The sequence below is a fragment of the Flavobacterium sp. CF136 genome (assembly GCF_000282055.1).
In the GTDB taxonomy this organism is placed as follows: Bacteria; Bacteroidota; Bacteroidia; order Flavobacteriales; family Flavobacteriaceae; genus Flavobacterium.
The window spans coordinates 57672-115342 of the sequence record NZ_AKJZ01000022.1 but is presented as its reverse complement, the minus strand read 5'-3'; the positions used below and the strand labels follow the sequence as shown (position 1 = coordinate 115342).

Below are 57671 nucleotides of genomic sequence, written 5' to 3'. Positions count from 1 at the left end.
ATAATTATCTTCACTTAAAATAAAAACAGATTTATTTCCCCAATAATCAGTCGCATTCCAATTTCCAACAAGGTTTAATTTTATATTTTGAGAATATGAAACGCTACTGATAACAAGTAAAATCAATAATAATATTTTTATATGAAATTTCATTTTTTTTTCATTTTTTTTTTACAATTACCGCAAACGCCTGTTAGCAGTAGTTGATTTTACCTTACATTAACTTTATATGGAATGTAAATTGTTGTTTCTTTCTCACCTTTATAAATCCAAGGAGGTAAAACACTTAATGCTTCTGAAATTTTATAATAAAGTAATTTTTTGGATAGCTTGCTATGATCAATTTTATGCAATTTACTTTCAGGATCAGTTTGGACACTACTACCAAATGTAATTGTATTATTTGCTGTTTTTTCATTTACTTCATCAAGAATAAATGTACTTGAGCTGTTTTCTTCAATTTTAAATTTAGCCAAATATTTTAAGTCAGCATAGGTATCCCAAAAATCTCTTGGAACTTCAGCATTTTGTATAAATAAATCATATGATAGTGATAAACCTCCCAAAAGCGTTGAACCTTTAAGCTTTTCCTCTACTTCATTTAAGATATATTTCGAATTTGTGTAATCATATTGAGTTGTTATTTTTTTTCCTTTTTTATCTTTAATAGTCCATAAATTAACTGGCTTATCCATTTCGTATTCACCCTCAATTATAGTAATTCCTTTATCATTAAAATATTTCCAAATCCCATTTTTTTTGCCATTTATAAAACTACCACTAAATTGTACTTTACCATTAACAAAAAACAATTCAAATAAGCCATTTAGTTTACCTTCGGAATAATTTTTTTACTAATTAATCCTCCTTTGTAATTATATGAAATCCATTCTCCGTCTGGAAGATCATTTTTAAAGCTTCCAACATCAGTTGTTTTTTCATTACAAACTCGTTCATATTTTCCTTCATAAGTGGGGAAGTTGTTGTCAATTTTCTCTATGCAATTACAGTACTCAAGTTTTTCTATTTGTTGACTGAATGAAAAATTTGTAAATGAAATTATTATAAATGTTAAAAGTGTTTTTCTCATATTTTTATGTTTTGTTTTTTGGTTCAATTACTGCTAACGTCCCGGTACTACAGCGGGTTTGGGACTAAATTAAGCCCTATTCTCGGATTTGCCAAATCATCCCAAATACAAAAACAACTTCCCATTAAGCCAATTGTTCAAATCCGTTGTAGTAGCTGTAAGTGGCTGTTTATTTTTCTATTCCTAGTTGCTTTCTAAAGTCTAAATTCAGACTGTATTGTTTTTCTATTGGTATATCTTTTTTAGATGTTTCTTCAATATTCTTGCCCTCTTTTGTCCATAAGTATGGAACGAAATTAAAAACTCTATCACAATCTAATTTTGCTACATCATCTTTCCAAGTTTTCCACCTATAACCTTTATAAAATTCGTCTAAGTTATTGTTGAAGCAAAAATTTAAAAAGTCCGAATATGTTAAGTCAAGAGGTTCAAATTCTAAATTGTCAGGCGCCAAATAGTAAATTTTTCCTAAGTCTTTTCCAAGTCCGCCACCGTTCAATAAAAAGAAACCGCCAATTGCATCGTCTGCCACGAGTAAAAATGATGATGGTTGTCCAAATTCAGTAAAACCTTTTCCAAGATTCCATTCAGGCAAATTTCTTTTTAGTTTCTCACTTCCTGAACCAAGAATTCTAATCCAACCATTATCAATTAAAATTCCTCCTGTTTCAAATACAATTGAACCCATTGGCGAACGAGTTGTAATTTGGGTTTTATATAGAGCATCTTTTGCTTGTTGTTTGTCTACAGATAAGATTTCAACTTTATTTTTTGCAGACTTTATCCATTCTGTTACAAATGGCCAACCAGAATCGTTTTCGTTTATTAGTTCTTCGATAGGACGCATTTTTGTCTGAGAAAATGTTGTTAGAGAAACCAATACTAAAATTATAAATGTGAATTTCTTCATTTGTAGTTTTGTCTTAAATAGTTACTAACGTTCTGGTACTACAGCGGGTTTGGAACTAAATTAAGCTCATTCTTCGGATTTGCCAAATCATCCCAAATACAAAACCAACTTCCCATTAAGCCTATTGCCCAAATCCGTTGTAGTAGCTGTTATGCGTTCGGTTTTATTCTTCGTCATATTCTTCAATCTCCTCAAATATTCTCGTGTAATTTGAGAATTCAGTGTTTTTTAGGCTTTCTTGGATTACTGATTTTGCTGTTTCAAAGTCAATAACGTAGCAACAAACTTCCATGGTTCCGCTTCCAATACTTCCTCCGTCGCAATGTCCAAGTCCAGTCCATCCCAACACATCATCCATTTTATCTTGAAGTCTAGTTCTTTTTTCTACGTCTTCTTTGGTTCCCATTCCGTCAACCAAAAACTCAATCAGTAAAGTCGAATGGTCTTCAATCTCAACTTCTTGATAACCATCTTTACAATAATCATCAATTTCTTTTTGAATTTCTTTTCTAAAGCTTGAAAAAAGTTTAGAACTCACTTCTCTATATTCACCACGTTTTCCAACAATTCCTTTGTGAATGGCTCCTTTTTTCTCGTTTATATCCCATGTTTCCCAAAAGTGTATTGCCGAGTCAATTCGTTTGTAAAGTTTCATCATTATATTTTTCTGAATAATTTCCGTATGTTTTCTGAGATTCGTGTAAACTGACGCATAACGTTCTGGTACTACAGCGGGTTTGGGACTAAATTAAGCCTTGTCTTTGGATTTGCCAAATCATCCCAAATACAAAACCATCTTTCCATTAAGCGTATTGCCCAAATCCGTTGTAGTAGCTGTTATGTGGCGTTTTTATGTAAATTAATAATTTGAATCAAATCCTCCGCTGATAATTCAGAATCCGTACAGTTAACAGTGAAAATTTTCTTAATTGTTCCAATGATAACAAGTGTTTGTAATCCTTGTTGCGGAATCGTAAAAATCCCAGTAGTTAGAATTTCTTTCCAAGCAACTTTCTTTCTTGAATTTATAATTAAAAAGTCATTAGTAGTTTTTATACAAACGCTTTTTCTTTTAAAAACGAAACCAAAAAGTGAAAAAAGATTGAGTGTCAAAAGAAAAATGACAGCCCAGAAAGACAATGATGCAGTTGTTTTTCTATATATTTCATCATAATCATCAAAAATCACAAAAAGCAGAAATAAAGTAAGTATAACCATTAGTTTTATAAAAGTTACTTTACTGTCATTAAAAAAAGATTTTTCTGATACTTCTGTTAGGTTTTTGAATCTCGAATTTTCTACCTCCAAAACTTCTCTATAGTTAGTGCAATAAATTGAACTTTTAAAGTATCTCTTTCTGATTTTTTCTCTAATCAGCTCGACATGAAGATTATAATTAATTTTGTTGTTATCCATACGGTTTTTGTAAAATGCCACATAACGTTGTAGTAGCTGTTACCAGCCGTTTTTTTTCGTCAATATTGTTTGGGTTTTATTTTTTGTAGAGTCAAGTTCAATAGTTTAAAATCTAATATACGCCTTCTTTTTCCCTTACCTTGCCATTGAATGACCCTGTATCATTCTTCTGTATAAAAATTTTGTTGAAATTAGGTTTTCCGACTTGTATTTGTCCATTAGAAAAAACATAGAGATAAACATTCTTGAGGGTTTTTTTCCAAATTTCTTTACCTTCCATATCTACAATAGTGACCTTAACTTTGTATATATCTGAAATGAAGTAATCGGGTGATATGGATTTCAGAGTTACTTTAACATTTTCATATTCTTTACCCTCAATATCCATTCTTGACACATTGCGCATAATTTCAGTATCAGTCATTGGCTTGGCCGTTTCTTGAGAAAAAAGACTTGAAGTAAAGTTAAAAATCAATAAAATCAGTAAAATCTTTAGTTTCATAAAAATTGCTTTAGTTGTCAAGATTTCTATTTTCGTTTCAATTGCAAATTTATACTTTTTTCGTACGTACTAGAGTTGCCTGTTTTGTGATCGTTCCTAAAATGGCTGGTAACGTTCTCGCGCTACAAGCAGTTTGGGGCTAATCGGCGTTATCCTTCGGATTTGCCAAATCTTCCAAACACAAACCAATTTTTCCATTAAGCCTATTGCCTAAATCCGTTGTAGTAGCTGTTATAGCCAGTTTCTTGACATAGATTATTTGTAAAACTCTCCATTCGTAATCCCTTGGAAATCGGGCATATTGAAGCACAGTATAATCATAGTTGTTTTCATCAATATTTGAAATCAATATTGAAATTTTTGAACTTGATTTTTTCAAATCCATTAAATTATCTGGCAATCTATTAATAAAGAAGTTTTTTTTATTTAATTCTTTAATCTGTTCAGTATTGTCCCATACTTTAATAAATGTCCATATCGTAATGATAAATCCAATTATAGATAATATGTCTGCTAGTTCACTCATTAATTTTAAAATTGTCAATTCTTGATTATTAACGTGTTTATAATTGCACCTAACGTCCTGGCGCTACAAGAGGTTTGGGATTAAAGATGCGAGTTTTTTCCATTATGTACAAATTTTCCAAGTACAAAGCCATTTTTAAATTCAGCCTAATACCCAAATCTCTTGTAGCGGCTGTTAGTGGCTGGCATTTATTTTTTTCTTATTTTCCATAATAAATAAGATGGGTTTTCTTTTACTTTTTCTTTATAATCAATATAGTCTTTATACCCTTTACCTAAAGCTAAAGCTGTTGCTAACAAACTGAATCCTCCTGTTGAAAAACCACCAGCTAAACCACCAACACCGACTACAGAATTTACAAATACTTGTTTGTTTATATAATCTATTTTTTGTTTTATTTTTTGGACTTGAACCTCATTTAATTCGTGAAAAATATTTTCTGTTTTTTGTTGAATAATTTTCGGGTCACTTAATATCCTTAATTCTCTAAAATGCTTTTCAAGTTCGATTCTGAAATTCGTAAAAACTTCTGAATCCATTTCTCTCACTGTCATTAATTTATCGATATCAATGTTGTCAAGAAAAGGTAAGTCAAAATTAATTATTCGATTTGCAGTTTCAGTCTGAATTGTTTCTTTTATATTGTAGTTTTGAGATATTAACTTGCTTGTAAAATCATTGTCGCATAGGTAGGTTGCATTAAGATTGGAAGAAATGAAATTTTCTTTAAAAACTCCATCAAAAAAATGTTTTGATGTAGAATTTATTGATTGTGTTACCCAAGCATTAAAATGATTTGCATCCGGTACTGTGTCAGGTAAAGTTTGTCTAAAAGTTGCTATTCCTGTTTTTTCATCTAAGCTTAAAACTTCCATTTCAAATAAATGATAAATCATACTAGACTTTAAATTTGTTTTTTTAATGTCTACTACAATACCTCTACAAGGATAAAGTTTGTCTTCAACAACTTGCCAACCATCGCCTGATTTCAATTTTTCCATTGAACGGACTGAAATATTATCCCAAAAGAACTCCATAATTTCTTTTGGAAGAACTCCATTATAGTAATCAGTAGGTAAGTTTAATGGAATTTCTTTAGGGGCTTCAAAATGATAACTCAACGGAAATATTTTTGCATAATTTCCCGCAATCATTGGAGTAATATCTTTTAAAAATGAAGATGCTTTTTTAAGTTTGCTTCTGTCAATTTTTCCATTATTTTGGTATCCCAAATATTTTGCCATTACAGTATTTGTTTCAGATTTTATATCTGTCAAATTAAATAATGGATCTTTAATAATAAACTGGTCAACATACAATGATGTCTGTTTTAGTAAATTTATTGGTGTTTCATCAGATGAGGAAAAAACTTTTAAGAAAGAATCTCTGTCAACAATTTCTTTGATTAATTCTTCATAATTATCAATGCAATGTTTTCTATAATCTTGTAATTCCTTTTCAATTCTTTCATCACTTTCTTTAACGAAATTATTTTGTATACTGTTTTTGTGAAAGAATAAACTATCGGCTAAAAAATTATATGTTACACTTCCCATCTATTGTTTTATGTTATTGAATTCTCCATTCTGCTGGGCGCTTGCCACTAACGTTCTCGCGCTACAAGCGGTTTGGGACTAAATTAAGCCCTATTTTCGGATTTGCCAAATCTTCCCCAATACAAGACCATTTTTAAATTAAGCCAAATGCCCAAATCGCTTGTAGCGTGTGTTAGTGGCTGACCTTATTGTAAGAAGTAATTACTAAAAACATTTTGTATTAATTCCCAAAGTATAGTTGCATTATCAGGCGTAACATTTAACTGAATTATAATGCTAATAATCGTTCCAATAAATAGATTTTTCCAATCAAATTTGTTTAATTCTTTAGCTAATTCAGTTAATCTTTCTAAACTAATTATAATTTCTCTTTGTTGATTTTCGAACAATGGAATTGAACTTATTCTTTGAGAAATTATCTTCAATTTTTCTGTCAATTCTTCATATTCAGAAAATGTGAATTTCGAATTATCAAAATCTGTAATTAATTGAAGTCCCGAAATTTCATTTTGGAAACGTTCCCATAGATTAGGGCTTTCAAGTTCACGTTTTAAATTACTTAACCAAGTAATAAAATGGTCAAATCCTATTTTCCAATTAACGTTATTAGTCGCTTCAACAATTCGTTCTTGACCTGGTGAATAGTTTACATAAAATCCAACGTAATCAGTGTCTTCGTTAAAATTAAAATAGTATGGAGAATTTATAAATTTTAAACTTGTTGAATATCTTCCCATTTCATCTGTCTCTATCAATTTAAATTGATGAGGAGAAAAGTTACCACCTGCTGTAATATATTTGTAAATGTGGTCCTTTTGAGAAGTAAGTAATTTCATAAGTTCTGTTTTTTTTGGTTTGCCACTAACTTGTATATATACGATACAAACATTCGCCAATCTGCCCAAATTGGGATGTATATATGAATGTTTGTATCGCATTATTTTTTTCAAATATAGATAATAATAGTCACAAACTTACAAAAACGAACATTCGTCATTTATTCTAAAGTTCTTGAGCCCACGTGAAGGATGGGAGCAGGTTACCGAAGTAACGCGGACAGCCTGACAGCATCCCGATAAGAGGGCGAATAAACGTAATGTAAGTTTGCCCGCTTATGGGGATGGTGGCACGCCCAAATGATTATCGTTTCATACTAAAATGAGATTTGAATACCTGGGCTGTTCCGTTTTGGGTATAAAAAACCTGAAACCAATAATCGGTGGAAGGAAGTGGGTCACCATTGTAATTACCATCCCAACCCGGACCGGCAGGGCTTATTTTCTTTAGGATTTTACCATAGCGGTCGAAGATATTGATGACGGCATCGGGCTGAAAAGCGAGATCGGGGATGTTCCAGGTGTCATTATATCCATCGTTGTTTGGAGTGAAAAATTTAGGATATTTGAGTACATTGATAATTAAAATCTGGTCGTCGCAATTGGCTTTCGTATCTCTTATCGTAATAGCGTGTTCCCCTGAATCAACATTAGAAAAAACATTGCCGGTTTGAAAACTGCCGTCATCCAGTTGATATTCATAGCTTCCATAGCCATTAGTTAAGGTTACGATAACGTCGATAGTATCTTCAAAGGAGTCGGTCATGTTTACGGTAGCAACAGCCGGACTTGATTTTTCGACGGTAACTGTAGCCGGATTATAACCACAATCATTACCAACATCGGGTGTTTTTTTGGTGATTTGAGCGGTATAAGTTCCTTCTTTGGTGGCGGTATAATCAGGACCTGTACTTAGTTTATTACCGTCTAAATACCAGTCGACAGTGTAGATGGCCGGATTAAGTCCTGAACTCAATTGTGCCGAACGCATTGTAGTTCCTGTCTGAAAATCGACGCAAATTATTTCGTTTTTTAATACCAGATTTTTCAAAGGATAGATCGTAATATTAAAATCATCCTGCGAAGCACAATTGGGGTTTGTAGCTGCTACAGCGTAGATATACATTTGTTGGCTGGCGGTTATTTGCTGTCCGGCCAAATAACGTGTTCCGGTTGCATTTGCCCCGCTATAATAATTTCCAAGGGATAAAGGCGGCAATGTATAGCCTCCACAAATGGTAACATCAGGAGTGTTCATCAATACTGGAGTTACAGAAATGTTAACTAAAAAGTTTTTTTCGCTGGAGCAGGTCAATCGGTTGCCGGTAATGGCGTAAACATAAATTCTCTGTGAAGCTGTTAAAACAGTTCCAGCCTGAATAACAGGGCCTTTTCCTCCAGGCTGCGCATAATAATTGCCTAATTGTAATGGAGGCAAAGTATAGCTGTCGCAAACATTAATGTCGACAAAGGTCCCAACATCTATTCCGTTATAGTTTACTTTGAAAAAAGTTTCATTGCTGCACTTTGTGAAATCTGTCCATTCATTATAGATGTAAATAGTTTGGGTTGTGTTTATGAGTGTTCCTTCGGCAATTTGGGTTCCTGAACCAAGAGGACCTCCTGTTGCAGTATAATACTTTCCGTTTTTCAATATAGGAAGTTTAAAAGCTGTGCAGGTAACCACATCTGTAAAACTGTCAACCTGAGGACGTTTCCTGATTTCGACAATAAAACTATGCTCATTTGTACATTCTGTCCCAACGGCATAAACATAAATTGTCTGTGTTGTAGTGATGATGTCTCCAGCTTTTAATGGAGACCCTCCACCGTTGGTTTTGGTAAAATATTTACCATTTACCAAGGGAGGTAATACATATCTTTCACATTCCAACCTATTGGCTGGTGTATCTACCAATGGCAATGGTTTTATGGTGATCTGGTATTTTAAGTTATCGGTACAATTAGGAGAAGTTGTAGTGACGGCATAATAATACACAGTTTGCGAAGTGGTAATACTGGTTCCTGCCGGAATGTTTTGACCCTGCCCACCCGGACTATCATAATAACCGCCTACAGGAACCGGCGGTAAAATAAAGTTTCCGCATTTCGCAATTGGTACAAAAATAGAAGATTTAACAATATCGATTTTAAAGGAATATTCATTGGTACATCTTCCATCATTTGCAAAAACAAATACTGTTTGGCTTGAAGTTATTTTGTCTCCGGCATTCAGGGCCTTGCCCAAACCTCCAGATGAGGTAAAATAGTTTCCATTTACTAAAGGAGGCAGCGTATACGAATCGCAGGTCACCACATTACCGGGTTTGTCTACTAGCGGCAAGGGGTGAACAATAAATGGTACAGATATGTCCCGGCACACTAATCCATTAATTATGGCGTAATAATAAATAGTCTGACTGGTTGTAAATGCTGTTTCTGCAGGGATCGCATCTCCTCGCCCTCCTGCCTGGGTATAGAAGCCACCTGCGGGTACACGCGGAACGATATATTTGCCGCAGGCTTCTTTTTTAAAAACAATTTCATAAACTAAAACTACATTAAAGTTACTCTCATTAGTACAATTGTTTGCGTTTGGACCGCTGTAAATATAGTAGACTCCCGATTTGGTAATAACATCTCCTGCATTCAATTTAGTTCCTGTTCCTTTTGGCCCCGTGTAATAATTCCCGGCTGTAAGTGGTTGCAATGTATAGCTGTTGCAGGCAACTACATCCGGAATATCATCTACTGCCGGCAGTGAATAAATGTTTATATTGAAATTAATGGTTGTATAGCAGATCGAGTTCAGAATATTTTCAATCCGTACCCAGATTGTCTGTGGTGATTGGGACAAAGAGGTAATGAATGCTTTAGGATTTGGAATGTTATTTTTGGCATTGTTTGCGTCTGCCTGGCTGGTGTAATACCTAATTTTGTATTCGGAAGGATTTAATCCATTTAGAATGGTGGTTTCCTGAACAGTTAAATCGACGGATACTTTTTTAGAAATGTTATCACAAACACTCAAGTCGGGAGGTTTTACAACACTGATAGGTTCTGTTACCAATAAATTAAAAGGGAGTAAATTATTGCAATAGGTATTGTTATTAGAAATATGCACTGCTTTTATATATATTGTCTCATTGCCTGCACTGGTATATAAAGTCAATTCATTAACAGGAATGGCTGGTCCGTTTGCATTGGCAGCTTCTGAAGAATTATAATAAAAAAGAGTGTATTCTGCCGGATTGAGTTTCAATGCTGCCAAATTATTTTGTGTCAAGTCGTATTGATAAGTCGGATTTCCACTATAACAAGCGGTTAGGTTTTTCGGAGCTGCAATGACCAAATCCTTAATGACCACTTCGTCTTTTATAACACAGCCGGAAAGAGTAGCCGTAACCCCATAAGTCCCGGCTTTATTAAGGGTTAAAGTACTGCTTGTTTCTCCCGCAATTACAGTTCCGTTAAGAGTCCAGACATAAGTATAATTCCCCACAAGTCCGGATTGAAGTATGATATTTTCTCCCTCGCAAATGATTCTGTCCGGACCTAAATCCATACCGGTCATAAAACTGCCTCCTTTTATAAAAACTGCCGAATCATAATTACTGTCATTGTAATCGCCAATTGCCAACTTTATACTGTATGTCCTGTTTGGTATAACCGTTGAGGAGGCCGTTAAAACTTTGGTTTCACCTCTCATATTTATTGCCGATGATCCTGGATTGGTTACATTATAACGGTCAAATAAATTGGCATTGGCAGATAAACAGGAAGAATTGTACTGTTGATCCCGAATATTTTTAACCGAAACTGGTGTAGTTGTTCCGGGAACTACAGCCAGATTTGTGGAAATTCCGGTAGTCAGATCAGTTAATATAAAGGCAAAAACATCGCTGAAACCACATTGAAATTCACCATATTCATTGGAAGCAAAAAGAAAATCAAAACTAAAATTACTCGATAAAGGAGTAAAATCAAACTGAATAAAACTTACATCCGTGATGGGAACAACCTGGCCATTATTATCACTGATAATTTGCAGATCGCTGTCAGTAGCTGTATTCAGTTTACTGCTTCCATTGAGACCTGTATATGTCCCTTCAGTATATTTAGCGATACCATTTCGAATAATGATCCCGCTCGAAATGGGGAAATTAGGATTAGTGCTTGTGAATTTACCAATACCCAGATGTGACGAAAATTTAAAGTTACTTTGATTGGCACAGGCATTTTGCATTAACTCTTCACGAACGAGTTCAGGTATGTCCAAGGTTGTAGTGTCAACTATGATTCCCTGTGACGAAGATATAGCCGAATAAAATAATGAAAGTAGAAATAGAGCATATCTCATAATCCGGATTTTATCTGGTACTTAAAGGTACGAGTTATTTTGCTTTTAAAACTATGATTGTCAGTATTTTATGATTTTATATTATTATTTACAGAAAAGCGATTGGCAATTTTAATTTTATTAAATTGCATAAACAGTTTTATTACGTCTTAATTCAAACCATTATTCCCACAGTACAAAAATGAAATCATTTGATATAGTTACACTCACCGTAAATCCTTCGGTAGATAAAAGCACACATTTTTCAGGTTTAATTGCAGAACAGAAAATAAGATGCAAAGAACCTTTGTTTGATGCAGGCGGTGGTGGAATTAACGTTTCTAAAGCTATTGCACGCCTGCACGGAAGTTCTTTAGCCGTTTTTGCTTCAGGCGGACCAATTGGCGAAATGCTGAAAGACTTAGTAAAAAAAGAAAAGATAGATTTTGAAGCAATTGAAACCAAAACCCCGACAAGAGAAAATTTTATTGCGGTAGATGATAACACAAATTCGCAATATCGTTTTGGTTTCTCCGGAGGAAATTTATCTGATTTGGAAAGTCAGAAAGTGTTGGAAACATTATCGAATTTAAAACCAAAATTTTTAGTGGCAAGTGGAAGTTTAAATGAAGGTTTATCTTCTGATTTTTATCAGAAAGTGGCTGAAATTGCTAAAAAATCAAATTCTAAATTAATTGTTGATACTTCCGGGGATGCTTTAAAGAAAGTTTTAGAAACAGGTGCTTATCTTATAAAACCAAATGTTGGTGAATTGGCAAAATTAGTTGGGGTAGAACGCCTGGAAATGGAAGAAGTAAATGAAGCTGCCAAAAAAATTATTGCAAAAGGCGGAGCCGAAATTGTAGTGGTTTCACTTGGGCCACAAGGTGCAGTTCTGGTAACAAAAGATGATTATGAATATGTTCCTGCACCAAATGTTGCCAAGAAAAGCACCGTTGGAGCTGGTGATAGTATGGTTGGCGGAATGGTTTGGGCATTGTCACAAGACAAAAGTTTAAAAGAAGTCATTCGCTGGGGAGTTGCCTGCGGATCTGCTGCAACTATGAATGAAGGCACGCAATTATTTAAATTTGAAGATGCAAATCGTTTGTTTGAGTGGTTAAAGAATAAATAATAAAAATAGTAATAAAAAATATTTTTTCCTGCTGACAAACTGTTGTCACCAGCCCTCTTTAATTTTGAAGTATTAAAAATATTAAAACTTTAAAATTATGAAAACATTAGCAGCGCAAGTAATTACACCGGAAGATTTATTAAAACACTGGCAAGGACATCGTGCTCTGACACGTCGTGTAATTGAGCTTTTTCCTGAAAAAGATTTTTTTGAATTTTCAATAGGAGGGATGAGACCCTTTGCGAAATTAGTTGATGAGCTTTTAGCCATAGCAGCTCCAGCTCTAAAGGGAATTGTAAACAGAGATAGTAAGCCTTATACTGAAGGAACTGAAAAATTAATTTTTAAAGCTCAATATCTTGAAAAATGGGACGAAGCAACTGCAGAAATTAATCAATATTGGGAAAAATTATCGATTGAAGATTTTAATGAAACGTTTAATCTTTTTGGGCAGTATGAATTCCCTATCATTCATAATATCTTATATTTTATTGATAATGAAGTGCATCATCGCGGGCAGGGATATGTTTATTTAAGAGCTTTAAATATCGAGCCGCCATTTTTCTGGGAAAGACAATAGCAAAACTGCAGCAATCTTTTAAATAATTCAAAAATTAAATAATATGAGCTTAAAAAAATTAATGACTAATTATGCCAATTATAATTTATGGGTTAACCAGCAATTTGCAAATTGGCTTTCTGAAAAATCAGATGATTTACTTCATAAGGAAGTTCCGTCAAGTTATTCCAGTATTGCCAAAACGCTGAATCATATTTGGGAAACAGAAGAATATTGGTATTCGGTAATTTCAGAAACCGGAGTATTTGAAAAGAAAGAAAATGTTGATTTAAATAAAAATGAAATATTTAAAAGATTACTGCAAAGCTCAGCAAAACTAGCTGAGTATATAAATTCATTGTCTGACGAACAATTAGCTAAGGAAATTAAAATCGATAATCCCTGGTTTCAGTGTGAATTTCCTCTTAGCGAATATTTGCTGCAGGTTGTAAATCACGGAACTTACCACAGAGGACAAATTGTTACCATTGGCCGAAATATTGGGATTACCGATGCATCAAATACGGATTATAATTTTTATAATGTTGTAAAAGGGCAATAAATAATTATTTTTCAAAAAGCAAAGCCTAAACTCCTAAGATGAATTTCATTTTAGGAGTTTTTTATAGAAGTCTTTTTTTATTGATTTCGAGTAATTCGAGTGCTCTTGTTTTTAGTCTTTCCGGTTCCAGGATTTTGGCATAATCCCCAAACATCAAAAACCAACGCGGAAAACTACTTTCGATATCACATGACATAAATGTCATTTCTATTTGCCCGTCTATTTCTTTTTCCGAAATAAAGCCATGATATTTTCTTTCGGTCATCAGATATTTTACAATTTTTTTCTCAACCAAGATTCGGACTTTTGTTTTTGGAGCTGGCTGGTCTTTTTTGTTCAGATACGTTTCCAGTGAATCGTGTTCGATAGTAAATTTCAGATCTGTTTTTTTAATGCCCTGAATTCTGTCCGTTCTAAATTGACGGTAATCTTTCCTTAAATGACAATATCCTAAAAAATACCAGTTATTGTTTTCATGAAAAACACCAACAGGCTCAATATTTCTATGGCTTGCTTCTTCAGCTTCTAAGGTTTTGTATGAAAGCTGAATTTGTTTTTCCTCAGCAATACTTTCAAACAAAAGAGCCAGAGTATTAGGAGAATTATCATTAAACATTGGCTCTGAAGCCTGCATCAGAATTTTTGATTCTATATTCGAAAGCCAGTCTTTATCCGTACTTCGCAAAACCGATTTTAATTTATACATCGCCGAAGCATAATGATTTCCAAGAGAAGGATCGGTAAATTTCTGCATCAGTTTTTCTGCAGCAATAAAACTGCTAACTTCCTCGCGGGTAAACATAACGGGGGGTAATCTGTAACCATCCATTAATGCATAACCAACTCCGGCTTCACTGTAAATAGGAACTCCGGAGGCTTCCAAAGTTCGGATATCTCTGTAAATAGTTCTTAAACTAACTTCAAAACGATCTGCCAGTTCCTGTGCTTTTACAATTTTTTTAGATTGCAATTGAATCAGGATGGCGACAATTCGGTCAAATCGTTTTGGGGTTTCGTCCATTTTTTGAAGGTTCTGAGTTACTGAGTTTTTTATAAATACAAAGGTTCAAAGATACAAAGGTTTAGGGTTTTGCTTTTAATTACTAAAAACAAAATTTCTCTTTTTGAAATTCTTTGCGTGGAGACGCACTGCTGTGCGCCTCTACAATCTGTGTCAAGAATTGTTGTGGAAAAAAAATCATTTCCCACAATCTGTATCTTCACAGTATATGCGTAGAGGCGCACAGCAGTGCGTCTACATAATCCATATCCATATTTGAATTGGTCAAAATAAATAAAACAAAAAACCCAACAACTTTCGTCATTGGGTTAGTCTATATTCTTTGCTCTTGCTTCTATTTTCTAAAAAGAATTAGTCGTTAAGTTTCAAAACAGCCATAAAAGCTTCTTGAGGAATTTCAACATTTCCAACTTGTCTCATACGTTTTTTACCTTTTTTCTGTTTTTCCAGCAATTTACGCTTACGTGAAATATCTCCACCATAACATTTTGCGGTAACGTCTTTACGAAGTGCTTTGATAGTTTCACGTGCAATAATCTTAGCTCCAATTGCTGCCTGAATCGGAATGTCAAATTGTTGTCTCGGAATCAGTTCACGTAATTTCTCGGTCATTTTTTTACCGATGTTATATGCATTGTCTTCATGGATCAAGGCAGAAAGCGCATCAACAGTCTGAGAATTCAAAAGAACATCAAGCTTAACTAGTTTTGAAGTTCTCATTCCGATTGGAGAGTAATCAAAAGAAGCATAACCTTTGGAAACTGTTTTTAAACGATCGTAAAAATCGAATACAATCTCAGCCAAAGGCATATCAAAATTCAATTCAACACGTTCTGTAGTCAAATACGTTTGATTGGTAATTTGACCACGTTTTTCGATACATAAACTCATTACGTTTCCAACGAAATCAGCTTTTGTAATGATGGTTGCTTTAATATATGGTTCTTCAACTCTGTCTAAACGAGATGGTTCAGGTAAGTCAGAAGGATTGTTTACTACAAATGGAGTTTCAGGATCTTTTTTGGTGTAAGCCAAATATGAAACGTTAGGAACTGTAGTAATTACAGTCATATCGAACTCACGTTCTAAACGCTCCTGAATAATTTCCATGTGCAGCATTCCTAAGAATCCACAACGGAAACCAAATCCTAAAGCTGCTGAACTTTCAGGTGTAAATACCAACGAAGCATCATTCAGTTGCAGTTTTTCCATAGAAGAACGCAGATCTTCATAATCTTCCGTGTCAACAGGATAAATTCCGGCGAAAACCATTGGTTTTACATCTTCGAAACCTGTAATCATATTAGTAGTTGGGGTTTTGGCATCTGTCAGTGTATCACCAACTTTTACCTCTTTGGCTTCTTTAATTCCAGAAATTAAATAGCCAACATCACCGGTAGAAATTACATTTTTTGGAACCTGGTTCAATTTTAAAGTTCCCACTTCATCAGCAAAATATTCATTGCCGGTAGCCATGAATTTAATTTTTTGCCCTTTACGGATTTCTCCATTCATAACTCTGAAGATTACCTCAATTCCACGAAATGGATTGTAATGTGAATCAAAAATCAATGCTTGTAACGGTTCGTCAACATTTCCTTTTGGAGCCGGGATTTTTTCGATAATGGCTGCCAAAATATTTTCAACACCAAAACCTGTTTTTCCGGAAGCATGAATAATATCTTCTAATTTACATCCTAATAAATCAATAATGTCATCACTAACTTCTTCAGGATTAGCACTTGGTAAATCTACTTTATTCAAAACCGGAATAATTTCCAGATCATTTTCTAAAGCTAAATATAAATTCGAAATCGTTTGTGCCTGAATGCTTTGTGCAGCATCTACAATCAAAAGGGCACCTTCGCAGGCAGCAATTGATCTTGAAACTTCGTATGAAAAGTCAACGTGACCGGGAGTGTCAATTAAATTTAAAATATATTCTTCTCCTTTATAAGTGTACTCCATCTGAATGGCGTGACTTTTAATGGTAATTCCACGCTCACGTTCCAGATCCATGTTGTCAAGCAATTGTGCTTTTTCCTCACGAGCTGTAACGGTTTGTGTGGCGCCAAGTAAACGGTCTGCCAGTGTACTTTTACCGTGGTCAATGTGTGCAATAATGCAAAAGTTACGTATCTTCTTCATTTTTCTATTTCAATTCTCTATACGAGTTTTAAGTATTTTTTCGGGTATAAATTTACGCTATAGCAATTGCTGTAGAGCATGTTATTAAGGCGCAAAGATAGGGCAAAGTTTTGGATTCTGGAATGTAGTTGTCCGATAGTTAAATTCTGAGATTTAAAACTAGCTTTAAAACTCAAAATTGAATCCTTTTTCTGTTAGTTTTTTGTAAATTGCGGGGTCAAATTTGTATAATTTTGCTGCCCTGTGCGAAACATCCTGTTGCTTTTCATCTAATGCAACGAGCAGTTTCATATGTAAAATTTTTCTGCGGAAATTTGATTTGTCCAATTCAATTCCTAATATTTCTTCATAAAGATGCATTAATTGCAATAATGTGAATTTTTCGGGCAGAAGATTAAAACCAATAGGGGCCTGACGAACTCTATTTTGCAATTGCATCAGACTAAAGTCTAAAATTTCGTTATGGTCAAAAATCAAATCAGGTATTTCGTTGATTTTGTGCCAGGTTGCTTCCATTAAGGTTAATCCGGCTTTTACATTATAGTCTTCCCTGTTTACTAATGTATAATAACCAATAGTAACTACTCTTCTTCCGCTTACACGATTTGGATCTGTAAAAGCTTTTAATTGTTCCAGATAGATATTATCAAGACTGGTAAGTTCATACAATATTCGCTGTGCCGCATCATCGGAACTTTCTTCTTTTTTTAACCAGCCTCCAAGAAGTCCCCATTTTCCTATGCTTTCTCCTTCGGCATGATGTGCCAAAAGAACTTCGAGATTTCCTTTGTTAAATCCAAATATAACGCAGTCGATCGTGATTCCGTCTATAACAGGTTTCATAACTTCTGAAGCTGTCTTGTCAATTTCTGGAGTATTTTTAGAATGTTGAAATGTCATTTTTTGCTTTTATAAGCGAGTTTTAAAATTCAAAATTAAATCCTTTTTCAGTAAGTTTTTTATAAATCTCTGAATCAAATTTGTACAATTTTGCTGCCCTGTGCGAAACATCCTGTTGTTTTTCATCAAGTGCAACCAGTAATTTCATATGAAGAATTTTTCGTCTGAAATTAGATTTATCCATTTCAATTCCTAATATCTCTTCATATAAATGCATTAATTGTAATAAAGTAAATTTTTCAGGCAAAAGATTGAACCCAATTGGTGTCTGTTTTACTCTGTTACGTAAATGTTGCAGGCTATAAGCCAGGATTTCATTATGATCATATATTAAATCAGGAATTTCATTGATCTTATACCATTTGGCGTCTGATGCCGTAAAACCTGCTTTAATATTATAGTCTTCTCTTTTAATTAGGGCATAATAACCAATAGTGATAACACGTCTAAGCGGGAATCTGTCGGGATTTCCAAAGGCTTTCAATTGTTCCAGATAGATATGGTCTAATGCTGTTAACTCATTTAATAATCGATGAGCAGCATCATCAGTACTTTCTTTTTTATTAATCCATCCTCCTGGAAGCCCCCATTTTCCTTTGCTTATTCCTTCTCCGTGCTGTACTAAAAGTACTTCCAGACTTCCTTTGTCAAAACCAAAAATAACACAGTCAATTGTAATAGCGTTCATCGCTGAATGATCGCTTTTCACAATAGTATCATTATCTGAATTATTAACCATGTTTATTAAAATTTTGACAAATTAAATAAATAAAAGTAATAGTATACTCTTATAAACTGACATATTTTTTGATAATGTAAAAAAAAGTTAAATATTAAGAAAAAAAGCATTGTTAAAAAGTGATTAATTAAAAAAATGCCTTTAAATCTTTGTCAGTCAAATGAATAAAATGATATTTTATTAATAATATTTATTTAAAACTTACGGCATATTTTGTTATATTTATAAAAAGGCATCTGGAATTATGGTAATTGCAAAAAAATAAACCTAAATTTTTGTTAATATAGAAAAATTGTGCTACACTTGTAGTCAAATTAACCATAAGATAAATGCATTTTGACTATAAGTTAATTGATGAACAATTAAGTGTAATTAAAAAATTCAAAAAATGCTTTTTTTAGGAATAGATTTAGGAAGCTCTTCAATTAAGTTATCGGTATTTAATCCTGAAAAAGGAATAAGTGTTGGTAGCGTAACTGTTCCTGATTTTGAAATGCCAATTTTGGCAGCTCAATTTGGATGGGCTGAACAAGATCCTGAATCCTGGTGGCAATATGTGAAAGACGGAATAAAAAAACTGGGAGCTCATCAAAACATTGACTTAAAAAAAATTGCAGGAATTGGAATTGCTTATCAAATGCATGGTCTGGTTTTAACCGATGAAAATTTAAATCCGGTTCGTTCTTCAATTATTTGGTGTGACAGCCGCGCAGCTGTTATCGGAGACGAAATTTATAATAAAATGGGTTCTGAAAATTGTCAGAAACAAATTTTAGGGAGTCCGGGAAATTTTACCGCTTCAAAATTAAAATGGGTTAAAGACAATGAACCTGAAATTTTTGAAAAAGCAAAATATATGATGCTTCCGGGCGATTTTATTGCAGCAAAACTTTCAAAAATAGCTCAAATTAGTACCTCCGGATTATCAGAAGCAGCTTTATGGAACTTCTCAGAAGGGAAATTAGCAACTGAAATCCTTTCTCAAATGGGATTGTCAGAAGATATTGTTCCGGAAATTGTTTCAAGTTTTGGAATTCAGGCGACAATCCATCCTGAAATTGCTCAGGAATTAGGATTAGAATTAAATACAAAAATTACTTACAGAGCTGGTGATCAGCCAAATAATGCATTATCCCTTAATGTTTTGAAACCTGGAGAAATTGCTACTACAGCAGGAACTTCAGCGGTGATTTATGCGGTTAGTAATCAGGATGCATACGATAAACAAAACAGAGTCAATACTTTTTTGCATGTAAACAATACAGAATTGCAAAAAAACAATGGTGTTTTGCTTTGTATCAACGGTTCCGGAATTTTATATCAATGGCTGCGTAAAATCATGTCAACAGACAGAAATGGCCTGATATCTTATGAGGCGTTAAATGCCGAGGCTGCAAAAGCTGAACCGGGAAGTAACGGACTTCGCTTTTATCCTTTCGGGAATGGTGTTGAACGTATCTTCAATAATAAAAATGCTAATTCCGGAATTCAGAATCTAAACTTTAATATTCATCAGTCTTCACATTTGGTCCGTGCTGCCTGCGAAGGTATCGTGTTTGCCATGAACTATGGTTTTGATGTTATGAAATCTGTTGGTGTATCAGGAAATATAGTAAGAGCCGGGAATTCAAATTTATTTTTGAGTCCCGTTTTCAGGGAAATTTTCACCAATACTACTCAAACTACTTTAGAACTTTATAATACTTCCGGTTCAGAAGGTGCTGCAAGAGGTGCTGCTTACGGATATGGATTTTATAATTCACTTGAAGAAGCGTTTGATGGATTAAAATGTATCGAACGAATTGAACCTAATTCAACATTGACATCAAGGTATCAGGATATATACCAGGAATGGAAAAATCATATTAAAATAGAACTATAATTATACTAAATAATGAGTACAACGAATCAATCTTATTTTAAAAATATTGATACTATCAAGTTTGAGGGCAGAGAAAGTGATAATCCTCTTGCTTTTAAATGGTATGATGAGAATCGAGTAGTTGCAGGAAAAACATTGAAAGAGCATTTGCGTTTTTCTATGGCATATTGGCACACGCTATGCAATACCGGAGGAGATCCGTTTGGAGCTTCAACTGAAACATTTGCATGGGATAAAAATGAGAATGCTATTTTAAGAGCCAAAGACAAAATGGATGCGGCTTTTGAATTTATGACAAAGTTAGGTTTGCCATATTATTGTTTTCATGATGTTGACATGGTAGATGATGCGCCAACTTTGGCAGAATTCGAAATCCGTGTGCAGACTATGGTTGAATACGCTAAACAAAAACAACAGGAATCAGGTATTAAACTATTGTGGGGAACTTCAAATTTGTTTAGTAATCCTCGTTACATGAACGGTGCTTCAACTAATCCAAATTTTGATGTTGTAGCTTATGCAGGTGCTCAGGCAAAAATTGCTATTGATGCTACTATTGCACTTGGTGGTGAAAATTATGTTTTTTGGGGAGGTCGCGAAGGATATATGAGTCTTTTGAATACTGACATGAAAAGAGAATTGGATCACTTAGGGAGATTCTTGAATACTTGTAAAGATTATGCCCGTAAAGAAGGTTTTAAAGGAAACTTTTTAATCGAGCCAAAACCAATGGAACCTACAAAACATCAATATGATTTTGATGCTGCAACTTCGTTGGGTTTCATTAATAAATACGGACTTCAGGATGATTTCAAATTAAATCTTGAAGTGAACCATGCGACACTTGCCGGACACTCTTTCGAACATGAATTACAGGTTGCAGTTGATGCTGGAATGTTAGGCAGCATAGATGCAAATCGTGGTGATTATCAAAATGGATGGGATACGGATCAATTCCCAATAAATCTTCAGGAAGTTACACAGGCTATGTTGGTTATCCTTGAAGGTGGCGGAATTCAGGGTGGCGGAATCAATTTTGATGCTAAAGTAAGAAGAAACTCAATTGATCTGGAAGATAAATTTATTGCACACGTTTCAGGAATGGATGTTTTTGCAAGAGGATTAATCGTTGCGGATCATATTTTACAGAATACAGATTACAAAAAATTACGTTCAGAACGTTACGGATCGTTTGACGCTGGAAATGGTGCTAAGTTTGAAAAAGGAGAACTTTCTTTAGAAGACCTGAGTAATATTGCGCGTGCAAACGGAGAGCCTAAACCTATCAGCGGAAGACAAGAATTATTTGAACAAATTATCTCGAATGCGTATTAATTTAGATTAAAAAGGACTAACAATAAATTTAACCAAATTATTAATTATTATGAAAAGCAAATATTGTATTAAAACAACAAAGCTTCCATTTTTTATGGCGCTGCTGTTCAGTGTTTTTATAATGCAGTCTGGATTTGCCCAAGACCAATCCAAAACTGTTAGTGGAAAAGTGACATCGTCAGAGGACGGAATGGGAGTTCCCGGTGCCAGCGTTATTGTCCAAGGAACAAAATCAGGCACTTCAACTGATTTTGACGGATTATTTAAAGTAGAAGCAAAAACAGGTGACGTAATTGTAATCAGTTTTATGGGATTTAAAACCCAGCGTATAACTGTAGGAGCTCAAAAAACAATTAATGTTGTATTACAAACAGAATCAAACGAACTTAAAGAGATTGTCGTAATTGGATACGGTACTCAAAAGAAAAAGGTAAATACAGCAGCTACATCTTTAGTGTCAGGTAAAGATGTTCAGCAAGTTTCGAGCCTTGATGTTGTAAATGCTTTGCAAGGCCAGGCATCCGGGGTTAATGTTACATCAACTTCAGGACAGCCGGGAGCTGGAATGGCAGTAAACATTCGTGGAGTTGGAACAGCCGGAAACAGCACTCCTCTTTATGTAGTAGATGGAGTAGTTGTTGATAACGGAATCGGATATCTTGACCCATCTTCCATAGAAAGAATGGACGTACTAAAAGATGCTTCTGCAGGATCTATATATGGTGCAAGAGCCGCAAATGGAGTTATTTTAGTAACTACAAAAAAGGGAAAAGATGGAAAAATGAATGTGTCATTTAATAGTTATGCAGGTTTTCAAAGAGTTGCTAAAAAATTAGATTTATTAAATACACAGGAGTATACTACTATTATGAATGAGGCTCGTGTAAATTCCGGATATACGCCATTATATACACAAGCACAAGTTGCCGCATTACCAAATCATGACTGGCAGGATGATTTGTTTAAAGAAGGCGCTATAAAACAAAATCACTCCCTTACAATTACAGGTGGTGATAAAAAATCAACAATTGCTACCGGATTGTCATATTACGGACAAGAAGGAATGATTGGAGGCGCAACAAGCCAATCGCAATATGATCGTATTACATTTAATGTAAATTCAACTTCAGAAGTTATTGAAGGACATTTGAAAATTGGGGAAAATTTTTCGTTTGCTAATATTAAAAGCTCAGGAGTAGCGGATCAGGGAATTTATAGTAATGCTATCAGAAGCTTCTTAAATGCAGCACCAGTTGATCCTGCTTATGATGCCAATGGCGATTTTGCACATTCGTCTATCTCAGCAGATATCAGTAACCCTTTAGGATCATTATATTACAATAATTTTAATGAAACTAAAGTAAATCGTTACGTTGGAAATATTTTTGCAGAATTAAAATTCTTAAGAAACTTTACTTACAGAACTAGTTTTGGTATTGATATGTCAGATAGTAACTATCGTTCTTTCAGACCGGTTTATTCTCTTTCTTCAAACGATAATAATACAGTTTCAAGTGTTACACAAAATGCAACAAAATCATTAGGGTGGATATTTGAAAATACAATACAATATAAAGCTACATTGAATAATCTGCATAATTTTGATGTATTAGTAGGTACTTCTGCTAAAAAGAATACTTCAGATTATATGGAAGGAACAGGGAAAAATTTGATTTTTGACGATTTTTCACATGCTTACTTAAGCAATGCTACAGATCAGACATCAAATACAGTAAAAGGAAATCGTGCAGATTACGGAATTCAATCTTATTTTGGACGTCTGTTGTATGACTTTAACAACAAATATTTATTTACGGCAACTTTAAGAAGAGACGGTTCATCAAACTTTGCATCTTCAAACAGATATGGTTATTTTCCAGCTGTTTCTGCAGGTTGGAATGTTGATCGTGACTTTTTTCCAGAGAGCAAAGTGGTAAATAATTTAAAACTAAGAGCAAGCTGGGGGCAAAATGGTAATGATCAGATTCCTGCTTTTTCTTATATGTCAACTATTAGCTCATACAATAAAAGTTACCATTTCGGAACAGGAACAGAAACTCTGCAAACGGGTTCAAGCCCTAACCAACTTTCAAACCCTGATTTAAAATGGGAAACATCAGAACAAACAGATTTTGGTTTTGATGCTACTTTATTTAATAATTTTACAATAACGTTTGATTACTACGATAAAAAGACAAAAGACTGGTTGGTTTTGGCCTCTATACCAGTTTATGCAGGAGCTACAGCACCTTATATTAATGGAGGTGATATTAGAAACAGAGGTGTCGAATTTGCTTTGGCATACCATACCAAATTTGGAAAAGACTGGAATTTTTCTGTAAACGGAAATATTTCTCATAACGAAAATGAAGTAATAAGAGTAGCAAACAGTGAAGGAATTATTCATGGAGATCCTAACTTGTTATTTCAGGGAACAGACGAGTTAAACCGTGTAGAGGTAGGACAGCCAATAGGTTATTTCTACGGATTAAAAACAAACGGAATATTTCAAAATGCAGCTGAGGTTGCTGCAGGTGCACAGCCAGCTGCACAACCCGGAGATGTTCGTTTTGTAGATTTAAATGGTGACGGGAAAATTGATGCAAATGATAAAACCAAAATTGGAGATCCAAACCCTGATTTTACCTATGGCTTAAATTTTGATCTTTCATACAAAGCGTTTGACTTTACTATTAATACTTATGGAGTAGCAGGAAGCCAGAATGTTTTGGGAATTCATGATCCTACACGTGGATACACTAACTATACTACTGATGTTTTAAACAGATGGACAACAGAAGGCAGCTCTAACAGAGTTCCAAGAGTTACTTACGGAACAGATAGTAATGGAAACTATACTAAATTTTCAGATTTATATGTTCAAAATGCAGATTTCTTCAGAATCAAAAGTGCTACTTTAGGTTGTGATTTAACAAAACTGACATCAAAACTGACTTTCTTTAGCAAATTCAGATTGTATGTGGCCGCCAATAACTTATTTACTTTTACAAAATACAAAGGTATGGATCCGGAAATTGGATTTGGAAACAGTAATCAGTCTTGGGCTAGAGGAATCGACGTAGGATATTATCCACAGCCAAGAACATACATGATGGGTCTTAATGTTAACTTTTAAATTATGAAAACGATGAAAAAATATATAAAATTATTTGCTGTGTCAAGCTTGTTTGTTTTAGGAGCTTGTTCAGATGATTTTCTGGATACAGAACCTTCTACAACTATAGTGGAAGAGAATTTTTATAAAACACCGGCTGATGCTTTCGAAGGATTAGTTGCTGTTTATGATGTATTGCAACGCGAAGCTTACGGAGGACCTTTATTAATTAGCGAACAGGCTTCTGATGATTGTTTTGGAGGATATGGTATTGCTGATGCACAGTCAGATATCGAATGGGACCGTTTTTTATTTGTTAGTAACAAAGAGATGAACATGGATGCCTGGAAAAACTCTTATTTAGGAATTTACAGAGCTAACATTTTATTAGAAAACCTAAACAAAGTAGATTGGGGAACTAATACAGCCCTTAAAACCAGATACGAAGCCGAGGCACGTTTTTTAAGAGCACACTTTCATTTTCAGGCTGCTAAAATGTTCGGGGATATTATTCCTTTAGATCATACCACTTCAGCAAGCGAATTTCAATTGCCAAGACAGGCGGCTGAGGTTACTTATGCTTTAATCGCTAATGATTTAAAATTTGCTGCGGATAATTTAAATAATGACAATTATTCTCAATCAGGAAATGCTAATTATGGTCGTATTACAAAATGGGCTGCCGAAGCTTATTTAGCAAGAACATTTTTATTCTATACCGATTATTATAAAAAAGCTGATTTGGCAGGTGTAGTAACCAAAGCACAGGCAATTACTTATATAAATGATGTGGTAACTAATAGTGGACACGGTTTGGTTTCTGATTTTGCTAATCTTTGGCTGGCTGCCTCTTTCGCAAATTTTGCAGGAGAAGATAATACAGAAATGGTTTGGGCTGTTCGTTTTAACGGTTCAGGAAAAGGAGACTGGAATTTGAATGAAGGAAACCGTTTTCAGGTAAATATTGCACCACGTGGAGGAGCTATCGGACCTTATGCTTCAGGATGGGGAGGAGCAACTGTTAATCCAAAATTAGTTGGTGAGTATATTACAGGGGATACCCGTAAAAGTGCATCATTTATTGATTATGCTAATGAAACCTATAAAGGGAGTCCATTAAATTTTGATCCTATAGCAAGAGAACAACGTCAATATACCGGATATTCATGGAAAAAATATTGCCCGATCACCAATGATGCAGGTGTAAGTATTGTAGAAGCAAATGGAGGGAATTTCCAAATTGATAACTATCAGGATTACGCTATTATTCGTTTTGCAGATGTATTGCTGATGGCTGCCGAATTAAATTTAGGAACAAATCAGACATTAGCTGCAGCTGATTTAAATAGAGTTCGAGATAGAGCATTTAAAGATACAGCGCACAGAATTTTAAGTGCTGATCTTACAATGGATATTATTATGAAAGAACGCAGATTAGAATTAGCTCTTGAAGGATTACGTTATTTTGATTTAATCAGAAAAGGGACTGATGTAGCTAAAGCTGCAATTGATAATACAGCTACTGATTCTCAATTTAATGTAACATTTAGAACAGAAACCTTAGGCTGGTTCCCATTACCACAATCTCAAATCGTTCTTTCGAATGGTACTATTACTCAAAATCCTGGCTGGAACTAACTAAAAAACAAAATGATTATGAAACGTATACTATATATTTTAATAGCTGCCGTAACCATCGGTTCATTAATGTTTTCATGTGAACCCGTTGAAGATCGCGAGAGTTTGCCTGCAATAGGGCTTACACCTGAAACAATTAAGTTTTCTGTAACACAGAACACTGCAAATACTAATGAAGTAATTTTAAAGAACGAAGACCCTGCCGTAATTCCATATTGGAAATATGTTGACGGAAATGGAAATGAATTAGGGCATTCTAACAAAAACGAGGATAAAATTACTTTTCCTTTCGCAGGGAAATACACGGTTTATTACACTGCCTATACAAGAGGAGGTGCTATAGATGCTGCTCCTGTAACTGTTAATATCGCTCAAAATGATGATACTTATTTTAGTGATGAAAGATGGAATTTCCTAACCAACGGAGTTAATGGTAAAACATGGGTTTTATACATGACTGCACCTCTTGAGTTTATTGGAAAACCGGCATCTTACCAAAATATTGCAGTAAGTGGTCATGGCTGGTGGCCAAATCTTTCTGATATTTCATGGGCAGGTTTAGAAAACAAAGATTGGGGTGAAGTTACTTTTGACCTTAACGGAGGTTACAATGTTTCAGTAAAACAAACTGATCCAACAGCTGGAAGTACTGTACAAACAACTAAAACAGGGACTTTTAATTTTAACCTTACAACAGGTTCAACAAATGACAGAATTGCTTTTAACGGAGGGGTAGAAATGCTGCATCCAAGCGGAGCAAGCTATTTTAGTTCTTCATTTAGTTTTACTAATGTGCAAATTGTAGAACTTACCGAAACAACTTTGGCTTTTATAGCTATTAGAGCAGACGGTGATTATTTGATTTACCATTTAGTAGTAAAACAATAATAGTTTAATTTGAAAAGTCTCAGTTTTAAAACATTTCTAATGTTTTTTAAACTGAGGCTTTCAATATTTCAAGTTAGGGAAGGAATTGTAACTTTATCTCTAACTTAATTTACAAAAGAAATACAGAGTACCAATGGATAAAAGAAAATATTTTAGCAGCGGGTTATCATTATTAATGTTAGTCGGAGTCATTTTATTTGATTCCTGCAACAAGAAAGAAGAGGCTTTTAGCAACCGAAAAGTTTCTTTTAATTCTGATTGGAGTTTTCATTTAAATGATAGTATTATTGATAAGGATACCATTACATCTTCAACAAAATGGCGTACTTTAGATGTTCCTCATGATTGGGGTGTTGAAGGGAAATTTGACGAAAAAAGCCCTGCAGGATATGGAGGAGGAGCACTTACCGGTGGTTTAGGCTGGTACAAAAAAACATTCAAAGTTGCTGCAGCTGACAGTAGTAAAGTAACATCAATTATTTTTGATGGGGTTTACAGAAACAGCGAAGTCTGGGTAAACGGACATTATTTAGGAAAACGTCCAAACGGATATATCAGTTTTCAATATGAAATGTCGCCATACTTAAATTATGGAGATAAAAACAATGAAATTATTGTAAAGGTAGACAATTCAAAACAACCAAATTCACGTTGGTATTCAGGTTCAGGAATTTTTAGAAATGTCTGGATTGAAACTACAGATAAATTGCATGTTGCACAATGGGGAACTTATGTGACAACACCAAAAGTTACTGCTGAAAAAGCATCGGTACAATTCGAAACTACGATTCAGAATCAAAATCCGGCTTCAAAAAAAGCAACAGTAACCACTACTATTTTTAAAGAAGACACTAAAGTAACATCGGTTACCCAAGATATAACGATCGGCGCAAATGCCAGTCAAACAATTAAACAACAAGCACAAGTTGAAACGCCTGTTTTATGGTCTGTTGAAAAACCGGAATTGTATACAGCCGTTACTGAAATTTCGGTTGACGATAAAATCGTTGATCAATACAAAACCAATTTCGGAATCAGGGATTTTAAATTTGATGTTGACAAAGGATTTATTTTAAACGGAAAACAAGTTAAAATAAAAGGAGTCTGCATGCACCACGATTTAGGTCCATTAGGCTCTGCAATCAATACACGTGCAATTGAACGTCAGTTGGAAATCCTGAAAGGAATGGGTGTAAACGGAATCAGGACTTCTCATAATCCGCCTGCTCCTGAGCTTTTGGACCTTTGCGATAAAATGGGTTTCATCGTAATGGATGAAGCTTTTGATATGTGGAAACAAAACAAAACCAAATATGATTATGGTAATGATTGGGACAAATGGCACAAAAAAGATTTAATCGATCAATTACTGCGTGACCGAAATCATCCAAGTATTTTTGTGTGGAGTATCGGGAATGAAATTCCACAGCAATGGGACGAAAGTGGGGTAATAATTGCAAAAGAATTAGCCGCCATTACACGTCAATACGATAAAACACGACCAATTACAGCGGCCATGAATCCGCCGGTTAATATGAATATTGATGAAGTAACCCTGCAATTTGAACAAAAGAATGTTCAATTTAATGCCATCGCAAAATCGGGAGTGTTAGATCTTATCGGATACAATTATGCACATCAGACTTATGCGCATCATAAAAAAAATTTCCCTGGAATTCCGTTCATTGCAACCGAAACAACATCAGCTTTAGAAACTCGTGGTTATTATGACAACAATTCAGATTCGATTAAAAAATGGCCGGTAAGATGGGACCTGAAATTTACAGAAGGAAATCCGGGCAATACAGTATCCGCTTACGATCAGGTTCAGGCACCATGGGGTTCTACACACGAAGCAACCTGGAAAATTATTAAAAAACACGATTATCTTTCCGGAATGTACATCTGGACAGGTTTCGATTATATTGGTGAACCAACTCCATATGAGTGGCCGTCTATTAGTTCGTATTTCGGAATTGTAGATTTAGCAGGTTTTCCAAAAGACGTTTATTATATGTACCAAAGTGAATGGACAGATAAAAACGTTTTACATATTTTCCCGCATTGGAACTGGAAAGCAGGTCAAAATGTTGATGTTTGGGCCTACTATAATAATGCTGATGAAGTGGAATTATTCCTTAACGGAAAATCAGTCGGAGTTAGAAGTAAAAAAGGAGATGATTTACACGTAATGTGGAGAATTCCTTTTCAGCCCGGAACACTAAAAGCAATTTCCCGTAAAAACGGAAAAACAGTTTTAGAGAGTGAAATCAAAACAGCAGGGAACGCATCAAACTTAAAACTTACGGCTGACAGAAGTGCGATTAAAGCAGACGGAAATGATTTGTCATTTGTAATAGTTGATATTTTAGATTCAAAAGGAGTCTTGGTTCCAAATGCCAATAATGAAATTAATTTTTCATTAAAAGGAAACGGAAAAATTGTAGGTGTTTGTAGTGGAGATCCGGTAAGTCATGAATCATATAAAGGATCAAAACATACCGCTTTAAACGGAAAATGTTTAGTTGTTATTCAGTCTGGCAAAAAAACCGGAAGATTAGAATTAACTGCTAAAGCGAATGGATTAAAACAAAGTACAGTTGTAATTACAGCAGAATAAAAACAAATAAATAACACTAAAAACACACAATGAAAAAAATACAGATAGTTTCCTTGTCTCTATTCATGGGTTTTGGTTTGTTGCTTTCGCCAAAAGCGTCCGCACAAATTCAAAATGCAGATGTGCTTAATGCTCCAATAGATATCAGCAAAGATTTTCAAAATTATTTGAATACCTTTTATTTTGCAGATGAGCTAACAAGTTTTGACCCTGTAACAGGAAAAGGAACTATAAAGTATTTGCGCTATAATTATAAAACACGTCAGGCTTTCAACAACATGATGATGAAACCTGATACAGTTGTGGCAAATGAGTTTCCTACTACTGAATATGAAGTTTCACCACTTTTACCTTTTGAAATTCAATTTGTTTCAGACAGAACAATCCGAATTAAAACAACTTCAGGGCCTCAATTCCATCCCCAGAAAGAATCTCTAATGTTGGTTGATGGTGTTGCTCCAAATCACCCGGAATTATGGAAATATTCTAAGATGGAAGGAGGCCATAAATATACCAGCAAACATGGCGTTGTTGAGATTTTATCAAAGCCATGGCATATAAAAATCTATGATGAAAAAGGAAAGCTGCTAACAAGCACACTTCATAATTCTGATTTCGCAAACGGATATACACCATCACTTCCGTTCTCATATGTACGCAGGAACAGCGATTATTCAAGGAGTATGGGTGCAGCTTTCAGCTTAGAACCTGATGAAAAAATATTTGGTTGTGGAGAATCTTTCACACAATTCAACAAACGCGGACAAAAAGTAGTTTTGTGGGCAGATGACGCCAACGGAATCCAAAATGAAACCATGTACAAGCCAGTTCCGTTTTATATGAGCAGCCGTGGTTATGGTGTCTTTATGCATCATTCAACACCAATTACAGTTGATTTTGGAAGATATTTTGGAAGTGCAAACGAAATGTATATTGGAGATGATGAAGCCGATTTATTTTTCTTCATCGGAGAGCCAAAAGACATATTAGATCAATATACTGATTTGACTGGAAAAGCAGCAATGCCGCCACTTTGGTCATTTGGTTTCTGGATGAGCCGTATTACGTATTTTTCTGAAAAAGAAGGCCGCGAAGTAGCAAAAGATTTACGTAAATATAAAATTCCAACCGATGTAATTCATTTTGATACAGGTTGGTTTGATGTAGACTGGAGAAACAATTATGAATTTGCAAAAGCCCGTTTCCCGGATGCTGAAAAAATGATGTCTGATTTGAAAGATGATGGTTTTCATGTTTGTTTATGGCAGCTGCCTTATTTCACTCCAAAAAACACATTGTTCAATGAAATCATGGATAAAAATTTAGCGGTAAGAGACCGTAAAGGAAATCTGCCTTATGAAGATGCCGTTTTAGATTTCTCAAATCCTGAAACAGTAACATGGTATCAGGCCAAATTGAAACGTTTATTCGATCAGGGAGTTTCTGTTTTTAAAGTAGATTTTGGAGAAGCTGCTCCGCCGGACGGAATTTATCATTCAGGACGCACTGGTTTCTACGAGCATAATTTATACCCGTTACGCTACAATAAAGCTGTTGCCGAAATTACTCAGAAAGAAAAAGGATACACATTAATCTGGGCAAGAAGTACTTGGGCAGGAAGCCAGCGTTACCCTTTACACTGGGGTGGTGATGCCGAAACAAGTAATGGAGCAATGTCTGCCGAATTAAGAGGCGGACTTTCATTAGGATTAAGCGGATTCAGTTTTTGGAGTCATGATGTTGGAGGATTTGCAACTAAATCACCTGAGAATTTATACAGAAGATGGGCTCCATTTGGGATGTTTACTTCACACGTAAGAAGCCACGGAGAACCTCCACGCGAACCATGGTTATACAGTAAAGATTTCCTTGAAGGATTTAGAAAAGCAGATAATATGCGTTACGAATTAATGCCATACATCTATGCACAGGCAAAAGAAAGTTCTCAAAAAGGATTACCAATGATGCGTGCTTTATTTGTAGAATATCCAAACGATCCGGGAGCGTGGTTAGTTGATAATGAATATTTATTTGGTTCAAGTATGTTGGTTGCCCCATTGTTTGAAGAAGTAACGGAGAGAGACGTTTACCTTCCGGCAGGCACCTGGATAGATTACCAGACTAAAAAAGTATACGAAGGGGGATGGCATAAAATTAAAGCCGGCGAAGTGCCAATTGTAGTTTTGGTAAAAGATGGAACTGCCTTGCCGCATATTGGTTTGGCTCAATCAACCAAAGATATGGATTGGAGCAAATTAACACTTAAAGTGTTTGCCAGTGACAAAACAACTTCAGCATCAGCAAAAGTATTTTTGCCAAATGGGGATGCTGTTCAGGAAATTACGGTTACCAAAAAAGGAAACAATTTTGAAGTTGCACCAAATGCATTAACCGGGAAAACCACTTTTAAAACCGAGTGGCTAAAATAGGTTTTGTTTAGTTTAGTTTTTTAAATCGGGTGAATCCCCATCACCCGATTTATATAATACGATTTAAAAAATAATACCATGAAAAAACATTTAATCCTTTCTACTGTACTGCTTTCCATTGCGATTGGTTATAGCCAAAAAAATAAAAATGCTTATGAACTGGCTTCGCCAAATGGACAGAACATAATAAAGTTCGAATTGGTGAAAAATGCTCCAAAATATGCTGTTTCGCACGGTAAGACTGAAGTAATTACACGATCTGATATGGGATTTTTATTGAAAGGCAATGAAGATTTGAGTTCTAATTTTGAAATCAAAAATGTAAAAAATACTTCTTTTGATGAAACTTGGGAACAGGTTTGGGGAGAAAAGAAAAATATCAGAAATCACTACAATCAATTAGTGGTTGAACTACAGCAAAAAGGAAAAAATAAACGTAAGCTTGAGATTCAGTTTCGTGCTTTTGATGATGGGGTTGCCTTTAGATATGTTTATCCAAAACAAAATGTAAAAGACAGCATTTTTATTATGGATGAAAAAACGACTTTCAATCTAAAAGAAGATGGGAAGGCATGGTGGATTCCGGCAAATAGAGAAAATCGCGACGAATATCTTTTTAAAGATGCTCCGGTTAGTACACTTGATACAGTTTTGACACCACTTACTATAGAAAGTAAAAGCGGATTGGCATTGAGTTTTCACGAAGCAAATCTGGTAGATTTTGCAAGTATGACTTTGGTAAATACTAAAGGAACTGAACTTAAATCTGATTTGGTGCCATGGGCTGATGGTGTAAAAGTTCGCGTAAAAGACACTTTTACTTCTTCCTGGAGAACGATTCAAATTGGAGAAAAACCAGCAGATTTAATTACTTCTTATTTGATTTTGAATTTAAATGAACCAAATAAATTAAAGAACACAAGCTACTTCAAACCATACAAATATTTTGGGATCTGGTGGGGAATGCACATTGGAAAATATACATTTTGGGAAAGCGATAAACAAGGAGCAACGACCAAACATGCTGAGGAATATATTGATTTTACTGCCAAAGAAGGGTTTCATCATTTATTGATCGAAGGCTGGAACAAAGGCTGGACACCTGCATGGTATGAAAACAAAATGCACATGTTTAGTTTTACAAAAAGTGCCGATAATTTCGATTTAGAAAAAGTGGTAGAATACGGAAAACAAAAAGACGTAGCACTTATCGGGTATCATGAAACAGGATCAAACCTGATTAATTACTTAAAAGAAGTAGATGAAGGTTTTGCATTGTATAAAAAATTAGGAATGCACTCGGTTAAAATTGGCCACGTTGGTTCTAAATTAAATATGAAAGAGTGGCACTTTGGACAATTTGGAGTGAATTATTTCAGATATATTTTAGAAAAAGCAGCCGAATATGATTTAGCAGTTTTATACCACGAGTCAATAAAAGACACAGGTGAACGTCGTACTTATCCAAACATGGTTTCAAGAGAAGCAGCGAGAGGACAAGAATATAATGCATGGAGCGAAGGAAATCCGCCAAGTCATTTGACTATTATTCCTTTTACAAGATTACTTTCAGGACCAATGGATTTTACACCGGGAATTTTTGATGTTGAGGTAAAACAAGGTTATCCCGGAAAAAGAGTTCATGGTACAACAGCACAGCAATTGGCATTGTATGTAACAATTTACGCCCCAATCCAGATGATGGCCGATCTTCCTGAAAATTACGAAGGAAAACCGGCATTGCAATTCTTAAAAGATGTTCCAACAGATTGGGAAGATACTAAAGTACTGGATGGAAAAATTGGACAATACATCACAACAGCCCGTAAAGACAGAAATAGTGCTGATTGGTATTTAGGAAGTATTACAAATGAAAATGCTCGTGATGTAGAAGTTTCGTTATCATTTTTAGATCCAAAAGTAACTTATGAAGCTCAGATTTATGCTGATGCTGAAGGAACTGATGAAACGCATAATCCATCTGCAGTAGCAATTTCTAAGAAAACAGTTAAAGCTTCAGATTCATTAAAATTACATTTAGGTGGTGCTGGCGGAACAGCAATCCGATTTAAAAAAATATAATTTATTGTAGAGATTGCAGTAGTATGTGTCTCTGCTTTGTTTCACTTTGATTTAATTCTAAAAACATCCAATGAAAAGAAATTTAGGAACATTTTTTATTTTAATACTTCTAATCAATGTCAAATTGTTTGGACAAAATGTTATTTCTGAAAACGTATCAGCAAATAGAATCATAAAAGTAGATTATAATAAAACTGCCGGAAAGCTTAATACCATGTTCAAAGAATGTGTTGGAGCAGGGAGAGCTAACGAAGGTTTAAGAGCTGATTGGCAGCAACAGCTCGCAATCACAAAAAAAGAGTGTGATTTTAAATACATCAGAATGCACGGTTTATTATCTGATGATATGGCAGTTTACCGTGAAGATAAAGATGGAAATCCTGAATACAATTATCAATACATAGATGCTTTGTATGACTTTATTGTAAGTATCAAGATGAAACCTTTTGTTGAATTAGGCTTTATGCCTTCAGCATTGGCAAGCGGTCCCCAAACTATTTTTTGGTGGAAAGGAAATGTAACCCCTCCAAAAGATTATAAAAAATGGGAAGACTTAATTCGCAACTTAACTGCTCATTTTTCTGAGCGTTACGGAGCTGAAGAAGTAAAAACATGGTATTTCGAGGTTTGGAATGAACCTAATCTGACTCCGGGTTTCTGGACCGGTACTCAGGATGAATATTTTAAATTATACGAATATACTGCGCGTGGCATAAAAGCTGTAAATAAAGATTTTAAAGTGGGCGGACCTGCAACAGCCGGTGCTGGCTGGGTTCCTGAAACAATTGAATTTTGCGCCAAAAAGAATGTTCCGTTAGATTTTATTTCAACACACACTTATGGTGTTAACCAAGGATATTTAGACGAGTTCGGAATTTCTGGAACAGTGCTTAGTCCAGACGAGAATAGTATCAGTGGTGATGTTATTAATTCGCGAAAGCAGATTGCAAATTCTGTCAAACCAAATCTGGAATTGCATTATACAGAATGGAGTTCTTCCTATACACCTTCAGATCCAATCCATGACAGTTATCATTCAGCAGCATATATTCTTCAAAAACTGAAACAAGTTGGCAACGCTGCGAACTCAATGTCGTATTGGGTTTTTACCGATATTTTTGAAGAAGCAGGTCCAAGATTCACCCCTTTTCACGGAGGATTCGGATTAATGAACACACAAGGAATTAAAAAACCGGCTTATTTCTCTTATTATTTGATGAATAAATTGGGTGAAACAGAACTTCAAAATACAGATAAATCTTCCTGGGCAAGTAAAAATTCAAAAGGAGATATGGAGCTTTTATTCTGGGATTTTACCAATACGCATCCTGGTGATAAAGTATGGAACCAGACCTATTATATCCAGGATCTGCCATCAAAAGAAAAGGGAAAAGTAAAAATTGAAATCGGCGGATTACAGAAGGGGAAATACATTTTAGAAATATACAAAGTTGGATATAAATCGAATGATGCGTATGCTGATTATTTGTCTTTAAATAAGCCAGGCCAGTTAACACGTGAGCAGGTAAATTCAATAAAAGCAAAAAATAACGGAGCTCCAATTGCTGCAGAAAAAATAACTATTGATTCTAAAGGAACTTTTAGCAGAGATTTCAAAATAAATGAGAATGATGTTATCATGCTAAATCTGATAAAACAATAATTTAAAAATAAACAAAAACCAAAAACAAAAACCACGAACAAATTAAACACCACGATTTAAAGATTTTTAGTGAGGATGAAAATTTTTAAATCTAAAAAAAGGGAACTATCTATGAAAAACAAAATTTTATGCCTGTCTGCAGCTATGGCTTTCGTGGCTTTTACTTCTTGTAAAAATTACGCACAAAGTTCAGACTCTGATTCTGCTCAAAAAGAATATGCAGGCAAAGAAATAGGGTCAGAATTTGACACAGAAATTGATAAGTTAATTTCTCAAATGACACTTGAGGAAAAAATAGGCATGCTTCACGGTAACAGCATGTTTAGTAACGGCGGTGTAAAACGTTTAGGTATTCCGGAATTAAAAATGGCTGATGGACCGTTAGGAGTCCGTGAAGAAATTTCTCGTGATAACTGGGCACCGGCCGGTTTAACTAATGATTTTGCAACTTATTACCCTGCAGGAGGCGGTTTGGCTGCAACCTGGAATGCTGAAATGGCGCATACATTCGGTAACAGTTTAGGAGAAGAATTGCGTGCCAGAGATAAAGACATGCTGCTTTCGCCTGCAATTAATATGGTAAGGAGTCCACTTGGGGGAAGAACGTATGAATATATGTCTGAAGATCCGTTTTTGAATAAAAAAATTGCCGTGCCTTTAATTGTTGGTTTACAGGAAAAAGATGTTATGGCTTGCGTGAAACATTATGCAGCAAACAATCAGGAAACCAATCGTGATTTTGTCGATGTACAAATTGATGAACGTACACTTCGTGAAATTTACCTTCCTGCATTTGAAGCGTCTGTAAAAGAAGCAAAAGCATACAGTATTATGGGTGCTTACAATAAGTTTAGAGGTGAATATTTATGTGAAAATGATTATATGCTGAATAAAATCCTTCGTGACGAATGGGGATTTAAAGGCGTAGTAGTTTCAGATTGGGCAGCGGTACATTCTACAGCAAAAACTTTAAAAAATGGTTTGGATATTGAAATGGGAACCCCAAAACCTTTCAACGAATTTTTCCTTGCTGATAAACTTATTGCAGCTGTAAAATCCGGAGAAGTTTCAGAAGCAGAAATTGATCTGCATGTAAAACGTATTTTGCGTGTTTTGTTTCAGGTAAAAGCGATGGGCGGAGGAGAACGTGCTAAAGGAAGTATTGCAACCGAAGCACATTATCAGGATGCGTATAAAATCGCATCCGAAGCTGTGGTTTTACTTAAAAATGATAACAATGCATTGCCTTTAAAACTGGATGGTGTTAAATCAATTGCCGTAATTGGGAATAATGCAACCAAGAAAAATGCTTTAGCGGGATTTGGTGCCGGTGTAAAAACCAAAAGAGAAATTACACCTTTGGAAGGTTTGAAAAACAGATTGCCATCATCAATCAAAATTAATTATGCAGAAGGATACTTAGAGCGTTACGAAGAAAAAAATAAAGGAAATTTAGGTAATATTACTTCAAGTGGTCCGGTAACAATCGATCAATTAGATCCTGCTAAATTACAGGAAGCGGTAGAAGCAGCCAAAAATTCTGATGTAGCTATCATTTTTGCGGGTTCAAATCGTGATTACGAAACCGAAGCTTCAGATCGCAGAGATTTACACTTACCATTCGGACAAGAAGAATTAATCAAAAAAGTATTAGCCGTTAATCCTAAAACCATTGTGGTTATGATTGCCGGAGCTCCTTTTGATATTAATGAAGTAAGCAAAAAAACTTCAGCTTTAGTCTGGAGCTGGTTTAATGGCTCTGAAGGCGGAAATGCTTTGGCTGATGTATTATTAGGAAAAGTAAATCCATCAGGAAAATTGCCTTGGACAATGCCTAAAAATCTTATGGACTCGCCTGCACACGCAACAAACAGTTTCCCTGGTGGAAAAGAGGTTAATTATGCTGAAGGAATTTTGATAGGATACCGTTGGTTTGATACTAAAAAAATTGCACCGTTATATCCTTTTGGATTCGGATTATCATATACCACTTTTGCTTTCGATAATGCAAAAACTGACAAAACTTCCTATGCAGTAACGGAAACAATTACTGTTTCTGTTGACGTTAAAAACACAGGAAAAGTTGATGGTAAAGAAGTAGTACAATTGTATGCATCTAAATCTGATTCGAAAATTACACGTGCTGCACAGGAATTAAAAGGTTTCCAAAAAACAGACGTAAAAGCAGGAGGCTCAAATACAATAACAATTAAAGTTCCGGTTAAAGAATTAGCCTACTATGATGTAGCTTCAAAAAAATGGACAGTTGAACCAGGAAAATATACCTTGAAATTAGGAAATTCTTCCAGAGACATCAAAAAAGAAATTATTGTAACAATTAAGTAATAAAATTGTTGCTTTATAATAATTAAAAAAATGAGACTAGCTGAAAACCACTAGGTTAATATAAATAATTAAAACTATAAAAAATGAAAAAAAGAATAAAAAATTATCTTGTTAGTGCGGCCCTATGTGTCGCTTTTATAGGAGTTTTTGCCTGTAGTGCAGACAAAGAGACACCGCAAAACCTAACAATAAAAGAATTATCTGTAAGTACAAATAAAATTGATTTTCAGAGCGTCGAAAGTAATGTTGACGTTACCGTTACAACAGGAGTGACAGCATGGTTGATGAATAGCTCTGACGCAAGTTGGGTAAAAATTAGTCAGGCAGCAGGAACTTCGGGCACAACAGTCGTTAAAGTTACTGCATTACAAAACACAACTACTCAATCAAGAACTGCAGTTATCACTTTAAGCTCAAATGAAGCGAAATCTGTTCAAATCACAGTTTCTCAGATTGGAATTGCAGGATCTACGGGGTTTCCTGATTATAATACAAGCCCTCTTGCCGCCGATGCCTCAGGTATGGGCAGTACTTCAGTACAATTGGCAGCAAAAATGAAATTAGGATGGAATATTGGTAACACTATGGAAGCAACAGGTGGTGAAACAGCCTGGGGAAATCCAAAGATTACAAAAGCATTGATTGATATGGTTAAAGCAAATGGTTTTAATGCAATTAGAATCCCATGCTCATGGAATCAATATGTAGAGAATTCTTCAACTGCAAAAATCAAAACTGAATGGTTAGACAGAGTAAAAGAAGTTGTGCAGTATTGTGTGGATAACGATATGTATGTAATCGTAAACATTCACTGGGACGGCGGATGGCTGGAAAAAAATATTACTGAAGCCAAGAAAGTAGAAACCAATGCAAAACAAAAAGCATTTTGGCAACAAATTGCGACACATTTACGTGGATTTGATGAGCATTTACTTTTTGCAAGTGCCAATGAACCTGATGTGGCTGACGCAACTCAAATGGCAGTTTTAACATCATATCACCAAACTTTTATCGATGCTGTTCGTTCTACAGGCGGTAAAAATGCATATCGTAATTTAATCATACAGGGGCCATCTACAGATATCGCTAAAACCAATACATTGATGACTACGCTTCCTACAGATAATATCGCAAACCGTATGATGGTTGAGGTTCACTTTTATCCTTATCAATTTACCCTGATGACTGAAGATGCTGACTGGGGTAAAGCGTTTTACTATTGGGGAGCAGGGAATCATTCAACTACCGATACTGCACACAATGCAACTTCGGGAGAAGAGACTGATTTAAGCAAACTTTTTTTATCAATGAAAACACAGTTTGTAGACAAAGGAATTCCGGTAATTTTAGGAGAGTTTGGTGCAATCAGACGTTCGAATTTAACAGGTGATGCATTGGCATTGCATTTAAAATCAAGAGCGGATTTTTACACATTTGTCGTAAAACAATCAAAAGCAAATGGTTTAGTTCCTTTTTACTGGGATGCAGGAAATTTAGGAGTAAATACGATGTCTTTATTTGACAGAAGCAATAATACTGTTTTTGATTCACAAGCATTGACCGGATTACAGGATGGTTTGAAATAAAAAGAATTTATGTGGCCTGCAGTTAGTTTTATACATTGAAATTTCGATACAAAGAGTAATCAATAAATTAACTGCAGATCCCATTTTATCTCAATTTTAGGTAATTTTTTTTTCAAAATACCAGAAGTTTTTAAGTCATTATTTCTTTTTCTTTTAGATTTGAAATAATGACTTTTACTGATTTTGGGACGAACTTTTGTTATTTTAATAGAATACAGAATACTATATTCAGTTGGAGTTAAGCTTTTTTCTGACTATAAAAGATTAATTATTTTAAGATCATACTTTATTAACATTTAACCACAAAAACCACAATTATGAAAAAAACACTTATGACTTATCAAATTACAGCTGTGCTGTGTTTGGTGTTATTAGGAAACTTATCCTGCAGCAATGATACATTGACTGAAGAAAAAACTGTAGCACAAAGTAGTGCAGAGGTACATGTATCTACTTCAAAATTACCTAACTATAATACAAATCCATTGCCGGCTGATCCCGCAGGCATGGGAAGTGATGCAAAAACTATTGCGTCCAAAATTAAAATAGGCTGGAATATTGGTAACACTTTGGAAGCTACCGGAGGTGAAACCGCCTGGGGAAACCCAAAAGTTACTAAAGCATTAATAGACTTAGTAAAAGCTAAAGGCTTTAATGCTGTACGTATTCCATGTTCATGGAACCAATATTTGGCTAATTCTACTACTGCACAAATAAAAGCAGACTGGCTTAGCAGAGTTAAAGAAGTAGTAAAATATTGCAATGATAACGGAATGTATTGTATTGTAAATGTTCATTGGGACGGCGGATGGCTGGAAAACAATGTTACAGTAGCAAAACAAGCTGAAAACAATGAAAAACAAAAAGCATTTTGGGAGCAAATAGCTACGAGCCTTAGAGATTTTAACGGACTACTACTTTTTGCAAGTGCCAATGAGCCTAATGTTGACAATGCAGAACAAATGGCTGTACTTAAATCGTATCACCAGACATTTATTGATGCAGTTCGCTCAACAGGAGGTAAAAATGCCTACAGAACATTAATAATTCAAGGACCGGGGACTGATATTACTAAAACAAACCAATTGATGAACTCTTTACCTACTGATAAATTAACAGGACGTATGATGGTAGAAGTACATTATTACGCACCTTGGCAATTTGCCGGTTTGACTCAGGATGAAAGTTGGGGCAAAATGTTTTATTATTGGGGAAATGGATTTAAATCGACAACAGATACCGGAAGAAATGCTACGTGGGGTGAAGAAGCTGCAGTAACAGCAGATTTTAAATTGATGAAAACTAAGTTTGTAGACAAAGGAATTCCTGTGATTTTAGGAGAATTTGGTGCACTGAGACGTTCTTCATTAACAGGAGATAATCTGACTAAACATTTAGCATCACGTGCTTATTATTTAAAATATGTAGTACAACAGGCTAAAGCTAATGGGTTGGTGCCTTTTTACTGGGATGAAGGTAGTATGACTAATAATGGTTTTGGAATTTTCAACAGAAGCAATAACACCGTTTTTGATACTCAGGCCCTTACAGCTTTGATAAGTGGTTTGAACTAACAGAGACTAAAAAATTGGATAAAGTCAATTCGTTAAGTCGATTTTAATATAGATTTGTAATCTTGCTGAAAGTAAGAAAGTCCTATTTTTTTATAATAAATTTAATCAGGCAAAAATATATCAATACAATTAATCTTCTTTAATTGTATGATATTTTGCTATTCATAACAATTTTTAAAATGAAAAAACAAATATTAATTTTCATTGTATTTTTTTCTTTTTTGGCAAATGCCAATGTCCGAATGCCTTTATTGTTTTCTGACGGAATGGTTTTGCAGCAAAATAAATCAATTCCGGTTTGGGGCTGGGCTGATGCCGGCGAAAAAGTAGAAATTCAATTTAATAAGCAAATTAAAACTGTCACCGCCGATAAAAACGGTAAATGGATGGTAAGTTTAAATGCTGAAAAAGCAGGTGGGCCTTTTGAGTTATCCATTACAGGGAAAAATAAAATTGTCATAAAAGATGTCCTGGTTGGGGAAGTCTGGATTTGCAGCGGACAATCAAACATGGAGTTCCAGGTTTATAAAACAATGAATTCTCAAGCAGAAATAAACGATTCTAATTATCCAATGATTCGTCATTTTGGAGTAGCTCAGGATTTAAGTGGTACTCCAAAAGATGATTTAAAAGCAGGAAAATGGGAAGCAAGCAGTAAAGAAACCGTTGGGAATTTTACTGCAGTTGGTTATTATTTCGCTAAAAAATTATATGCCGAATTAAAAATCCCAATCGGAATTATCAATACCTCTTGGGGCGGAACCTGTGTAGAAACCTGGACAAGCCGTGAAGCATTCGAGAAAAATGACGAATTCAAAGACATGATTGCCAATGTACCTTCGGTAAATATGGATGCCATTTTTGAAACGTACAAAAAATCACTTTTAGGGAACATACAAAAAATACAAGGTTTTGAAGTTACTATGGCCAACGAAAATCAATTTAAAGAATTTGATTTTAAAGATGCCAACTGGCCAGAAATAAAAGTACCCTCTCTTTGGGAAAATCAACAAATTGGAAATATTGATGGTATAGTGTGGATGCGAAAAACCGTTGTTTTATCAGCAGAGCAAGCCAAAAAAGAAGCCGTTTTATATTTGTCTAAAGTCGATGATGAAGATCAGACATATGTTAACGGAGTACAAGTAGGAACCAATACTATTTGGGAAGCAAAAAGAGTTTATAAAATTCCTGCTGGTGTTTTAAAAGAAGGAGCAAATGTAATTGCGGTTAAAATTACGGATTATTCCGGCGGCGGCGGTATTTACGGAGACCCTGCCGATTTGAAAATAGATTTTAAAGATTCAGCTGTCGCACTTGATGGGTTATGGAAATTTAATGTCGTACAAGTAAAGGTTTCAGTTTCACCTAATAGTTATCCGTCATTATTGTACAACGCCATGGTAAATCCGCTGGTTCCTTATGCGTTCGAAGGAGTTTTATGGTATCAGGGAGAAGCTAATGTGACCAGGGCTAATCAATACAAAAAAGCATTCCCTTTGATGATTACTGATTGGAGAACCAAATGGAACCAGGGTAATTTTCCTTTCTATTTTGTACAATTATCAACTTTTAATGAATTTAACGGAAACAGTAAAGTTGGCAGCCGTTGGGCAGAACTTCGCGAAGCACAAACCCAAACCTTAAAATTACCAAACACCGGAATGGCAGTAACGACCGATATCGGGAATGCAAAAGATATTCACCCGACAAACAAACAAGATGTTGGTTTGCGTTTGGCAGCTATTGCTTTAAATAATGTTTATGGTAAAAAAAGAGTGTATAGCGGACCAACTTTTAAGTCTCAGGAAGTAAAAGGAAACGAAATCATCCTGACTTTTAACAATATAGGAGCAGGATTAGCAGCCTCTGATAATTCAGAAAACGTAAAAGGATTCGAAATCGCAGGAGCAGACAAAGTTTTCCATTCCGCGAAAGCGATCATAAAAAATAATAAAATAATAGTTTCCAGTGCTGAGGTTCCAAATCCCGTTGCCGTTCATTATGGCTGGGCAGATGACGATACTGAAATCAATTTGTATAATAAAGAAAAATTCCCGGCATCTCCTTTCAGAACTGATAATTGGGAACTGATTACAGCATCAGAAAAATATAATATCAGTAAATAATATACAATTAGTAAAATTCCAGATGAATTAATTATGAAAAATATAATTCGAATATTTATAATTTCAATGTCGCTTGTTATCAATGCACAGCAACAAAACAGCCAGCAAAAGAACGGATCTTATAAAAATCCAATATTTGCAGGCGATTATCCTGATCCATCGATAATTAGAGATGGTGAGGATTATTATATTGTGCATTCTTCATTCAATTATTATCCTGGTTTACTAATTTGGACTTCTAAAGATTTAGTTAACTGGAAACCTGTAACTCATGCATTAAAAAAAAGCGTAGGTTCTGTATGGGCTCCGGATTTAGTTAAATACAACAACAAATTTTATATCTATTTCCCTGCTAATGAAACTAATTATGTAGTATGGGCAGATGCCATAAATGGCCCATGGAGTGATCCTATAGACTTAAAGGTTGGTAATATTGACCCCGGACATTTTGTTGATGATAAAGGAAATCGATTCCTTTATTTTAGCAATGGAGGTTATGTGCCATTGTCTAAAGATGGTTTAGCTGTGGTTGGCGATATAAAGCATAGTTATGATGGTTGGAAAATACCAAATGAATGGTCGATTGAATGTTTTTGTATGGAAGGACCAAAAGTTTTAAAATATAAAGATTATTATTATCTGACAGTTGCCGAAGGAGGTACCGCGGGGCCAGCAACAAGCCACATGGTAGTATCTGCAAGATCAAAGTCGCCTTTGGGGCCATGGGAAAATTCACCTTATAATCCCATTATCAGAACAAATGACAGTTCTGAAAAATGGTGGTCAAAAGGTCACGCGACTGTGATTGATGATACTAAAGGAAATTGGTGGATGGTTTTTCATGGTTATGAAAATGGTTATTACAATATGGGACGTCAGACACTTTTACAACCTGTAGAATGGGCAGCTGATGGCTGGTTTAAAATAAAATCAGGTACTAAAACAGAAGATGTACTCAAGAAACCTGCAGGTCAGGTTGTTAAAAGTAATTTTAGTATTTCTGATACTTTTTCAGCTATGGAGCTTCAGCCTCAATGGCAGTTTTATAATCAATATGATGCAGACAGGATTCAATTTTCTAAAAATGGATTAAAAATTAAAGGGAAAGGCAATAATATCGGTGAAAGTTCTCCATTATTGTGCAGTGCTTCCGATCATTCGTATTCTGCTGAAGTTGAAGTAGAAATTGAAGGCAATGTATCTGCAGGGCTTATCCTGTTTTATGACGAAAAAATTTATACGGGAATTGCGGCTGATAAAGAAAATATTTCTGCCATACTCAGAACGTGGCAGTTTCCAACTCAAAAAGGAGTAAATAAAAGGCATTTATTTCTTCGTTTAGAAAAGAAAGAGCAAATCGTTAATATGTTTTACAGCATTGACGGGAAAGATTGGTTAAAAATTGAAAATTCTGCAGAAGTATCATCATTCAATCATAATGTATTGGGTGGTTTTATGAGTTTAAAGCTTGGTCTTTCTGCTGTTGGAGAAGGCTCTGTGACGTTCAGGAATTTTGTTTATAGTCCAAAATAAATAATATCTTTGGGCGTGACCGCATTTACAAAAGGCGCTATTTAACAAACTGCTTATTGCGTGCCTTTTGTAAATACGGTCGGGCTATCCACGCTACTTTGGTAGCTGGTTTCAAACGAAGTTCACTGAACTCCTATGAAAATTAAGGTATAGTGAAGTAATCCCTCATGCGGTAAACACACAGTTTATGGGAGAACCAAAATAAATAACAAAAACATCAAATCATGCAGTCAAATTCATTTTATAAACTACTTGTATTTTTCACCTTTGTCCTCTTTTTCGGAAAAATCACAGCCCAATCCAATCATATTCTTTGGTATGATAAACCGGCAGAATTTTTTGAAGAAAGTTTGGTTCTGGGAAATGGCAAGTTAGGCGCAACCGTTTTTGGAGGCGTTAATTCAGATAAAATCTATCTGAACGATGCCACACTTTGGTCAGGGGAACCCGTAAATGCCAATATGAATCCTGAAGCATACAAAAACATTCCGGCGGTTCGTGAAGCACTCAAAAACGAAAATTACAAACTGGCTGAAGAATTAAATAAAAAAATACAGGGTAAAAACTCCGAATCTTTTGCGCCTTTAGGGACATTAGAAATAAATAATTCTGAAAAAGGGAAAGCAGTAAATTATCATCGGGAACTGGATATTTCGAATGCGGTATCAAAAGTGAGTTACGAAATGGCCGGCATAAAATATACTCGTGAATATTTTGTCTCAGCTCCAGATCAAATTATGATAATCAAATTGACAAGTGATCAAAAAGGAGCTTTAAATTTTGATATTAATTTAAAGAGTTTACTGAAATCAAATGTTGAAGTGAGGAATAACATTTTGGTAATGACAGGTTCAGCACCAATTCATGAAAATGCCGGATATGCTGTTTTACCAAAATATTTGGATATAAAAGAAAGAGGAACAAGATTTACCACTTTAATCCAAATTAAAAAAACGGACGGGAAAATTACAAATTCCAGAGAATCTTTAACCTTAAAAGATGCGACAGAAGCAATTATTTATGTTTCTGTTGCAACAAGCTTTAATGGTTTTGACAAAAATCCCGCAACTGAAGGTTTAGACGATGTAGCAATTGCATTGCAAAATATGAACAAGGCATTTGCAAAATCATTCGATAAATTAAAGCAATCTCACATTACCGATTATCAGAAATTTTATAATCGTGTCAGTTTGGATTTAGGAAAAACAACAGCTTCAAATCTGCCAACAGATGAACGCTTATTGCGTTACGCTGACGGAAATGAAGATAAAAACTTAGAAATTCTGTATTTCCAATATGGCCGCTATTTGCTTATTAGCAGTTCAAGAACTCTGGGTGTTCCTGCTAATTTGCAAGGTATTTGGAATCCGTATTTGAATCCGCCATGGAGCAGTAATTATACAATGAACATTAATCTGGAAGAAAATTACTGGCTGGCAGAAAATACTAATCTCTCTGAAATGCATTTGCCTCTTTTGAGTTTTATAAAAAATCTTTCAATTACCGGAAAAATAACGGCAAAGACTTTTTATGGAGTTGATAAAGGCTGGGCGGCAGGACATAATTCAGATATTTGGGCGATGACCAATCCGGTAGGGCAATTTGGTAAAGAAGAACCTATGTGGGCATGCTGGCCAATGGCTGGTGCCTGGCTGAGTACACACATTTGGGAACATTATGTTTTTACACAGGATAAAGAATACTTAAAAAAAGAAGGTTATCCGTTGATGAAAGGGGCAGCCGAATTTTGTTTGGGTTGGATGGTAACTGATAAAAACGGAAATTTAATTACATCGCCATCAACTTCACCTGAAAATCAATACATAGCTCCCGATGGTTTTGTCGGCGCAACAATGTATGGAGGAACAGCAGATTTGGCGATGATTAGGGAATGTTTTGATAAGACGATAAAAGCATCAAAAGTTCTAAATATTGATGCTGATTTCAGAGCAAAATTAGAAACAGCACTTTCGAAATTGCATCCCTATCAAATTGGTAAAAAAGGCAATTTGCAAGAGTGGTATCACGATTGGGAAGATAAAGATCCAAAACACCGTCATCAATCACAATTATTCGGACTTTTTCCCGGCAATCATATCACACCATTAAAAACCCCTGATTTGGCCGAAGCTTCCAGAAAAACTTTGGAAATAAAAGGAGATCAGACAACAGGCTGGTCAAAAGGCTGGCGTATTAATCTTTGGGCAAGACTTTGGGACGGAAACCATGCTTATAAAATGTTTAGAGAATTGCTTCAGTACGTTGATCCGGACGGAAAGAAAACGGAGAAGCCAAGAAGAGGCGGAGGAACCTATCCTAACTTATTTGATGCGCATCCGCCATTTCAAATTGATGGAAACTTTGGAGGAGCCGCAGCAGTAGCAGAAATGTTAGTACAATCTGACGAAAACGAAATCAGATTACTCCCGGCTTTACCCGACGCATGGGAAAGCGGATCCGTAAAAGGAATCTGCGCCAGAGGCGGGTTTGAAATCGCAATGGAATGGAATAATAAAACGCTGAATAAAGTTGTCGTGTCTTCTAAAAAAGGAGGAAAAACAATTTTGGTTTACGGCGATACAAAACGCGAAATCACTTTGAAAAAAGGAGAGAAAAAAGAAATAAACTGGTAAAAATAAAAACAGAGGTATTATGAAAATTAATACCTCTGTTTTTTTATAAACCAACTCATTAGCAAAACAATAGGGTTCATAATTGTAAAGCAATCTAATTTTATTTAACTTTGAAGAATAATACTTATAATTATGGCTTACAATCCAACAACAGTAGCTAATTATTTCATAGAGAAATACTCCAAAACCGGAGATCTTACCCCTATGAAAATAATTAAACTAACTTATATTGCTTACGGCTGGTATTTAGCCCTGACAGATAAAAAAGAAAGACTAATCGATGAAAATCCGATTGCCTGGGATTTTGGTCCTGTTTTTCCTTCTTTGTATTACAGTATAAAGCAATACAAGAAAGAAAAAATTACTGAAAAGATTCCAAATACTACTAAGAATGAAAAAATTAAAAGTGAAGATGAAAAGTTTTTAGACAGAATATGGGAACTTTACGGAAGGTTTGATGGTATATATTTAAGTGCTTTAACACATATTGAAGGCACTCCCTGGAATAAAGTGTATCGCAAGGATTCCAATGCGGTTATTTCTGACGATGATATTTATGAGCATTATAAAACTAAATTAAAACCAATTTCTTAAAAGATGTCGGCAGCCCTCAATCTAAGTCGTATTTCTATTGAAAATAATGCGTCAATAACACCCCAGGATATTTCGAATGCCCGTGCGCAAAATCAAATCCTTGAAGACAGGTTGGGGAGCGCTAAAATTGGCAGGTTCTTAGAAGATACAAAACTAAGAAGATACCTTACGTATATTTTTTCTTTTATCATTTTTCTTTGGCTGGCAGCAGTCATCTCGATTTTATATTTCAATGACAATGTATTGCATCTGAATCTTTCAGAAAATGTATTAATTACATTATTGACAACTTCATCAGTAAATGTGATAGGGATGATGCTTATTATTCTGAAAAACTTATTTCCGCAACCAATCAATAAAGCGGAATAAACAGTAAGAACTAATCTATTGTGTAATTCAGAAAATGTCAGGCCGAGTCCTTTCGGTTCCTCAAGATAAACTCCAGGAGAAGCCTTTCGGACTAAAAGCCTTCGACTCCGCTCAGGATGACATGGTATTTATAAGTTATTCTTTTTCAGAAGGTTTAACTGGTTTTTCAGCACTTGCTTTTTTTAAACTTTCATATCCTTTTTCAATCGAAGGATAAACAAAAGCAGCTACTTTCTTAATCGGATTGTAAAATATAGATTTGTCCAAGGTTTCTTTTTTGGCAAAAATATTGTTGAAATTTATTTTTTCAAAAAGAGCAATCACTATACTTAAAATCAGGATCGTTTTCAGAACCCTGAAAAATCCGCCGCCTAATTTATTAACCCAGCCTAAAAATGCAAAATCCGCAATTCCGGTTAAGATTTTTGCTAAAAAATAAACACCAATAACCACTAGAATAAATACCAAAATAAAAGCCACTACCTGAATCGTATTAGGATTCCAGGAAACATGTTTCATGATGATTTCTTTCATGAACGATGAGAATTTTATGGCTAAATAAATTCCCAATAATAACGAGACAAAAGAAGCTATTTCTACAAAAAGACCATTTTTAACACCTTTGTATAGACTAAAAGCTAAAAGTGCACCCAAAATTATATCTAAAAAACTCATATTTTCTGTTGTTTTATTGAGGCGCAAATATAAAAGAATTATCAGGGATATGTTCTCAAATTTGAACTCCGTATCTTTGTAAGCTAAATTTTATGGTTTTTGAATTTATAATTCATAATTCATAATTCACAATTATTAGAAATGTCCAGAGATACACAACTTAAAGAGCGCTGGGAAAAGCTCGTCGATATATTATCCAATCAGTTTTCACAAGGAGAAGACCTGGATTTGGATGCCATAATTTACCTTATTGGAGTTCAGGAACTTGGGAAAGTACACCGTGAATTCAAAAAAGATGAAAAACTGAACTTAATGCATATTGCTATTTGCCGATTATTAGAGCCTTACGGGTTTTATGAATTTGAATATTTTGATGATGAAGGCTGGCCGCATTACAAAGTAAAAGAAGAATTACCGCCTTTAAAAGCAGGTGAACAATCTGTTTTGATGAAAGAAGCAATTGTAAATTATTTTGTAGAAAGAGAACTTATTGAATAAATTTAGATTTTAGAGTAAAGATTTTAGATTTGAGATTGAAAATATAACAGAAGTTTCTAAATACTTCTCTTATCTCACATCTAAAGTCTTACTTTTTTGCTTAAATTTGTTCCCTCAATTATGGAAGGAAAATGATAGACAAGATAAAACAGCATATAGAGGAAGCTAAAGCCTTTAATGAGAAAAATAAAGAATCTTTAGAGCAATTCCGTGTTAAATATTTAGGTAGTAAAGGGTTGTTAAAAGAGCTTTTTACAGAGTTTAAAAATATTCCAAACGATCAGAAAAAAGACTTTGGACAAGTAATAAATACTTTAAAAGCTGTTGCTGAAGAAAAAGTAAGAATTATTCAGGAAGAGCTGGAAAGTAAAGAAGAAGTTAAAAGTTTATTTGGAGATTTAACACGTGCGCCGGAACCTGTAATTATTGGTTCCCGTCATCCTATTTCGATTGTTAAAAATCAAATTATAGATATTTTTGCCAATATTGGCTTTAATGTTTCCGAAGGTCCGGAAATCGAAGACGACTGGCATAATTTTACTGCCTTAAACCTGCCGGAATATCATCCGGCACGTGATATGCAGGATACATTTTTCATTCAGACGAATCCTGATGTGTTATTGCGTACGCATACATCATCTGTTCAGGTGCGTTATATGGAAAATCATAAACCGCCGATCCGTACCATTTCTCCGGGACGTGTTTTTCGTAATGAAGCTATTTCGTCACGTTCACACTGTATTTTCCATCAGGTGGAAGGATTGTACATTGACAAAGACGTTTCGTTTGCAGATTTAAAGCAAACACTGCTTTATTTTACTAAAGAAATGTTCGGAAAATCTAAAATCCGTTTACGTCCGTCCTATTTTCCTTTTACGGAACCAAGTGCCGAAATTGATATTTACTGGGGCCTAAAAACCGAAACAGATTACCGTATCACAAAAGGAACCGGCTGGTTAGAAATTGGAGGTTGCGGAATGGTAGATCCAAATGTGCTTAAAAACTGTGATATCAATCCTGATGAATACAACGGTTTTGCTTTCGGAATGGGAGTAGAGCGTATCGCAATGTTGTTGTATCAAATTGGTGATATCCGTATGTTTTATGAAAACGATGTTCGTTTCTTAGAACAATTCAAAGCTAATATATAAGTTACAATTTTAGATTTTAGATTAATTTCTGAATATTGATTTATCTCATAATATAATAAACCTTTGTTGAAGTTCAGACTTTGACAAAGGTTTTAAAGTTTAATAAAAATGAAAGCAGATATAACAATCCCCGAAGTAGAAAACGTATTTTTAGCAGCCGTTCAGGAATGGAGTGACGATTTTATGGAAAAAGTATGGTATGCTTATCTCGTAAATGACAGCGATTTTAATTTAGACAGTGTTATGGTTGTTTCAAAAGCATTTGGAACCATAGATGGAGAAATGAAAAAAACTTCCGTTTTGCGTCATGCATTTGTTGAGGTTCCTGCTGTTTCAGTAGTAAAAATCGAAATGATCGAAAAAAGTCTTTTGGTTTTGAATAACGAATTTATGGTAACTTTCTTCATCGGAAATACTTTATACGACAAGAAATTTATCTTTAGATCAAATTTGATCAACGAAAATAATACCGAAGAAGTGCCGATTCTTTTTGTAGAAGGAATTATGGTAAAATAGTTTAAAAATTTACTGGTTGTGTAATTGTTAAAGTCGTCAGTTCGAGTGTTTTTTGAGTAGAGAAACGAAACAGAAAATGTATCGAGAACTTTTATGAAACCAAGTTTTCCCGATACATTTTTGGCTAATAAAACTTGTTTTTTCAATACCAATCTTATAGCCAAAAAACACTCGAAGTGACGTCATGTAGTTAATTTCAAGTTCTCACAAAACTGACAATAAAACAAGACAAAGAAGAGATTTTTAAAAAGTATAAATCTTCTCAGGTGTCACACAATAATCAAGTTTTACATCCGATTCAAAAACGTCATCAATTTGGTTTACAGCTTCAAAAAAGGACAGGCCAATTTTGATTGTTTCCGGTTTGCATTCTGCTAAAAATTTATCATAAAAACCTTTTCCATAGCCAATACGATTTCCAAAAATATCAAAAGCCAAAAGCGGCACAAAAACGACCTCAATAGTTTCAGAAGGAACTGATAATCCGTTTAAAGGTTCCGGGATATTGTATTCGTTTTTCTTGATTTTGGTATTGTCTGTCAATAAAAAATGATTCATTATTCGGGTTTCAAAATCACTTTTAGAAACTACAATTTCTTTATCTTTTCCGGAGAGAAGGTGCAGGATAAATTCGGTATTTACTTCCTTCTGCTCTTCAATAGGAAGAAAAACATGGTAATATGTTTTATTCCAAATAGATAGTTTAAGCAAATTATTGGCTATAGCGAGACTTTTTTCTTCTATAAGATCAGAGCTCAGTTCTTTACGAAGATTTTTATAATGTAATCGTAATTCTTTTTTACTCGTCGGCATTTTCGTTTTCTGTACTGGTTTTAGACATATGATAGATGGCATCACCTTCGTATACAATCGGAGAATGATTGGCGTTGATAATAAATCCGTCGTGTGGTGCTTTTACTTTTTGTTCAAATTTACCAAACGGATCTGTAATGATTGCCAAAATGGTGCCTTTGGTTACAAATCTTCCAATCAAATTAAAATCATGCAATAAACCGGAACATTTTGCCCGAAGCCAAACCGAATTTTTGATATAAATAGAAGGATTGTCATCTCGCTCTACAATTTGTTTTGGATCAAGCATATTCAAATAATGAAGCAGGCGTTTTACACCTTTTACTCCAACATTTGCAATTTCGTTGTTTATGTCTAATGATTTTCCGCCTTCAAAAAGCAGCATTTTTACATTGGCTTTTTCCGAAGTATTTCTAAAAGAACCGTTGATATTTTTGGAATATAAAGTGAATGGCGCATTAAAAACATCTGCCAAAATTTTTAATTCCGGATTGTGTTCCGTGATTCTGATCTGCGGGGCATTGAATCGGCTTGCACCGCCAGCATGAAAATCGACTGCATAATCTATAATGGGCAAAATATGTTCTACAATATTATAAGCAAAACGACTTGCCAGCGAACCTTTTTTACTTCCCGGGAAAACACGATTTAAATCACGTCCGTCGGGAAACTCACGAGACTTATTTACAAAACCGTACATGTTAATAACCGGAATGCAAATAATGGTTCCGATCGTTGGGCGATTAATCTTTTTGCTTATCAGCTGACGGACAATTTCGACACCGTTAATTTCGTCTCCGTGAATTCCGGCAGAGAATAAAACTATCGGTCCTTCAAATTTTGATCGGCGGACAATAACCGGAATATTAAGCTTTGTTGTGGTATGCAGCCTCGCAATTTCAACGTTTATGGTTTTGTGTTCTCCCGGCAAAATCGATTCGCCAAAAATAACTAAGGGGATACTGTTTTTCATGTAAAAATAAAAGCTAAATATAGAAATTATATTTTAAATGTAAATCTTTGAATTTAACACTTAAAGCTTTTAATGTTGATGAAAGGGAAATTGGCAGAGGCCGCTTAAATGTTTCTGTTAAAAAAGGCGATGCCTAATATGTAGATTTCCCTTTTGATGAAAGAACCCGTTTATTACAAACAAAATACCTTACGATCAAATAAAAATACATTTTTAAAAAGAGTCTTTTTCCGACTGAAAAGAGACTCTTTTTTTTCGAAGAAACTCAAAAGAATTATATAATTTAAACTCAAAAGTTTAAATTTGTCTTATGCAAACTCCACTCGAACTTCAAATCCAAACTTTACCCGACAATCCCGGGGTATATCAGTATTACGATAAAGACGGAAAGATTTTATATGTTGGGAAAGCCAAAAATTTAAAGAAAAGAGTATCCTCATACTTTAATAAAATTCATGATACGGCAAAAACGAATGTATTGGTAAAGAAAATTATTACTATCAAACACATTGTCGTTCCTACCGAAACCGATGCGCTTTTATTAGAGAATAATTTAATCAAAACATTGCAGCCACGTTATAATGTGCTGCTTCGCGATGATAAAAGTTATCCCTGGATTTGTATCAAAAAAGAACCTTTCTCCAGAATATTTTCAACCAGAAGAATGGTGAAAGACGGTTCTGAATATTTTGGTCCGTATACCAGTTTCAAAACGGTACATACTATTTTGGATCTGATTAAAGAATTATATCCGCTGAGAACATGTAACTATGATTTGAGTGAATCAAATATTAATTTGGGTAAATTCAAGGTTTGTTTAGAATATCATATTGGTAATTGCAAGGGACCTTGTGAAGGTTTGGAACCATTAGAAGATTACCAAAGACAGGTTGATGCCATTCGTGAAATCCTGAAAGGGAATTTCAAAGAAAGCATGAAAGACTTTAAGCGGTTAATGACACAATATGCACAGAATTTACGTTTTGAAGAGGCCCAAAAAATAAAAGAAAAAATAGAAGTTCTTGAAAATTATCAATCAAGATCAACCATCGTAAATCCAAAGATTACTAATATAGATGTGTTTTCGATTGTCTCCGATGAAAGTGCCGCTTATGTAAACTTTTTGCAAATTTCGCACGGATCAATAATACGTTCACATACTTTAGAAATTAAGAAAAAACTGGACGAAACTGATCAAGAGTTGCTTGAACTGGCGATTGTTGAACTAAGGGAACGTTTTAAGCTGTTATCAAAAGAAATTATTGTTCCGTTTGAGATTGATCTGGGTGAAAATATCAAAGTTACAGTTCCGCAATTAGGAGACAAGAAGCAAATTTTGGATTTATCGATTAGAAATGCAAAATTCTATCGCATTGAGCAACTGAAACAATTGCAGATTGTAGATCCGGACCGTCATACTAACCGTATTATGGCACAAATGCAAAAAGACCTGCGATTGCCTGTCGAGCCACGTCACATCGAATGTTTTGATAATTCAAACATACAAGGAACCAATCCTGTGGCGGCCTGCGTGGTTTTTAAGGATGGTAAGGCAAGCAAAAAGGATTATCGTCATTTTAATGTGAAAACTGTTGAAGGCCCTGATGATTTTGCTTCGATGACTGAAATTGTTTACAGACGTTATAAAAGGTTACTGGATGAAAATGAGCCATTACCCCAATTGATTATTATAGATGGAGGAAAAGGACAACTATCAGCCGCCCTGAAAAGTATCGATGAATTAGGATTGCGTGGTAAAATTGCTATTATCGGAATTGCAAAACGTCTCGAAGAGCTGTTTTATCCCGGTGATTCGATTCCGTTGTATCTGGATAAAAAATCAGAAACGTTAAAAGTGATTCAGCAATTACGAAACGAAGCTCACCGATTCGGAATCACTTTTCATCGTGATAAACGAAGCAAAGCAGCCCTTAATTCATCTGTAGAAAGCATTCCCGGAATTGGCGAAAAAACAATGCTCACGTTAATACAACATTTCAAAAGTGTTAAAAGATTAAAGTTGGCTTCAGAAAAAGAGATTTCTGATGTGGTAGGCATATCAAAAGCCAAAAAAATTGTCGACTTTTACAAAACAAATTAGTTTTTATTTTTATGTGCCTAATCCAGCTGTCCATTTCAAATACTCGGTCAAAACGATTTTTTTCTACTCCAAAAAAAGGAGCTTCTATGGTCGCTCTTTTTTCGCAGGAAAAAATATCGTTTTGTCTCTCGCAGTTTTCCATTTCCATCCGGGGCATGCAGTTGGTTCTTTTTATGCTTCTGTTTTTTAATTCACAAAACTCTTTTTCACAGGAAAATGAAAAAAAAGTAACCCAGGACAGTATTATAAAAAGACCAAAAATAGGATTGGTTTTAAGCGGTGGGGGAGCAAAAGGATTTGCACATATTGGTGTTTTAAAGGTAATTGAACAGGCAGGAATAAAAATAGATTATATTGGAGGAACCAGCATGGGAGCTGTAGTTGGCGGACTTTATGCTTCAGGTTACAATGCTTCTCAAATCGATTCGATATTCACAAGAACCAATTTTGATGAATTAATAAACGATTATATTCCAAGGGCCTCCAAGAATTTTTACGGCAAAAAAAATGATGAGTTGTATGCTTTGGTTCTGCCTTTCAGTAATTTCAGGATCGGAATTCCCGAGGCACTCTCAAAAGGAATGTATAATTATAATTTATTGAGCAGCCTTACGCGTAATGTGAGACATGTCAGGGATTTTAATCAGCTTCCAACACCCTTTTTATGTATTGGTACCAACATTGAAACAGGAGAAGAGGTTTTGCTTAACAAAGGTAATTTGGCGCAGGCCATGATTGCCAGTGCTGCTTTTCCATCCTTATTTTCACCAGTTGAAGTTGATGGTAAATTACTTGTAGATGGCGGCGTAGTTAATAATTATCCAATAAAAGAAGTCCGTGATTTAGGAGCTGATATTATCATTGGGGTCGATGTACAGGATGATTTGCTCGATCGTAAAAATCTTAAAAATGCTACCCGGATATTAGTTCAGATAACGAATCTTCAGTCTATCGAAAAAATGAAGAAAAAAGTAAAAGACACCAATGTTTACATAAAACCGGATATTAGCAACTATGGAGTAATTTCATTTGACAAAGGAGCAGAAATCATTCGTAGAGGTGAAGATGCTGCGTTTGGGGTTTACGAAAAAATAAAGGCACTTACTGACGAAGATAATTTTTATAAAAAGCCAAAATTAAAAATTGGTTCTGACACACTTTATATTAAAAATATAAACAATGAAAAATTAGAAAATTTCACAAAAGAATATATCAACGGTAAGCTTCGTTTTAAACCCGAAAGCACCATTACATATGATGATCTGAAAACAGGAATAAACAATATAAATGCTACTCAGAACTTTAGCGCCATATCTTATTGTTTACAGCCCAACGAAGGTAAAGATGATCTTGATTTAGTATTAAAAGAAAACCCGACACAAACGTATTTAAAACTGGGTTTGCATTATGACGGACTTTATAAAAGTGCTGTTTTGATAAATCTTACACATAAAAAAACATTCCTAAAAAATGATAATACATCATTGGATATTATTTTAGGAGATAATTTCAGATATGATTTAAATTATTATGTAGAAAACGGATTTAATATCAGTTTTGGTTTTCGTTCCAGATTAAATCAGTTCAATCGAAATATTTCTGATGCTATTTCTGAGAATATTAGCAGTACGCCATCACAAGATCCAAATATCAACTTAATCAACGTTGACTTTATGGATATTTCGAATCAGGTTTATTTTCAGACCATATTTGTTCAGAAGTTTTTAATGGGCGGTGGTATAGATTATGAATATTTAAAAATAAAATCACCAACTCTTGCCAATATAGACCCTGTTATCGATAAAAGCGATTACTTAAGTCTTTTTGGGTATCTGAAATATGATTCTTACGATAGTAAAAACTTTCCTAATTCAGGAGTGTTTTTTTCATCAGATATTAAAAGTTATCTGACTTCTTCCGATTATACTAATACTTTTGAGCCATTTACGACCATGAAAGCCGAAATTGGTTTTGTTAGAACATTCTTTAAAAAAGCAACATTTAAATTCGAATCTCAGGCAGGGGCGACAATCGGAAATAAAAGCATAAACTTTTTTAATTACGTTTTAGGAGGTTACGGTTATAATAAAATAAACAACTTCGATTATTTTTACGGCTATGATTTTTTAAGTATTGCGGGTAACAGTTACATTAAATCCGGTGTTGTTTTGGATTATGAAATCCTTAGAAAAAACCATGTTAACTTTTCGGCTAATTATGCTAATCTTGGTAATGATATTTTTAGCACAGTCGATTGGATACAAATGCCTAAATATTCCGGTTATGCCG

43 protein-coding genes (2 of these 43 cut by a window edge) are annotated in these 57671 nt (G+C 34.7%); 25 read left to right on the top strand and 18 right to left on the bottom strand.

Annotation, left to right across the window (positions count from 1 at the left end):
• From PMI10_RS09805 to PMI10_RS09755, 11 genes are all read right to left on the bottom strand, one after another.
• On the bottom strand, positions 1 to 153 hold the beginning of the coding sequence (locus PMI10_RS09805; RefSeq protein WP_007807233.1) for a hypothetical protein. 294 nt of this gene lie to the left of the window's left edge; the window shows 153 of its 447 coding nt (coding positions 1–153); its start codon is at positions 151 to 153; its stop codon lies off the left edge, out of view.
• Between the two features lie 56 nt (positions 154 to 209).
• Positions 210 to 812, bottom strand: a complete 603-nt coding sequence (locus PMI10_RS09800) for a hypothetical protein (protein ID WP_007807231.1) — start codon at positions 810 to 812, stop codon at positions 210 to 212.
• A 14-nt stretch (positions 813 to 826) separates the two neighbouring features.
• Complete coding sequence (locus tag PMI10_RS09795; RefSeq protein WP_007807229.1) at positions 827 to 1090, bottom strand: hypothetical protein; 264 nt, start codon at positions 1088 to 1090, stop codon at positions 827 to 829.
• A gap of 169 nt (positions 1091 to 1259) precedes the next feature.
• Positions 1260 to 2000, bottom strand: a complete 741-nt coding sequence (locus tag PMI10_RS09790; RefSeq protein WP_007807227.1) for a DUF2625 domain-containing protein — start codon at positions 1998 to 2000, stop codon at positions 1260 to 1262.
• Between the two features lie 163 nt (positions 2001 to 2163).
• Positions 2164 to 2658: a hypothetical protein gene (locus PMI10_RS09785; protein ID WP_035631658.1), complete on the bottom strand. Its 495-nt coding sequence runs from the start codon at positions 2656 to 2658 to the stop codon at positions 2164 to 2166.
• Between the two features lie 179 nt (positions 2659 to 2837).
• Positions 2838 to 3416 (bottom strand): hypothetical protein, encoded by a 579-nt coding sequence (locus PMI10_RS09780; protein WP_007807223.1) that lies wholly within the window; start codon positions 3414 to 3416, stop codon positions 2838 to 2840.
• Between the two features lie 112 nt (positions 3417 to 3528).
• Positions 3529 to 3918 carry a hypothetical protein gene (locus PMI10_RS09775; RefSeq protein ID WP_007807221.1) on the bottom strand — a complete coding sequence of 130 codons (390 nt, stop codon included), beginning with the start codon at positions 3916 to 3918 and terminating at the stop codon, positions 3529 to 3531.
• Between the two features lie 139 nt (positions 3919 to 4057).
• On the bottom strand, positions 4058 to 4444 hold the full coding sequence (locus PMI10_RS09770) for a hypothetical protein (RefSeq protein WP_007807219.1): 387 nt from the start codon (positions 4442 to 4444) through the stop codon (positions 4058 to 4060).
• A gap of 188 nt (positions 4445 to 4632) precedes the next feature.
• Positions 4633 to 6000, bottom strand: a complete 1368-nt coding sequence (locus PMI10_RS09765) for a hypothetical protein (protein ID WP_007807217.1) — start codon at positions 5998 to 6000, stop codon at positions 4633 to 4635.
• A 185-nt stretch (positions 6001 to 6185) separates the two neighbouring features.
• Positions 6186 to 6836, bottom strand: a complete 651-nt coding sequence (locus PMI10_RS09760) for a hypothetical protein (protein WP_157489764.1) — start codon at positions 6834 to 6836, stop codon at positions 6186 to 6188.
• A gap of 304 nt (positions 6837 to 7140) precedes the next feature.
• Positions 7141 to 11196 (bottom strand): T9SS type B sorting domain-containing protein, encoded by a 4056-nt coding sequence (locus PMI10_RS09755; protein ID WP_007807214.1) that lies wholly within the window; start codon positions 11194 to 11196, stop codon positions 7141 to 7143.
• 181 nt (positions 11197 to 11377) lie between these two features.
• Here PMI10_RS09755 and PMI10_RS09750 point away from each other — a divergent pair, with 181 nt between their 5' ends.
• The 3 genes from PMI10_RS09750 (at position 11378) to PMI10_RS09740 (ending at position 13431) form a co-directional block, all read left to right on the top strand.
• The gene (locus tag PMI10_RS09750) at positions 11378 to 12310 is read left to right on the top strand and encodes a 1-phosphofructokinase family hexose kinase (RefSeq protein ID WP_007807212.1); all 933 of its coding nucleotides are present in this window, start codon (positions 11378 to 11380) and stop codon (positions 12308 to 12310) included.
• 97 nt (positions 12311 to 12407) lie between these two features.
• Positions 12408 to 12890 carry a DinB family protein gene (locus PMI10_RS09745; protein ID WP_007807210.1) on the top strand — a complete coding sequence of 161 codons (483 nt, stop codon included), beginning with the start codon at positions 12408 to 12410 and terminating at the stop codon, positions 12888 to 12890.
• Positions 12891 to 12933: 43 nt separating this feature from the next.
• The gene (locus tag PMI10_RS09740; protein ID WP_035631654.1) at positions 12934 to 13431 is read left to right on the top strand and encodes a DinB family protein; all 498 of its coding nucleotides are present in this window, start codon (positions 12934 to 12936) and stop codon (positions 13429 to 13431) included.
• Positions 13432 to 13492: 61 nt separating this feature from the next.
• On the opposite strand, the gene PMI10_RS09735 is transcribed toward PMI10_RS09740, so the two are convergent.
• The 4 genes from PMI10_RS09735 to PMI10_RS09720 all read right to left on the bottom strand — a co-directional run bounded on the left by PMI10_RS09735 (position 13493) and on the right by PMI10_RS09720 (position 18239).
• Positions 13493 to 14452: a helix-turn-helix transcriptional regulator gene (locus PMI10_RS09735; RefSeq protein WP_007807205.1), complete on the bottom strand. Its 960-nt coding sequence runs from the start codon at positions 14450 to 14452 to the stop codon at positions 13493 to 13495.
• A gap of 351 nt (positions 14453 to 14803) precedes the next feature.
• Positions 14804 to 16600, bottom strand: coding sequence for a translation elongation factor 4 (gene lepA, locus PMI10_RS09730; protein WP_007807203.1), 1797 nt, complete (start codon positions 16598 to 16600; stop codon positions 14804 to 14806).
• A 165-nt stretch (positions 16601 to 16765) separates the two neighbouring features.
• Positions 16766 to 17500 carry an NUDIX hydrolase gene (locus tag PMI10_RS09725; RefSeq protein ID WP_007807201.1) on the bottom strand — a complete coding sequence of 245 codons (735 nt, stop codon included), beginning with the start codon at positions 17498 to 17500 and terminating at the stop codon, positions 16766 to 16768.
• 22 nt (positions 17501 to 17522) lie between these two features.
• Entirely contained in the window at positions 17523 to 18239 is a 717-nt protein-coding gene (locus tag PMI10_RS09720; RefSeq protein ID WP_007807200.1) for an NUDIX hydrolase, read from the bottom strand.
• Between the two features lie 388 nt (positions 18240 to 18627).
• Here PMI10_RS09720 and PMI10_RS09715 point away from each other — a divergent pair, with 388 nt between their 5' ends.
• The 17 genes from PMI10_RS09715 (at position 18628) to PMI10_RS09635 (ending at position 48655) form a co-directional block, all read left to right on the top strand.
• Entirely contained in the window at positions 18628 to 20121 is a 1494-nt protein-coding gene (locus PMI10_RS09715; RefSeq protein WP_007807198.1) for a xylulokinase, read from the top strand.
• A 12-nt stretch (positions 20122 to 20133) separates the two neighbouring features.
• A complete protein-coding gene (xylA, locus tag PMI10_RS09710) occupies positions 20134 to 21456 on the top strand; it encodes a xylose isomerase (protein ID WP_007807197.1) in 1323 nt (440 codons plus the stop codon).
• A gap of 49 nt (positions 21457 to 21505) precedes the next feature.
• Positions 21506 to 24592: a SusC/RagA family TonB-linked outer membrane protein gene (locus PMI10_RS09705; protein WP_007807196.1), complete on the top strand. Its 3087-nt coding sequence runs from the start codon at positions 21506 to 21508 to the stop codon at positions 24590 to 24592.
• 12 nt (positions 24593 to 24604) lie between these two features.
• Positions 24605 to 26209 carry a RagB/SusD family nutrient uptake outer membrane protein gene (locus tag PMI10_RS09700; protein WP_007807194.1) on the top strand — a complete coding sequence of 535 codons (1605 nt, stop codon included), beginning with the start codon at positions 24605 to 24607 and terminating at the stop codon, positions 26207 to 26209.
• 18 nt (positions 26210 to 26227) lie between these two features.
• A complete protein-coding gene (locus tag PMI10_RS09695) occupies positions 26228 to 27097 on the top strand; it encodes a hypothetical protein (RefSeq protein WP_157489762.1) in 870 nt (289 codons plus the stop codon).
• A 133-nt stretch (positions 27098 to 27230) separates the two neighbouring features.
• Complete coding sequence (locus tag PMI10_RS09690; protein WP_007807188.1) at positions 27231 to 29717, top strand: glycoside hydrolase family 2 TIM barrel-domain containing protein; 2487 nt, start codon at positions 27231 to 27233, stop codon at positions 29715 to 29717.
• 29 nt (positions 29718 to 29746) lie between these two features.
• Positions 29747 to 32146, top strand: a complete 2400-nt coding sequence (locus tag PMI10_RS09685; protein WP_007807186.1) for a glycoside hydrolase family 31 protein — start codon at positions 29747 to 29749, stop codon at positions 32144 to 32146.
• A gap of 78 nt (positions 32147 to 32224) precedes the next feature.
• Positions 32225 to 34228, top strand: coding sequence for a glycoside hydrolase family 97 protein (locus PMI10_RS09680; RefSeq protein ID WP_007807184.1), 2004 nt, complete (start codon positions 32225 to 32227; stop codon positions 34226 to 34228).
• Positions 34229 to 34298: 70 nt separating this feature from the next.
• On the top strand, positions 34299 to 35891 hold the full coding sequence (locus PMI10_RS09675) for a GH39 family glycosyl hydrolase (protein ID WP_007807180.1): 1593 nt from the start codon (positions 34299 to 34301) through the stop codon (positions 35889 to 35891).
• A gap of 111 nt (positions 35892 to 36002) precedes the next feature.
• Positions 36003 to 38237 (top strand): glycoside hydrolase family 3 C-terminal domain-containing protein, encoded by a 2235-nt coding sequence (locus tag PMI10_RS09670; protein ID WP_007807177.1) that lies wholly within the window; start codon positions 36003 to 36005, stop codon positions 38235 to 38237.
• An 83-nt stretch (positions 38238 to 38320) separates the two neighbouring features.
• Positions 38321 to 39823 carry a cellulase family glycosylhydrolase gene (locus tag PMI10_RS09665; RefSeq protein WP_007807175.1) on the top strand — a complete coding sequence of 501 codons (1503 nt, stop codon included), beginning with the start codon at positions 38321 to 38323 and terminating at the stop codon, positions 39821 to 39823.
• 317 nt (positions 39824 to 40140) lie between these two features.
• Positions 40141 to 41397, top strand: coding sequence for a glycoside hydrolase family 5 protein (locus tag PMI10_RS09660; RefSeq protein WP_007807172.1), 1257 nt, complete (start codon positions 40141 to 40143; stop codon positions 41395 to 41397).
• A 179-nt stretch (positions 41398 to 41576) separates the two neighbouring features.
• Entirely contained in the window at positions 41577 to 43526 is a 1950-nt protein-coding gene (locus PMI10_RS09655) for a sialate O-acetylesterase (RefSeq protein ID WP_007807170.1), read from the top strand.
• A 33-nt stretch (positions 43527 to 43559) separates the two neighbouring features.
• Positions 43560 to 45059: a family 43 glycosylhydrolase gene (locus PMI10_RS09650; RefSeq protein WP_035631651.1), complete on the top strand. Its 1500-nt coding sequence runs from the start codon at positions 43560 to 43562 to the stop codon at positions 45057 to 45059.
• Between the two features lie 224 nt (positions 45060 to 45283).
• Complete coding sequence (locus tag PMI10_RS09645; RefSeq protein ID WP_007807167.1) at positions 45284 to 47692, top strand: glycoside hydrolase family 95 protein; 2409 nt, start codon at positions 45284 to 45286, stop codon at positions 47690 to 47692.
• Between the two features lie 132 nt (positions 47693 to 47824).
• Positions 47825 to 48286, top strand: a complete 462-nt coding sequence (locus tag PMI10_RS09640; RefSeq protein ID WP_007807164.1) for a Panacea domain-containing protein — start codon at positions 47825 to 47827, stop codon at positions 48284 to 48286.
• Between the two features lie 3 nt (positions 48287 to 48289).
• Entirely contained in the window at positions 48290 to 48655 is a 366-nt protein-coding gene (locus PMI10_RS09635) for a hypothetical protein (RefSeq protein ID WP_007807162.1), read from the top strand.
• A 135-nt stretch (positions 48656 to 48790) separates the two neighbouring features.
• Here PMI10_RS09635 and PMI10_RS09630 read toward each other — a convergent pair whose 3' ends face one another.
• Positions 48791 to 49330, bottom strand: a complete 540-nt coding sequence (locus PMI10_RS09630; RefSeq protein WP_007807158.1) for a CvpA family protein — start codon at positions 49328 to 49330, stop codon at positions 48791 to 48793.
• A gap of 141 nt (positions 49331 to 49471) precedes the next feature.
• Between PMI10_RS09630 and PMI10_RS09625 the strand changes: the two genes are divergently transcribed.
• From PMI10_RS09625 to PMI10_RS09615, 3 genes are all read left to right on the top strand, one after another.
• Positions 49472 to 49828, top strand: a complete 357-nt coding sequence (locus tag PMI10_RS09625; protein ID WP_007807156.1) for a hypothetical protein — start codon at positions 49472 to 49474, stop codon at positions 49826 to 49828.
• 131 nt (positions 49829 to 49959) lie between these two features.
• The gene (gene pheS, locus PMI10_RS09620) at positions 49960 to 50979 is read left to right on the top strand and encodes a phenylalanine--tRNA ligase subunit alpha (RefSeq protein WP_007807154.1); all 1020 of its coding nucleotides are present in this window, start codon (positions 49960 to 49962) and stop codon (positions 50977 to 50979) included.
• A 108-nt stretch (positions 50980 to 51087) separates the two neighbouring features.
• Positions 51088 to 51495 (top strand): hypothetical protein, encoded by a 408-nt coding sequence (locus PMI10_RS09615; RefSeq protein WP_007807152.1) that lies wholly within the window; start codon positions 51088 to 51090, stop codon positions 51493 to 51495.
• Positions 51496 to 51738: 243 nt separating this feature from the next.
• On the opposite strand, the gene PMI10_RS09610 is transcribed toward PMI10_RS09615, so the two are convergent.
• Positions 51739 to 52308, bottom strand: coding sequence for a 5-formyltetrahydrofolate cyclo-ligase (locus PMI10_RS09610; protein WP_007807150.1), 570 nt, complete (start codon positions 52306 to 52308; stop codon positions 51739 to 51741).
• Positions 52295 to 53281, bottom strand: a complete 987-nt coding sequence (locus tag PMI10_RS09605) for a succinylglutamate desuccinylase/aspartoacylase family protein (protein ID WP_007807148.1) — start codon at positions 53279 to 53281, stop codon at positions 52295 to 52297. Before PMI10_RS09605 ends, PMI10_RS09610 begins: the two co-directional genes overlap by 14 nt.
• Positions 53282 to 53591: 310 nt before the next feature.
• Between PMI10_RS09605 and uvrC the strand changes: the two genes are divergently transcribed.
• Together uvrC and PMI10_RS09595 are read left to right on the top strand one after the other, a co-directional pair.
• Entirely contained in the window at positions 53592 to 55382 is a 1791-nt protein-coding gene (gene uvrC / locus PMI10_RS09600) for an excinuclease ABC subunit UvrC (protein ID WP_007807146.1), read from the top strand.
• Positions 55383 to 55468: 86 nt separating this feature from the next.
• Positions 55469 to 57671, top strand: the 5' portion of a protein-coding gene (locus tag PMI10_RS09595) for a patatin-like phospholipase family protein (RefSeq protein ID WP_007807144.1). Its footprint extends 107 nt past the window's final position; the window shows 2203 of its 2310 coding nt (coding positions 1–2203); it begins with the start codon at positions 55469 to 55471; its stop codon lies beyond the right edge, outside the window.

Excerpts from the sequence above, each read along its gene's own strand:
- PMI10_RS09765 (WP_007807217.1), bottom strand. The coding sequence starts at position 6,000 with ATGGGAAGTGTAACATATAATTTTTTAGCCGATAGTTTATTCTTTCAC.
- PMI10_RS09660 (WP_007807172.1), top strand. The coding sequence starts at position 40,141 with ATGAAAAAAACACTTATGACTTATCAAATTACAGCTGTGCTGTGTTTG.
- PMI10_RS09645 (WP_007807167.1), top strand. The coding sequence starts at position 45,284 with ATGCAGTCAAATTCATTTTATAAACTACTTGTATTTTTCACCTTTGTC.
- PMI10_RS09625 (WP_007807156.1), top strand. The coding sequence starts at position 49,472 with ATGTCCAGAGATACACAACTTAAAGAGCGCTGGGAAAAGCTCGTCGAT.
- PMI10_RS09650 (WP_035631651.1), top strand. The coding sequence starts at position 43,560 with ATGAAAAATATAATTCGAATATTTATAATTTCAATGTCGCTTGTTATC.
- PMI10_RS09655 (WP_007807170.1), top strand. The coding sequence starts at position 41,577 with ATGAAAAAACAAATATTAATTTTCATTGTATTTTTTTCTTTTTTGGCA.
- PMI10_RS09740 (WP_035631654.1), top strand. The coding sequence starts at position 12,934 with ATGAGCTTAAAAAAATTAATGACTAATTATGCCAATTATAATTTATGG.
- PMI10_RS09795 (WP_007807229.1), bottom strand. The coding sequence starts at position 1,090 with ATGAGAAAAACACTTTTAACATTTATAATAATTTCATTTACAAATTTT.
- PMI10_RS09665 (WP_007807175.1), top strand. The coding sequence starts at position 38,321 with ATGAAAAAAAGAATAAAAAATTATCTTGTTAGTGCGGCCCTATGTGTC.
- PMI10_RS09610 (WP_007807150.1), bottom strand. The coding sequence starts at position 52,308 with ATGCCGACGAGTAAAAAAGAATTACGATTACATTATAAAAATCTTCGT.
- PMI10_RS09680 (WP_007807184.1), top strand. The coding sequence starts at position 32,225 with ATGAAAAAACATTTAATCCTTTCTACTGTACTGCTTTCCATTGCGATT.
- PMI10_RS09630 (WP_007807158.1), bottom strand. The coding sequence starts at position 49,330 with ATGAGTTTTTTAGATATAATTTTGGGTGCACTTTTAGCTTTTAGTCTA.
- xylA (WP_007807197.1), top strand. The coding sequence starts at position 20,134 with ATGAGTACAACGAATCAATCTTATTTTAAAAATATTGATACTATCAAG.
- PMI10_RS09685 (WP_007807186.1), top strand. The coding sequence starts at position 29,747 with ATGAAAAAAATACAGATAGTTTCCTTGTCTCTATTCATGGGTTTTGGT.
- lepA (WP_007807203.1), bottom strand. The coding sequence starts at position 16,600 with ATGAAGAAGATACGTAACTTTTGCATTATTGCACACATTGACCACGGT.
- PMI10_RS09735 (WP_007807205.1), bottom strand. The coding sequence starts at position 14,452 with ATGGACGAAACCCCAAAACGATTTGACCGAATTGTCGCCATCCTGATT.
- PMI10_RS09725 (WP_007807201.1), bottom strand. The coding sequence starts at position 17,500 with ATGACATTTCAACATTCTAAAAATACTCCAGAAATTGACAAGACAGCT.
- PMI10_RS09700 (WP_007807194.1), top strand. The coding sequence starts at position 24,605 with ATGAAAAAATATATAAAATTATTTGCTGTGTCAAGCTTGTTTGTTTTA.
- uvrC (WP_007807146.1), top strand. The coding sequence starts at position 53,592 with ATGCAAACTCCACTCGAACTTCAAATCCAAACTTTACCCGACAATCCC.
- PMI10_RS09775 (WP_007807221.1), bottom strand. The coding sequence starts at position 3,918 with ATGAAACTAAAGATTTTACTGATTTTATTGATTTTTAACTTTACTTCA.
- PMI10_RS09695 (WP_157489762.1), top strand. The coding sequence starts at position 26,228 with ATGAAACGTATACTATATATTTTAATAGCTGCCGTAACCATCGGTTCA.
- PMI10_RS09715 (WP_007807198.1), top strand. The coding sequence starts at position 18,628 with ATGCTTTTTTTAGGAATAGATTTAGGAAGCTCTTCAATTAAGTTATCG.
- pheS (WP_007807154.1), top strand. The coding sequence starts at position 49,960 with ATGATAGACAAGATAAAACAGCATATAGAGGAAGCTAAAGCCTTTAAT.
- PMI10_RS09720 (WP_007807200.1), bottom strand. The coding sequence starts at position 18,239 with ATGGTTAATAATTCAGATAATGATACTATTGTGAAAAGCGATCATTCA.
- PMI10_RS09760 (WP_157489764.1), bottom strand. The coding sequence starts at position 6,836 with ATGAAATTACTTACTTCTCAAAAGGACCACATTTACAAATATATTACA.
- PMI10_RS09780 (WP_007807223.1), bottom strand. The coding sequence starts at position 3,416 with ATGGATAACAACAAAATTAATTATAATCTTCATGTCGAGCTGATTAGA.
- PMI10_RS09615 (WP_007807152.1), top strand. The coding sequence starts at position 51,088 with ATGAAAGCAGATATAACAATCCCCGAAGTAGAAAACGTATTTTTAGCA.
- PMI10_RS09745 (WP_007807210.1), top strand. The coding sequence starts at position 12,408 with ATGAAAACATTAGCAGCGCAAGTAATTACACCGGAAGATTTATTAAAA.
- PMI10_RS09750 (WP_007807212.1), top strand. The coding sequence starts at position 11,378 with ATGAAATCATTTGATATAGTTACACTCACCGTAAATCCTTCGGTAGAT.
- PMI10_RS09770 (WP_007807219.1), bottom strand. The coding sequence starts at position 4,444 with ATGAGTGAACTAGCAGACATATTATCTATAATTGGATTTATCATTACG.
- PMI10_RS09705 (WP_007807196.1), top strand. The coding sequence starts at position 21,506 with ATGAAAAGCAAATATTGTATTAAAACAACAAAGCTTCCATTTTTTATG.
- PMI10_RS09675 (WP_007807180.1), top strand. The coding sequence starts at position 34,299 with ATGAAAAGAAATTTAGGAACATTTTTTATTTTAATACTTCTAATCAAT.
- PMI10_RS09755 (WP_007807214.1), bottom strand. The coding sequence starts at position 11,196 with ATGAGATATGCTCTATTTCTACTTTCATTATTTTATTCGGCTATATCT.
- PMI10_RS09670 (WP_007807177.1), top strand. The coding sequence starts at position 36,003 with ATGAAAAACAAAATTTTATGCCTGTCTGCAGCTATGGCTTTCGTGGCT.
- PMI10_RS09605 (WP_007807148.1), bottom strand. The coding sequence starts at position 53,281 with ATGAAAAACAGTATCCCCTTAGTTATTTTTGGCGAATCGATTTTGCCG.
- PMI10_RS09790 (WP_007807227.1), bottom strand. The coding sequence starts at position 2,000 with ATGAAGAAATTCACATTTATAATTTTAGTATTGGTTTCTCTAACAACA.
- PMI10_RS09635 (WP_007807162.1), top strand. The coding sequence starts at position 48,290 with ATGTCGGCAGCCCTCAATCTAAGTCGTATTTCTATTGAAAATAATGCG.
- PMI10_RS09690 (WP_007807188.1), top strand. The coding sequence starts at position 27,231 with ATGGATAAAAGAAAATATTTTAGCAGCGGGTTATCATTATTAATGTTA.
- PMI10_RS09640 (WP_007807164.1), top strand. The coding sequence starts at position 47,825 with ATGGCTTACAATCCAACAACAGTAGCTAATTATTTCATAGAGAAATAC.
- PMI10_RS09785 (WP_035631658.1), bottom strand. The coding sequence starts at position 2,658 with ATGATGAAACTTTACAAACGAATTGACTCGGCAATACACTTTTGGGAA.